This is a genomic window from Brevundimonas sp. KM4, from assembly GCF_000964075.1.
GTDB classification, from domain to species: Bacteria; Pseudomonadota; Alphaproteobacteria; order Caulobacterales; family Caulobacteraceae; genus Brevundimonas; species Brevundimonas huaxiensis.
Genome location: NZ_JZRG01000008.1, coordinates 331,578 through 389,248 on the forward strand (window position 1 = coordinate 331,578; position 57,671 = coordinate 389,248).

The window sequence follows — 57,671 nt, forward strand, 5'->3', positions numbered from 1 at the left end:
CGACGCCTTGCGCGCCGCCCGCCTGGTCCCCGGCTTTCTCGAAGCCTGCGATCTGATCCTGATCGAACCCAGCGCGCCATTGCGCGATCTGCAGGCCAAGGCCCTGGCCGACGCCGACCTGTCGCCGCGCTGGGTCCGCAGCCTGACGGCGATCGAGACCGACGCGCCGGTCATCCTGATCGCCAACGAAGTGCTGGACTGCATGCCCGCCCGTCAGTTCGTCCGCACCGACGGCGGCTGGGCCGAGCGCCGCATCGGCGTCACAGACGATGGCGACCTGATGTTCGGCCTGACCGCCATATCCGGCGGCTTTCCAAAGCCGGACTTCGAGATCGCGCCGGGCGGCATTCTGGAAATTTCGGACCAGCAGGCGGTCTTCGGCCGCCACCTCGGCCTGCTGATGAAGGCCGCCTCGGGCGCCGCCCTGCTGATCGACTATGGCCGCGCCCGGCCCGAAGCCGGCGACACGCTCCAGGCCTTGCGTCGTCACCAGAAGGTCGATCCCCTCGCCACGCCCGGCGAAGCCGACCTGACCCAATGGGCCGATTTCCCCCTGGTGCTGGAAGCGGCCGTTCGCACGGGCGCCGACGTCACCGGCAGCCTGCCCCAGAGCGAGTTCCTGCGCCGGCTGGGCATCGAGGCCCGCGCCGAGGCGCTGAAAGCTGGCCGGCCTGCCGCCTCGGGCGTCATCGACCGCCAGCTGGACCGGCTGACCGGCGACGACCAGATGGGCGCCCTGTTCAAGGCCGCCGCCATCTTCGCCCCCCGATCCCTAGTCGTGCCCGGCTGGGACGCCTGATATAGGTGGGGGCATGAGCGACCTGGCCCCTATCACCCACCCGCTTCTGACCGCCGCCGGCATCGCCCACTGCTTCTTCACCCGCGCGGGCGGCGTCTCGACCGGCCTCTATGAAGGGTTGAACGCTGGCGTCGGCTCCAAGGACGACCCGGCCGCCGTCGCCGAAAACCGCCGGCGTGTCGCGGGCCATTTCAACGCCGACCCGGACCATCTGAACGGCTGCTATCAAATCCATTCCGCCGTGGCGCGTGTGGCCGAAGGTCCCTGGCATGGCGATCGTCCGGAGGGCGACGCCGTCGTCTCGGCCGAGCCGGGCCTGCTGTGTTCCGTCCTGACCGCCGACTGCGCGCCGATCCTGATGGCCGATCCCGAGACCCGCATCGTCGCCGCCGTCCACGCCGGCTGGAAGGGCGCGCTGGGCGGCGTCATCCACTCCGCCGTTTCCGCCATGCAGGCCCTGGGCGCCGAGCCTCGGCGTGTGGTCGCCGTCGTCGGCCCCTGCATCGCGCCCGCCAGCTATGAGGTCGGCGTCGATTTCGAAGATCGCTTCACCCACCACGATCCTGGCAGCGACCGCTTCTTCCACCCCAGAGAGTCCGACGACAAACGCCAGTTCGACCTGCCCGGCTTTGTCCTGTGGCGGCTGCAGCAGGCGGGGGTCGGCCAGGCCGTCTGGACCGGCCACGACACCTGCGCGGACGCAGAGCGGTTCTATTCGAACCGCCGCGCTTTCCAGCACGGCGAGCCGGACTTCGGTCGATTGATTGCGGTGATCGGGGCCTAGCCCGCGCGCGCCAGTTCCGGCACGCGGGTCACTTCACGCCAGGCGTGCGGGGCGGCCAGCAGGGCGCGGACCAGCTTGTTGTTCAGGGCGTGGCCGGCCTTGTAGCCTTCGTAACGACCCAGCAGGGGCGCGCCCAGCACATACAGGTCGCCGATGGCGTCCAGCGCCTTGTGACGCACGAACTCGCGTTCCACGCGCAGGCCGCCGGGATTCAGAATCTCGTCGCCGTCGATGACCACGGCGTTCTCCAGCGATCCGCCGCGCGCCAGGCCCGCCTTGCGCAGCGCCTCGACCTCATGGGCGAAGCCGAAGGTGCGGCAGGCCATGATCTCCTTGCGGAAGGTCGGTTCGTCCACGACGAAATCGATCACCTGATTGCCGATCACGGCCGACGGGAAGTCGATCTCGAACCGCATCTCGTAGCGGTCGCACGGTATCAGGGCCGCATGCTTGTCGCCCTCGACGACATGGACCGTTTCCAGGATCTCGATATAGCGCTGCGGCGTCGGCTGCGGTCGGAAACCGGCCCGATCCAGCAGCTTCACGAACTCCAGCGCAGAACCGTCCAGGATCGGCAGCTCCGGTCCATCCACCTCGACCACGGCGTTCGACACGCCCAAGGCGGCGAAGGCGGCCATCAGATGCTCGATCGTCGACAGGCGAACGCCCGCGCCGTTCTCGATCATGGTGTTCAGGCGGGCGTCAACGACCGCATCGCCCGACACCGGAATGCGGTTGTCGCGGTCGGTGATGTCGGTGCGCATGAAGACGATGCCCGTGCCCGACGGCGCAGGCCGAACCACCAGCCGCACCCGGCGGCCGGTGTGCACCCCGACTCCGGCGATGATAGCCGGGGCGACGATGGTGCGTTCGTGATGGTCGTTTCTGACCGACAAACCTGAACTCGCTCTTTCCTTTGCGCGCCGCACGCCGTGCGGATTGCGCCCTGGGTTTCATTTAGCGGTCATGCCGCAAGCGCGAAATCAAAGTCCAGTTTCGGATTGTTTCGGTCTGAGACACATCCGAGAACGAGAAACGCCCCGGAGGCGGGCTCCGGGGCGTTTCATCGTCATTTGGGACGTTTAGTTGGCCAGACGGCGGAGAAAGGATGGGATTTCCAGGTCGTCATCGGCCTGTCCCGCCTCCGGTTCTGGCTGTTGGACCGGTTGAGCCGATGAGCGCGCCGAATGCGACGATTGCGGCGCATAGGACATATCGTGCTGAGGCTGGGTGCGTTTGCCGCGCCCGAACAGGCTCCAGCCGCTCCGGCGGTGGTCACGGTCGTCGTAACCGTCGTCAGCTTGGGGTTGCTGGGCCGCAGGCGCGGCGCGCTCGTAGAGATCACCTTGCGGCGCGACGCGCGGAGCCGGTGCGCGGGTTTCATATTCCTCGACCCACGGATCGACGATGGGGTCCAGAGTGCGCGGCTGCGGCTCGGCGACGCGGATCACCGGCTCGGGGCGCGGTTCCGGTTCGCGAGCGGCAGGGGCCTGAAAGGTCGGTACGACCGGCGCCGGCTCGATGCGGGGCTCGGGCGCGCGGGGAGCTTCTGCGCGGACCGGCTCGCGATAGGTGTCGCGGGTCGGTTCCGGGGCGCGCGAGGCTTGCGTGCCATACAGGCCGCCGGCCGAGCGGCGCGCGTCATGGCTGGCCAGCGGCGCGCTGGCGGCCGGCGGGGCGATGGGTTCGATGCGACGCACCTCGCCTTCGTCCATGCCGGTCGCGACGACCGAGACGCGGATCTTGCCGTCCAGAGCCGGGTCGAAGGCCGCGCCGAAGATGATGTTGGCGTCGCCGTCCACTTCTGCGCTGATGGCGTTGGCGGCCTCGTCGACTTCCAGCAGGGTCATGTCCAGACCGCCGGTGATGTTCACCAGCACGGCCTTGGCGCCCTTCAGGCTGGTCTCGTCCAGCAGCGGGTTGGCGATGGCGTTCTGGGCCGCCAACAGGGCGCGGTCGTCGCCCGTGGCCTCGCCCGTGCCCATCATCGCCTTGCCCATCTCGGACATGACGGCGCGCACGTCGGCGAAGTCCAGGTTGATCAGGCCCGGCAGGATCATCAGGTCGGTGATCGAGCGGACGCCCGAGTGCAGCACTTGGTCCGCCATGCCGAAGGCGTCGGCGAAGGTCGTGCGCTCATTGGCGACGCGGAACAGGTTCTGGTTGGGGATGACGATGAGGGTATCGACATAGCGTTGCAGCTCGGCGACGCCCGCATCGGCCAGACGCATGCGGTGACGCCCTTCGAAGGTGAAGGGCTTGGTCACCACGCCGACGGTCAGGATGCCGCGATCACGCGCGCATTTGGCGATAACCGGCGCCGCGCCGGTGCCGGTGCCGCCGCCCATGCCGCAGGTGATGAAGACCATGTGCGCACCTTCCAGGTGCTGATGGATCTCGTCGGCGGATTCCTCGGCGGCGTTCATGCCGACTTCGGGGTGGGCGCCGGCGCCCAGGCCTTGGGTGATGGTCTCGCCCAGTTGGATGCGGCGATCGGTCTTGGCGAAGCTGAGGTGCTGCGCGTCGGTGTTGGCCACGACGAACTCGACCCCTTCGAGGCCGGCGTCGATCATATTGTTCACGGCGTTGCCGCCGGCGCCGCCGACGCCGAACACGACGATGCGGGGCTTCAGTTCAGTGTGTTGCGGCTTGACCAATGAAAGCGACATTTTCTGTTTCCGACCTGCTGACCCGCCCCTTCAAACCAACCGACCGCCCCGCCGAATCGCTTTGGTTATGAGCGCGTTAAGGATTGCGCCCATGAAGGTTAAGAGAAGGTTACGGCGATAATGTGAGTCGGACCGAAGAACACCCCAAACCGAAAGCGTTGCTGGGAAAAAGATGACCTCGGCGGCGGGGAGGCTCCGGGGCTGAGTTCGTCCGCAAAATGCGAAAAGGGTTGGCGACTTTCGTCGCCAACCCTCATCGCAGTCTTGGATATTACGAGTTTTAGAAGCTCTTGGAGAGGTTCACGAACGCCGTACGGCCATAGTAATCGTAGCCGGAGTAGATCGGCGCGTTGCCGACGCCGGCGAACCAGTAGCCCGAAGCCGAAGGCGGCTCCGCGTTGAACAGGTTACGGACGCCAACAGTCACGGAGAAGTCCTTGGCCGCCCACTGCGCCGACACGTTATGCAGGAAGTAGTCGTTCAGACGCGTATCGATGCCAAAGTCGTTCAGCAGGCTGTACCCGTTGCGAGCCTGTTGATCTTCCTCGTCCGAGGTCGCCGCAGTCCAGTCGATACCGTAACGGACGCGCCATTGATCCTTGGCAAAGGTCAGATCGAACTGAGCCGTATATTCCGGATCGCTGGTCGTACCGATCGCGTCATAGATGGGATCGGTCGGGAACAGCTGCGAATAGCGCGAAAGGTACTGCGTAACTGCCAGGTTGGCAGAGATACGACCACCGAACACTTCCTCCCTAGTGTAGCGGGCGTTGTAATCGATACCCTCCACATAGTTGGTCGCGATGTTGACGTAACCATTGGTCACCGTCAGCGCGCGGGTAGCCGTGTCACGCGAGACGAATGCACAGTAACCGCTGCGGGCCGCAAACTCGGCCTGCGAGGAGTTGTAGCACTGGGACAGAATGTAAGCCGCGCCGACTTGAGAGACCGAGTTGTCGAGCTCGATCTTGTAGTAGTCCACCGCAAACGCGAGGCGCCCGAAGGATTCAGGCAAGGTCGGCGTCAGAACGATGCCGCCCGTGAAGTTGGTCGAGGTTTCAGCCGATAGACCCGCAGCCGCGCCACCCGCTTGAAGCACGCGGACGCTGCTGGTTGCAGTGAAGCCAGCTGGCAGACCTTGCGATGCGCAGTTGGCTGCGCGGTTCGGGTTGGTCGTCGTGGCGTCGTAGTTGTTGCAGACGTCGTTGGTGCTGGCGATGAAGCCGGCCGTGGCGCCCAGGAACTGCTCGAACAGCGCAGGCGCACGGTACGAAGTGCCGTAAGTGGCCCGGAACAGGACACCCTCAACCGGCGCATAGTTCAGGCCGATCTTGTAGGTCGTGTCGTCACCGTACGAGTCATAGTCCGTCCAGCGCGCCGAAGCCGACAGCGACAGTTCGTGGGCGAACGGCACATCTCGCAGCAGCGGCGCTTCGATTTCACCGAAGACTTCACGCACCGCATCCTTACCGCGGGTGATGGCGGCGGTCGAGAAGTTGTAGGTGTTGCCGGTTTGCGAATCCAAGCCAGGCGTGTCGTCGATGTCGGCTTTACGGAACTCTGCGCCCAGGAAGAAGCTCAGCGGACCGGCCGGCAGAGTAAGAAGCGAACCGTCGATACCCGCGCTGAACACAGTCTCATTGTACTCGGTGGTTCCCGTCACCGGACGCACGACCTTGCTGATCCAGTTGGCCGGCAGGCGGCCCGCCAGAGTGTCGTTCGTCAAGAACGGAGCCGGAATGCACCCTGCGGTCGGATCGGTGAGGTTGACGGCGCAGGTGACTGTGACTGAGCCGGTCGGCCCAATGCCCGTGCGGGTTAGCGACGCCGGCGTGCCGGCAGGAGCGACCACAACGTTGAGCGACTTAATCAGTTCGGAGGTCAGGAACTGCTCATAGGTGTATTCGGACTTAGAGCGCGTGTAGCTGGCATAGGTGTCCCAGCGCCAGTCGCGGAACGGCAGATTGCCGCGTGCGCCGATGGTCTGCTTGGCGAAATCAACCTGTTGCTTCGCCTCGTAGAGACCGAAACCAATGAAGGCACGAGCTTGGACGTTACGGCCGCCGTTCAGACCTTGGTCGACGGAAAACGCCGAACCGCCCGAAATATTGGCCGGCAACAGTAGGCTGCCGACAGCATAGTCGAGCGACAGTTGGCGGAAATCCAGTTGCGAGGATTCGCGACGGTTCACCAGCGATTCAGAATACAGCTCAATTCCGCCAAGCTTGGCATTGACGCCGAGGAAGGCCGTCGTCGTCGTGACTGGCGAGAACAGCGTGGCTTCCAGCATGCGTGGATCGTAGGTGTCACGCACGTTGGTATTCGGCGACGACGTACCGCCGACGCCCTCGAAGCCCACGACGCCCGTCGTGATCGCCGAGTTAGGACGGAAACGGTTGAAGGTGCCAAGCGCTCCCGGCGTCAGGCTGCCCGCAGCGCCGATGCCGGCGCGGCTGCTCAGGCCAAGCGTATTGATCGTGACGCCGCCATTATCCAGAGAGAAGCACTTCGGCTGACCGGTCAGCGGGTCGATGTAGTTCTGGTAGCTGGGGTTTGTGTTCAGGAAACCTTGCGTCGGGCAACGCGCGAAGTCACGGTCACCAACCAGCAGCGCCTCTTGGTCGTAGCGCTCAACCGAACCGATGATGCTGTAGTTTTCAGCTTGGTGGCCCGCAGAAATCGAGAACCGCGAACGATCACCGCCGCCATTGGCGTCGGTCGTGGCGTTATACTGGCCTTCGACGACAACGCCTTCCAGATCGTTCTGGGTGACAATGTTGATAACGCCGGCGACAGCATCAGAGCCGTAGATCGACGAAGCACCGTCTTTCAGGACCTCGATACGCGAGATCAGAGCGGACGGAAGAACGTTCAGGTCAGCCGAGCCGACCGAGCCACGCGAACCGGCCGGCGCAACACGACGGCCATTCAGCAACAGCAGGGTGCGGGTCGGACCCAAGCCGCGCAGACCGATGGTATTCGCGCCCGGGCCGCCGTTGGTGACGAAGCCGGTGTAAAGGTTATTGATCTGCGAGGTGCCACCGGTAACAGCATTGCTCTGGAGAAGTTCGCTGGTCGACGCCAGACCCTGCAGGGTCGAATCGTCCTTGGTCACGACTTGAACCGGCGACGGCGAGTTGTACACGCCGCGAATACGCGAACCGGTCACCACGACGTCCTGGACGCGCGTCGCGTCTTCCTGGTCCTGATCGTTGGACGAGGTGCTTGTGCTTGTAGTGGTCGATGTCGCCTGAGCCCAAACAGGCGCAGCAGCGGCCATTACGCCGGCGATGATTGTGGTGCTGAAGAGATATTTACGCTTCGAAAGCATATGAAAATGGCCCCTGCGAGAACGAAACACGCGGATGCGGACAAACCGCCCCCTCTGATCGTGTCTTCGATTAGCCCAAAATGAGAACCACGCAAGCAATGCGACTTCATTGAGGCCAATCCGGGACGCTTATGTTACAATTGCATCACAGTTTGGAATGGTGCGTTAGAGATTGTCACGGAGCCAGCCCGCCACGCGTCCGACAACGTTGCCACGGTGAATACGCGGCGCGTCTGCAGCCGTGATCTGCCGCGCCATCAGCTTCCTGGCCGACACCGCCTCACGCGGGCCGTAGGCGGCGCGGAGGAGGACGCCGGCGGTGGCGCAGAAGGCGGGGCCGGAGGCGGCGTCGGCCAAATGTGGCGCCCGTTGGGGTTTTCCGAGGCGGACAGGACGGTCGAAGACGCGCACCGCCAGTTCGCGCACGCCATTCAGCTGGCTGGCCCCGCCGGTCAGGACCAAGCCGGCGCCGGGCTCGAGCCCCACGCCTGCGTTTTTCAGCCGGTCACGAAGCAGTTCGAGGGTTTCCTCGACGCGGGGCGCGATGACGGTCTTCAGCATGGCGCGCGGGACGATGACGGGGCCGGCCGAGGCGTCCTCGCCGCGCGGCGGGGCCTCCAGCATCTCGCGGTCTTCGTTGGCGCTGGCCATGGCCGAGCCGTGCAGGGTCTTGAGCCGTTCGGCGCCCGCCTTTGACGTCGAAAGGCCGCGCGCGATGTCGGAGGTGACATGATCGCCGCCGACGTTCAGGCTTTCAATATGCAGCAGGGAGCGGCCGCCCCAGACCGCGGCGCTGGTCGAGCCGCCGCCCATGTCGATGCAGACGGCGCCCAGATCCATCTCGTCTTCTTCCAGCGCGGCCAGGGACGAGACGACGGGTGCAGCGGCGACGCCCTGCAAGTCGAGGTGGGCCAGCTCCAGGCAGTGGCTGAGGGTCGTGAATACGTTCTCGGCCATCGAGACCACGAGCAGGTCCAGCCCCAGCGAGCCGCCCCGCATCGAACGCGGATCATGCACGCCGCGCGCACCGTCGACCGACCAGGCGATGGGCAGGACGTGGATTGGGCGACGGTTGGGCAGGCGAATCTGGGCCAGGGCCATGCCGATGGCGCGCGCCAGATCGGCGTCCCCGACCGGATTGGCGCCCAGGGACACGCGGGCCTGGACCCGGTGGCTGGCCATCTGGCCGATGGCCGTGGTGACGACGACGCCGGATACCGGGCTCTGGGCGGCGCGCTCGGCGCGTTCGACGGCGTGGCCGATGGCCTGGGCCGCCTCATCCATATTGATGATGGCCCCGCCCCTGACGCCCTTGGACTGGACATGGCTGGCGCCCGCGACGCGGATGGTGCGGTCGGCGTGACGGACGCCGTCCGGCTTCATGATGAAGCACGATACCTTGGATTGACCGATATCCAGCGCGGCGACCACGGGCGCACGTCCGGCGCGAGGATCCATGCCCCGACCGTGATCATTCGCCGCGCCGCGTTGCTTGGTCATGTCTTTACGGTCCTTAGGCGTCGCCGGCGGGTCGCACCGCGACCTCGTCCGGGGTTCTGAGATCGACCCGGGCGAAGCCCAGGTCGAGCAGGCGTTCGCGCTGGTCCAGCGCATCGAGGCGGATCAAGGCCGCCTCCTGTTCGGTGGCGGGAAGCTGGATCAGGCTGCCGTCCTTCAGACGCAGGTCCCAGCGGCGCTCGTCCACGCGCACCAGGGCGTCCACCATCCCCATCAGTCGCGGGCGCTGGGCCAGCAGAGGCAGGATTTCGCCCGCCGCCACATCGGCGCCCTTGCCCACGACCAGCGGCAAGGTCGGATAGCGACGCGCATCGGCGCCGTCGATGACCTGGCCCCGGTTGTCGATGACCTTGATCTGACCGGCTTGCTGCCAGACGGCGAGGCGATCGTGTTCCTTGACCTCGACGATCAGGGTGTCGGGCAACAGGCGAACCACGCGCGCCTCCTTGACCCAACCCACGCCCTGAACCCGCATGCGAATGGCGTCCAGATCCAGACTGGTGATCGGCTGACCGGCATACAGGCCCAGCGCGCGCTGGATCGTCGGCTCGGCCTCCGGCGAGGCGCCGGTGATGTGCACCCGCTTCAGCGTCAGGCCCATGCCGGCCGTCACATTGTCCAGGCCATGCGACACCGAGGCGCCGATCCGCTCAGCGCGAGCGCCTGTGGCCAGAACCCCGACCAGCAGCAGGGCGCCGGCGCCCAAGGCGATCACGGCGGTGCGGGGCGAAATATCGACACGGCCGATGGCGGCCATCTTGCCGGGAACGGCGGACGCGTTCTGGGCCCCGCCGCGCGACCGGCCTCCGCCCTTGGAAGCCGAACCGCGTTGTGGAGCCTGATTAGAACCCTGTCGCCGGCCGCCGCGAACTACCGCGGGCATGAGGCGTCCTCCACCATCCACCGAACCAGATCGTCATAGCTCATCCCGGTATGGGCGGCCTGCTCGGGCGCGAGCGAAGTCGGGGTCATGCCGGGCTGCGTATTGACCTCCAACAGGACCAGATCGTCCTTAACATCATCATAACGGAAGTCGGATCGCGACACGCCCCGACACCCCATGGCCACGTGCGCCGCCTCGGCCTGACGCAGCGCCTTCTCGAACACGTGCGGCGGCAGGACGGCCGGCAGGACGTGCACCGACCCGCCCGGCGCATACTTGGCCTCATAGTCATAGAACCCCTTGGTCGGGGTGATGTCCGTGACGGTCAGGGCGCGCGGCCCGGCCGGTTCGCCCAGCACGGTGACGCACAACTCCTTGCCGGCGATATAGGGCTCGACGACGACCTGCTCGCCGTAAGTCCACCCCGGCTCGCCCACTTCGGAGACCGGACGGTTGGCGCCCTCGCGCACCAGGAAGACGCCGACGGACGAGCCCTCGGCATTCGGCTTGACCACATAGGGCGGGTCGATGACGTGGCGGCTGGCGACCTCGTGACGATCGTAAAGGCCACCGCCCGGCACCTTGATGCCCGCCGCCCGCAACACGGCCTTGGACTTGTCCTTGTCCATCGCCAGGGCCGAGGCCAGCACGCCGGAATGGGTGTAGGGAATACGCAGGGTTTCCAGCACGCCCTGGACGCAGCCGTCCTCGCCCCAGGCGCCGTGCAGACAGTTCAGGACCACGTCCGGCTTGATCAGACCCGAAAGCACATTGGCCAGATCCCGCCCGGCATCCACGCGGCTGACGCGCACGCCCTGCCGCTCCAGCGCGCGCGCACACTGCTCGCCCGACGAGAGGGACACCTCCCGCTCTGCGGAAACGCCGCCCATCAGGACGGCGACATGAAGATCTTTGAAAGCGCGGGACATGACGCCTTGGATTGGGGCCTACATGTTTAACAGGCCGTCAACCATTCGCGTCCGCCGGCCATTTTTGCGCGCGATTTTTTATCCCGCCCGGCCGATCCGCTTGATTTCCCACTCCAGCAGAACGCCGGTCTTGGCCAGCACATCAGCGCGAACCGCCTCGCCCAGGCCTTCGATGTCGGCGGCTGTTGCCTCGCCGGGATTGATCATAAAGTTGGAGTGCAGTTCGCTGAACTTGGCCCCACCCCCGGTTTTGGCGTGCAGCTTGCCGCGCCAGCCGGCCTCATCCACCAGCTTCCACGACGAATGGCCCTCGGGGTTCTGGAACGTCGAGCCGCCCGTCTTCTCGCGGATCGGCTGGGTCGTCTCGCGCCGGCTGGTGATCTCGGTGATCCGGGCGGCAACGGCCTTGGGTTCGTCGGCCGTGCCGCGATAGGTCGCCTCGATCCAGATGATGTCGGCCGGCGCCTCGGAATGGCGATAGGTGTAGCCGAAGTCGGCCAGAGCGTAATCGACCCGCTCGCCTGTTCGCGTCAGCCCCCAAGCCGAGACCAGCACATCCTTGGTCTCGGAGCCGTAGCAGCCAGCGTTCATGGTCAGGGCGCCGCCAATCGTGCCCGGAATGCCGGCGTAGAATTCCAGCCCGGCGATTCCCGCCTTGGCGCTGGCCTTGGCGACCATGGAGTCCAGCGCGCCCGCGCCGGCCGTAACTGTGTCGCCGTTCGTCGTGATCTGCGCCCACGGGCGGCCCGCCAGGCGGATCACCACGCCCTCGACCCCGCCATCACGGACGATGACGTTCGATCCGACGCCCAGAACCGTCACCGGCACGACCGGGTCCAGCGCCTTGAGGAAATCCGCCAGATCCTCGGCGTCCGCCGGAATGAACAGGGCCTCGGCCGCCCCACCGACGCGGAACCAGGTATAGGGCGCCAACGGTTCGTTCAGCAGCAGCTTGCCGCGCACCTCGGGCAGACCCTTCACGCCAGAGCCTCCAGCTGAGCGGGCAGGCCATAGGCCCAACTGGTGATGTCGCCGGCGCCCAGCAGCACGACGACGTCGCCGGATTTGGCCTCATCCTTGATCAGGCGGGGCAGGACGGCGGCGTTCTCCAAGGCCTGGACGTGACGGTGGCCGTAGCGGCGCACCCCGTCGGCCAGAGCATGCTTGTCCACGCCTTCGATCGGCTGTTCGCCGGCGGGATAGACGTCGGCGACGATCACGCTGTCGGCGTCCGAGAAGCAGGTCGAGAACTCGTCCATCAGGTCGCGCAGGCGCGTGTAGCGGTGCGGCTGAACCACGGCGATGACGCGACCCTCCGTCACCTGGCGCGCGGCCTTCAGCACGGCGGCGATCTCGACAGGGTGGTGGCCGTAGTCGTCGACGATGCGAACGCCGCCCACGACGCCCGTGGTGGTGAAGCGGCGCTTGACCCCGCCGAAGCCGGCAAGGCCCGCTCGGATCGCGTCGTCCGACACATCCAGCTCGCGCGCCACGGCGATCGCGGCCAGGGCGTTCGACACATTGTGCCAGCCGGCCATCGGCAGATGGACGCCTGAGATCGTATGAGTTTCGCCATTCTGGATGACCACGTCGAAGCGGCAGCCGTCCGGCCCCATCTCGACATTGTCGGCCCGCACCATGGCCTGCGGATTGACGCCGTAGGTCACCAGCCGCCGGTTATCGATGGCCGCGACCAGCTTCTGCACTTCGGGATGATCCATACAGACAGCGGCGAACCCGTAAAAAGGGATGTTCTCGACGAAATCTACGAACGCCTTCCGCACCCCGTCGAAGTCGCCGTAGTGGTCCAGATGTTCTGGGTCGATATTGGTGACGATGGCCACCGTCGACTTAAGGCGCAGGAAGCTGCCGTCCGACTCGTCCGCCTCCACCACAATCCAGTCGCCGTCCCCGACCTTCGCGTTGGTGCCATAGGCGTTGATGATGCCGCCGTTGACCACAGTGGGATCCAGGCCCGCCGCATCCAGCAGGGCCGCCACCATAGAGGTCGTCGTCGTCTTGCCGTGCGTGCCGCCCACCGCGATCGAGAACTGCAGCCGCATCAGCTCGGCCAGCATCTCGGCCCGACGCACCAGCGGGATGCGGCGCTCGCGGGCCGCCTTCATCTCGGGATTGTCGGCCTTGACCGCCGTCGAATAGACCACCGCTGAAACGCCCTCGCCCACATGGGCGGCGTCGTGGCCGATGAAGATCTTGGCGCCAAGCTGTTCCAGTCGCTCGGTGTTGGCGCTCGCCTTGGCGTCAGAGCCCTGCACCGAATAGCCGATCCTCAGCATGATCTCGGCGATGCCGCTCATGCCGATGCCGCCGATGCCGACGAAATGAACGGGACCGAGGTCGAACGGGACGGGGCGAAGGCGTGCGATCATTTTCGCCTCATAAACGCCGCCTCGCCTCCTGCGAAGGGCGCGCCGCATACGGAGCGAACTTTTCTAGGGACGATCGGGCATGCCTGTGCGCGAACTCGCACAGAACTATTGCGCCTCCACCGAGTTGTCTTCGGGAACGCGCGTGGCTTCCGCTTGCGCCGCTGCTCCAAAGGACTCCCAAGATGGCCAAGAACGCAAAGCCGGCCGGCGCGCCGATAATCGGCAACGCCGGAAAGGTGCACCAGACCGCCTCGACGCCCGAGACCCGCCTGACCACCAATCACGGCACGCCGATCAGCGACAACCAGAACTCGCTGAAGGCCGGCCCGCGCGGCTCGACCCTGCTGGAAGACTTCATCCTTCGCGAGAAGATTCAGCATTTCGACCACGAGCGTATCCCTGAGCGGATCGTCCATGCCCGCGGCTCGGCCGCCCACGGCTTCTTCGAACTGACCGACAGTCTGTCGGAGTTCACCACCGCGAAGATTCTGACCGAAGTCGGCAAGAAGACCGAACTGTTCACCCGCTTCTCGACCGTCGCCGGCGGCGCGGGCTCGGTCGATACGCCGCGCGACGTGCGCGGCTTTGCGGTCAAATTCTACACGACCGAAGGCAACTGGGATCTGGTCGGCAACAACATCCCCGTCTTCTTCATCCAGGACGCGATCAAGTTCCCGGACCTGATCCATTCGGTGAAGATGGAGGCCGACAAGGGCTATCCCCAGGCGGCCAGCGCCCACGACACCTTCTGGGACTTCATCGGCCTGATGCCCGAGAGCATGCATATGGTCATGTGGGCCATGTCGGATCGCGGCATCCCGCGCAGCCTGCGCATGATGGAAGGCTTTGGCGTCAACACCTTCCGGCTGATCAATGCCGAAGGCGAGGCGACCCTGGTCAAGTTCCACTGGCGGCCCAAGCTGGGCACGCAATCCACCTGCTGGGACGAGGCGGTCAAGATCGCCGGCGCCGATCCCGACTATCATCGCCGTGACCTGTATGAAGCCATCGATCAGGGCGACTTCCCCGAATGGGAGTTCGGCGTGCAACTCTTCACCCAGGAACAGGCCGACGCCCTGCCCTTCGACATTCTGGACGCGACCAAGCTGGTGCCGGAAGAAGACCATCCGATCCGCGTGATCGGCCGCATGGTCCTGGACCGCAACCCGGACAACTTCTTCGCGGAAACCGAACAGGTCGCCTTCCTGCCGACGAACATCGTGCCGGGCATCGACTTTTCGGAAGACCCGCTGCTGCAGGGGCGGCTGTTCTCCTATCAGGACACCCAGCTGTCGCGACTGGGCACGGTCAACTTCCACCAGATCCCGATCAACCAGGCCAAGGGCTGCCCCTTCCATAACTTCCAGCGCGACGGCCATATGCAGATGGCCGTGCCCAAGGGCCGCGCCAACTACGAACCCAACAGCTTGTCCGAGGCAGGCGAGGACGGCGGCCCGCGTGAAGATCCCAAGGGCGGCTTCCGCACCGCGCCCATCCCGGTCGAGGGCGAAAAGGTCCGGCTGCGCGCCGAAAGCTTCGCCGATCACTACAGCCAGGCGCGGCTGTTCTTCCGCTCCCAGACCGAGATCGAGCAGGCCCACCTGGCCAGCGCCATCGTCTTCGAACTGTCCAAGGTGTCGCTTGCCCACGTTCGCGAGCGCGTTTTGGCCAATCTGCAAAACGTCGATGAGACCTTGGCTCAGCGGGTCGCCGACGGCCTGAACCTGTCCCTGCCCAAGGCGTCCGACCCCGGCGTGGTGCCCATTGATCTCGAAGCCTCGCCCGCCTTGCGCATCGTCGGCAAATATCCCGATACTTTGAAGGGCCGAAAGGTCGCCATCCTCGTCGCCGACGGTTCGGACGGCGCGGTCGTCGACGCCGTAAAGGCGTCGGTTGAAGGCGACGGCGGCTCGGTCTTCATCGTCGCGCCCAAGATCGGCGGGGCCAAGCTGAAGGGCGGCAAGGCCCTGGCCGCAGACGGGCAACTGGCCGGCAGCCCGTCGGTCCTGTTCGACGCCGTCGCCATCGTCCTGTCCGACGACGGCTGCGCCCAGTTGCTGAAGGAAGGCGCCGTAGTCGACTTCGCCAAAGACGCCTTCGGCCACCTCAAGGCCATCGGCCACACGCCTGAAGCCCAGCCCCTGCTCGATAAGGCAGGCGTCGAGCCCGACGCCGGCGTGATTGATCTGTCCGAGGACGCCGAGGCCTTCCTCGCCCCCGCCCGCACCCGCCAGTGGGACCGCGAGCCCAAGGTGCGAATGCTGGCCTGACTGCAGGAAACTTGATCAAAACGACAAAGGGCCGGGCGATGCATCGCCCGGCCCTCTTCTTTCAGCATCGCGACGCGATCAACTGTCGGCTTGCCAGCCGCCGGCCAAGGCGCGGAACAGGGCGATCTGGTAGGTGGTGACCAAGGCGTCGGACTGGGCGAGAGCCGCGTCGGCCGCCGCTTGAGTGCGTTCGGCGTCCAGCACCAGCAAGAAGCTATCGGCGCCGGCGTTGAAGCGCAGACGCGACAGGTCGGCGGCGCGGGCCGCCTGGTCCCTGGCTTCGGTCAGGGCCGCACGGCGGTCCAGTTCGTTGGCGTAGTTGCTGAGCGCCGTCTCGGTTTCCTGAAGCGCCGTCAGCACGGTCTGGTCGAAGGTCGCCAGCGCCGCATCCGAACGGGCGCCGGCGGCCTTGATCTGAGCGCGGACGGCGAAGACGTTGGGGAAGGACCAGCTGATCAGCGGACCGAAGCTGAAGCGGAAGTTCTGGTCGTCGCCCAGTTCCCCAGCGTCCAGCGCGGTGGAGCCGAAGGAGCCGCCCAGGCTGATCTGCGGAAACAGGTTGGCGGTGGCCACGTTCACGCGCGCGGCGGCTGCGGCCAGTTCAGCCTCGGCTTGGCGCACGTCGGGACGGCGGGCCAGAAGCGCCGCGCCATCGCCGACCGGGATCGGCTGGTTGAGCTGGGGCGGACGCACGCAGGCGGCGGCGGCCTGGCTGGCCTCGGCCGGGGTGCGGCCGGTCAGGGTCGCAAGACGGAACAGCGCCTCGTTACGGGCCGCGCGAAGGGTCGGCAAGGTTGAGGCCGTCTGGGCCAGGGCCGCGCGGGCGCTGGCGACGTCCAGCCCGGTGCCGGCCCCGCCGTCGAGCAGGGTCTGGGTAAGGTTGGCCGTATTGCGCTGCAGCTCCAGCGTTCGTTCGGCCACCGCGATCTGCGCATTGGCCGAGCAGGTGTCGGCATAGGCGCGGGTCGTCTCGGCCGCGACCGTCACCTGGACCGTGGCAAGCGCAGCCTCGGCGGCGCGGGCGTCGGCGCGGGCGGCGCGGATGGTGGATCCCACCCGTCCGAACAGATCGACCTCATAGGCCGCCTGAATGCCGACGTCATAGGTGTCGATCTCGGGCGCATCTTGCCCTGCGGGCAGGCCCTGGACCGTAGCGGCCGAGGCGCGGCTGCGCTGGGCCTGGGCGCTGGTCGTCGTGGTCGGGAAACGGCCGACGCGGGCCTCCGACAGCGACGCCCGGACCGCGCGCAGATTGGCGAAGGCGGCCTCGAGCTGGTTGTTCTCGGCGAAGGCCTGCTGGATCAAGGCGTCCAGCGTCGGGTCTTCATACAGCCGCCACCAGTCGTCGCGCGCCGAAGCGGTCGAGACGGTGGGGCTGGCCGAGCCGATGAAGCCTCCCGTCCCGGCGACGGGCAGGTCGGCAGGCGGCGCCTTGGGCCCGACCGCGCAGGCGGTCAGCAGGGCGCCAGAAGCCGTCAATTGGGCTGCGGCGGTCAGGAAGCTGAGGGTCTTGTTGCGGGTCATCAGATGTCCCCTCCCCGGCCGGTCGCGGGCGCAGGCGCGTTCGGATCGGTCAGGTCGCTGGTTTCGTCATAACGCACGGGCCGGTCCGAAGGACGGTCAGGCGTCGGGGTCGGTTTCTTGCCTTGCGGCAGTTTCGAGGACAGCCAGCGGCAGACCACATAGAAGACCGGCGTGAAGATCAGGCCGAAGAAGGTCACGCCCAGCATGCCCGAGAAGACGGACGTGCCCAGCGACTGACGCATCTCCGCGCCCGGCCCCGAGGCCAGCATCAGCGGCACGACGCCGAGGATGAAGGCGAACGAGGTCATCAGGATCGGACGCAGACGGGTCTTGGCGGCGGCGACCGCAGCCTCGAACCGGTTCATGCCCTGCTCTTCCTCGGCCTGTTTGGCGAACTCGACGATCAGGATGGCGTTCTTGGCCGCAAGCGCGATCAGAACGACAAGTCCGATCTGGACCAGGATGTTATTGTCCAGGCCGCGCAGGTTCACCCCGATGATGGCCGCCAGCAGACACATCGGCACGATCAGAATGACCGCCAGCGGAAGCGTGAACGCTTCGTACTGAGCCGCCAGCACCAGGAAGACGAACACCACCGCCATCAGGAAGATGACCGTCGCGCCGGAACCCGCCGCCTTCTGCTGATAGGCCAGACCCGTCCATTCGTAGGAGAAGCCCTGCGGCAGGGTCTGGGCGGCCATGGTTTCCATGACCTGCAGCGCCTCGCCGGAGGAGACCCCTGCTGCAGCGTTGCCCTGAAGCTCGGCCGCCGGGAACAGGTTGTAGCGGACGATCCGCGCCGGACCGGAGTCGTCGATCAGATTAGCCACCGATCCGATCGGCACCATGGCGCCGGAGGACGACTTGGTCTTCAGATTGGCGATGTCGGCGATGTCGTCGCGCGCCGTCGGCTCCGCCTGCGCCGTCACCCGGAAGGTTCGGCCCAGCATGTTGAAGTCGTTGACGTAGGACGAACCCAGATAGACGCCCAAGGTGTCAAACACCGAGCTGGGCTGGACGCCCAGCATCAGCGCCTTGTCGCGATCGACATCGGCGGTCACGCGCGGCGAGGCCGTGTTGTAGGTCGAGAAGACCTGGCTGACCTCGGTCGGCTTCTGGGCGGCGGCGCCCATCATGGCGAAGGTGGCGCCTTCCAGCGGACGATAGCCGGCGCCTTCGCGGTCCTGGATCATCATCGAGAAGCCGTTGCCGGTGCCCAGACCCTGGACCGCCGGGGGGGCGATGACGAAGATCTGCGCGTCCTCGATCTGTCCGGTCGCCTGGGTGATGGCGCCGGCCAGAGCCGTGGCGGCCTGCTCCTTGGTGCGATCCTCGAACGGGTTCAGACGCACGAAGATGGTCGCGGCGTTCGAGCCGAAGGAGAAGCTTGATCCGTCCAGACCCGCAAAGGCGATGGCGCCGTCGACACCGTCGGTCTTGCGGATGATGTCTGTAGCACGCGTCATCACCGCTTCCGTACGATCCAGCGACGCACCGGCGGGCAGTTGGATAACGCCGATCAGGAAGCCCTGATCCTGTTCAGGAATGAAGCCCGAAGGAGTATCGATCAACCGCCAGGCGGTGAGGCCCAGCAGACCGGCATAGATGATCAGCACCAGGCCGACCGTACGGATCAGACGTGCCGTCAAACGACCGTAGCGATCCGACAGCCAGTCGAAGCCGTCGTTGAACTTCCGCCCGGCCCAGCCGCCGTAGTAGACCACCGCACCCAGGACGCCCGGCTTGCGGGCATGTTCATGATCCTTCTTGTGCGGCTTCAGCAGTAGGGCGGCCATGGCCGGCGACAGCGTCAGCGACACGAACAGCGAGATGACCGAGGCCGATGCGATGACGACCGCGAACTGGCGATAGAAGATGCCGGGGATGCCGGGCACGAACATCGTCGGCACGAACACCGACACCAGCACCAGGCCGATGGCGATCAGGGCGCCGGAGACCTCCTGCATCGATCGATAAGCGGCCTCCTTGGGACTGAGGCCTTCGCTGATCGCGCGCTCCACGTTCTCGACCACGACGATGGCGTCATCGACCACGATGCCGACCGCAAGGACCAGGGCGAACAGGGACAGGGAGTTGATCGAATAGCCCAGCGCCAGCTGCACCGCGAAGGTGCCGACCAGAGCGACGGGGATGGCGACGATGGGAATGATGGCCGCGCGCCAGGTCTGAAGAAAGACCATGACCACGATGATGACCAGGATGACGGCCTCGACCAGGGTGTGCTGAACCGACTCCACCGAGGCGGCGACGAACTCGGTCGGATTGTAAGGCACCGAGATGGCCATGCCGGCCGGCAGTTCGCCCTTGACGGCCTCGACTTCCTTGAGGACCCGATCAGCCGTGCCCAAGGCGTTCGCCCCCGGCTGCTGAACGATCGCGACGCCGACGCCGCGTTGGCCGTCGAAGAAGCCGCGGATGCCGTAATCCTGGGCGCCCAGTTCGATCCGCGCGACGTCGCGCAGGTAGGTGACGCGACCCTCGGCGTCCGTCTTCAGCACGACGTTGGCGAACTCATTGGGATCGCTCAGACGCCCCTGAACCTGAACAGGCAATTGGAACGCAGCGGCGTTGTTCGGGAAGGGAGGTTGGCCGATGGAGCCGGCGGCGGCCTGCACGTTCTGGGCGCGGAGGGCCGAGACGATCTCAGGGCCCGTCAGACCGCGCTCGGCGGCCTTGGCCGGGTCGATCCATACGCGCATCGAATAGTTGCCGCCGCCGAAGAGCTGAACTGCGCCGACGCCCTCGATCCGCAGCAGACGATCCCGAAGCGTGGAGTTGGCGTAGTTGCCGACATAGTCGTTGTCCAACGTGCCGTCAGGCGACGTCAAACCCAGGATCATCAGGAAGCCGCTCTCGGCCTTGTTGACCACGACGCCCGTCTGGCGAACCGCTTCCGGGAGTCGAGGCTCGGCCAAGGCGACCCGGTTCTGGACCAGCACCTGAGCAGCATCCAGATCCGTTCCCGGCTGGAAGGTCACAGTGATGGCCACCGTCCCGTCCGACGTGGACGAGGAGGAGATGTAGAGCATGTTCTCGACGCCGTTCACCTCCTGCTCGATGGGGGCGGCGACGGTTTCGGCCAGGGTCTCGGCCGAGGCGCCGGGGTAGGCGGCGTTAATCGTGATCGTCGGGGGCGCGATCTCGGGATACTGCGACAGGGGCAGCAAGGGATAGGCGGCGATCCCGATGATCGTGATCACCACCGAAATCACGGCCGCGAAGATCGGCCGGTCGATGAAGAAGCGGGAGATATTCATGACTTAGCCGGCCGGCAGGCTGTTGGCGAAGGAGGCGCTGGATGCCGGAGCCGCCTGCGTCACCGGCGCCTGGGAGGCGTTGCCTGCGACGGGTTCGATCTTGCCGTTCTTTGGCGTGACCTTGGAGCCCGGCTGGGCGGCGCGTTGCAGACCCGCGATGATGACGCGGTCAGTCGGAGCCAGGCCGGAACGAACGACGCGCAGGCCCTGGACGATCGGGCCGAGCTGGACGGCCTTGTTGGTCACGGTGCCGTCGGCGTTGACCACAGCGACGGTGCGGCGGGCCTGATCGGTGCCGATGGCCGAATCCGGCACCAGCAGGGCGTCATAGGCGCCGGCGCCCGCGACCTGGGCGCTGCCGAACATGCCGGGGCGCAGGAAGCCGTCGGCGTTGGGCAGGATGGCGCGCAGACGGATCACGCCCGAAGCGGTGTCCACGGCATTGTCAGCGAAGTCGAGACGGCCGGTATGCTTGTAGGTGCTTTCGTCCTGCAGGCGCACGTTGACGACCGCACCCTGATTGGCGCCGCCCTGACGTAGATACTTCAGCAGAACCGCTTCCGAACCGTCGAAGACGAAGTGGATCGGGCCGCCGGAAATGATGGTGGTCAGGATGTCTCCAGCCGACGAGCCGCCGGCGACGAGATTGCCCGGATCGACGCGACGGTCGGATACGCGACCCGAGGTCGGCGCGGTGACGCGGGTGTATTCCAGGTTCAGACGCGCATTGCGAACAGCGGCGTTGCCAGCCGCCAGATTGGCCTGGGCCGCATCGACGGCCGCCTTGTTGGAATCATATTCGGCCTTGGACACAGCTTGCGAGGCCAACAGAGCCTCGCTGCGGGCCAGGTTGGCGCGGGCCAGCGACAGCTGCGACTGGGCCTGAGCGACCTGGGCCTGAGCCTGGGCCAGCGCGGCCTGGGCCGGGCGCGGATCCAGGGTGAACAGCAGCTGGCCCTTCTGAACCATCTGTCCGTCGCGGAAGTGAACCGCCTGAATATAGCCGCCGACGCGGGCGCGCACATCCACGCTTTCGACCGCTTCGAAGCGCCCGGTGAACTCGTCCCAGTCCCGCACCTGCTGCTTCAGCGGCACGGCCACCGTCACGGGCGGCGCGCCTTGCGCCGGCGCCTCTGCCTTTGGGGAACAACCGTAAAGCGCACCCGTCACCATGACGGATACCGCCGCAATCTTCAGCCCGCGCATCTGCGCATCTCCCTGTCGGAGGTAAATCCCTGTCGTGCGGACATAGGCCGATGGGGAGTCGGCCTTGTCAACGGTTGTGACTTAATGGTCGGAGCCGTGGCGCTTGTCAACAGGCGTTGACAAAGCCATATGTGATCTACGGTTATTGTCTGTGGAGTGTCATCACCTTGTTATGTCCCGGCCCACGCCCGAGAAACGCCGCCGCCACGCGCACGGCCATTCTCGATGCTGCGCGCGAGAGATTCGCGGCCGAGAGCTATGACGACGTGGGCATGCGCGACATCGCCCGCGACGTCGGTGTCGATGCGGCCCTGATCAGCCGCTACTTCGGCTCCAAGGACGACCTGTTCCTGGCCGCGCTGGACAGTTGCGGCGACGGCAGCGCGCTGATGCAGGGCGAAAAGGCCGACTTCGGACGGCGCGTGGCGCATGAGATCGTCTTTGAACCCAAGAAGGCCGAAAAGCTGAAGGGCATGTCGATCATGCTGCGCTCCATCGGCTCGGCAACGGCGTCGGAGATGGTTCAGAACACCTGCACTCAGCGCTTCTTCGGTCCGCTGGAGGAATGGCTGAGCGGGCCGGACGCCACCGTCCGCGCGCGGCTCTTGGCAGGCTTCATCATGGGCATGTCGGTCAGTCGTGAGCTGGGCGGCGGCAGCTTCAACATCGAACCCGCCCAATGTGAGGAAATGCGCGACCGACTGGCGCCCATTCTTCAGTCCCTGATCGACGGCTGATCCCATCGCCGAAACGAAAAAGGGCGCGGAGGCTGACCTCCGCGCCCTTTGTCTTGTCTGACGACCGGCTCAGTGCGAGGCGGTCGAGGTCACTTCGGTCCGCGCCTTGGTGCGGATGCAACCGATGGCGAAGATCGTCAGGCCGACGTAGCCCAGCATCGGCACGATGAAGGCGGGCTGAAGCTTGCCGGCCGCATCGGCGATATGCGCCGCGACCTGGGGCAGCAGGGCGCCGCCGATGATGCCGAACACCAGCAGGCCCGACGTCGCCGACGTCGGAGCGGTCGAGCGTTCCAGGGTCAGGGTGAAGATGGTCGGGAACATGATCGAGTTGAACAGGCCGATCGACAGGACGGCATAGGCTGCCGTCGGGCCGCCGATCTGGCTGACGGTCAGGCACAGGACGGCCGCCGCGACGGTGCAGAAGGCCAGGACGACGCCGGGGCGCACCTTGGTCAGGACGAGCGAGCCGATGAAGCGGCCGACCATTGCGCCGCCCCAGTACAAGGCGACCATCTTGCCCGCCGTCTCGATGGGGGCGTTTAGGATGTCGGGGCTTTCCAGGAAGTTGGTCAGCATGCCGCCGATGGCGACTTCGGAACCGACGTAGAGGAAGATGGCCAGGGCGCCGAACACGGCCCACGGCGACGACAGCGCCTTCAGCGGCGAGACCGCGTTGTGAAACTCCGGCGCCGCCGCATTGATCTTCTTGCGCGCGGTGAAGATGAAGACGGCGATCAAGGCGAAGAAGGCGCCCATGCCCAGGAAGGCCATGTCGATGCTGCGCAGCGACTGGGTGCGGGTCGCGGCGGTCACCACGGCGCCGGCGGCGAAGACGCCGCCCGTCAGCAGGACGTGCGAGCCCAGCCAGGGACCGACAGTCGTGCCCAGCGAGTTGAAGGCCTGCGACAGGTTCAGTCGGCTGGAGGCGCCCTTGGGGCTGCCCAGTTCGGCGACCAGCGGGTTGGCCGCGACCTGCAGCAGGGTCACGCCCGAGGCGATGACGAACAGGGCGATCAGCACGCCAGGATACCAGTCGGCGGCGGTGGCGGCCGGCACGATCAAACAGCCTGCGACCATGACGATCAAGGCGCCGATGATCGAGCGGCTGTAACCCAGCTTGCTGAGCACTGAGGCCGCCGGCAGAGACATCAGCCCGTAGGCGATGAACCAGGCGAAGGTGGTCAGGAAGGCCTCGGCGTTGTTCAGGTCGAACACCCGCTTCACCGCCGCGATCAGCGGATCGATCAGCGAGGTGGCGAAGCCCCAGGCGAAGAACAGCGTGGTGACATAGGCGAAGGCCAGGCCTGCACCCTGGCGTTTTCCGGCGTCCGGAACGGTCATGAATGATCCCCCAGTAAAATCGAACGGCCGCGCTGTGGTCGCGCGGTTCTCATCCTGCTTGGTTCGGACATCGCGAAAGGCGCGTCCAGCCGAAAAGCGCCCTCTGTAACGAAACTTTTCCCTCGCCCCGTGGTGCAGGCAAAGAAAAGGGCCGCCTCGCGAACGCGGCGGCCCAAGTTTGCTCAGAAGAGAGGGGAAATCAGAACTTGTAGTTCAGCCCGACCGCGAAGGTGCGGCCGTAGTGCTGATAGTCGATGGTCCGGCGCTCATCGCCGTTCTCGAAGGTCTTGAACGGCTCGTCGGTCAGGTTGTTGACCTGAGCCAGAACCGACAGGCCTTCCAGCGGACCGGACTGGAACTCATAGCCGACCTGGGCGTCGACAACCGTTTCAGCGGCCACCGAACGCAGGGTGCGGCCGTTGCCGAAGCCGGCGACCTCGCCCAGGTAATCCGAGCGATAGCGGGCCGAAATCCGCGACTGGAAGCCATAGCGCTCGTAGTAGAGCGAGCCGTTGATCACGTTTTCCGACAGACCCGGCAGAGCGGTCGGGGCCTGGGTCGGATCGGGCTGGACTTCGCTGTCCGTGGTCGAAGCGCTGAACTGGGCGCCGAAACCTTCCAGGGCCGGATGGAAGATGTCGAACGGCGCCGAGATCGAAAGCTCGAGACCCTTGATCCAGCCGCCTTCGCCGTTGTCAGGCGCGCCGACCAGGCCTTGGCGCAACGCCGGCTCGGGGTTTGTCGGCGAAATTACGCCGATCGGATAGCCGGTGAAGTCGAAAATCTGATTGCGATTAAAGACGTAGCTTTCCAGGTTCTTGTAGAAAGCCGCCAACGAGATGTAGCCCTTGCGGTTGGCGAAATACTTCTCGAACGACACGTCGATCACGTCGGCGATATACGGCCGCAGTTCCGGGTTGCCGCCGCCGCCGCCCCAGGGGGAACGGTTGATGTCGGTCGATTGGGCCAAGCTGGGGTTATAGCTGTAGTTTCGCGAGGCGCGCATATCGTCCATGCGCGGACGGGCCAGGGTGCGCGAAACCGCCAGACGCGCGAACATGTCCTCGCCGGTTTCCAGGATGAAGTTCGCGCTAGGCAAAATCTCCAGATACTCGTCGCCGCCCGTCACCGCGATGGTCTCGGAGACGCCCGGTCCGACCTGCCGCGCCGAGAAGCCGCTGGAGCTTTGGTCGGTATAGACGAACTGCATGCCGACGTTGCCGGTCAGGGCTCGGCCGAACAGGTTGTGATCGATGTTGGCGCGGACGTAGGCGGTCGAGACCTTTTCCGTCACTTCCCAGTTGCCTGCGGTGACGTCGGCGTTCGGGTTGCGGACGCGGTTCAACGCGCCGCTGTTGACCAGGCCGAGAGCGTCGTAGCTCAGCACGGCGCTGATGCCGAGATAGCCGAGGTCGGTCGGGTCCAGCAGGAAGGCCGAAGGCACGGTCAAATCGCCGCCGCCGGGGACGCCGAGATAGAACTGATCGTTGACGAAGCTCTTCTGACGCTCGGTATAGTTGGCGCCGAAGTCGATCGACTTGAACGGGCTCTGGTGCAGTTGGCGCGTCACGGAGAAGCGAGCCGCTTTGATCTCGTCCTCGATGGAGGGCGTGTTCATATAGCCGGCCTGACCGCCCGGAATGACGTCGCCGCCCCAGCCTTGCGGGCTGGTGATACGGATCAGGTTTGGATCGGCGTAGTTCAGACGGCTGGTGAAGCGGGTCACGCCGTCGTCGGTCAGTTCAAAGCCCAGAGTGTCCAACGCGCCGTTGACGTTGCGGCCGGTGCCGGCGTTGGTTTCCAGGATGATGTCGTTACGCTCGACCTTCGAATAGCTGAGGTCCAGGTTCGCCGACCAGTCGTCGCTGAGCGTGAACTCGGTGTTCCAGCCCAAGGCGGTGATGTTGCTGTCGCGCTTGTTCAGGTCGTTGCGAACCACGCCCTTGATGTTGTCCCAGGTGCCGGCGACGATGAGGCCGTCTTCGACAGTGTAGCCGGGACGCAGCGACGGCGCCGGACGGCAGACCGCCGACGGGACGTTCACGGTGCAATCACCAGAGGAACCACCCCAAGCCAGCGGGAACTCGATGCCGCGCAGAACCTGGGTGTTCTTGAATTCGGAATAGAAGGCGTCGATCGTGGAGTGGATGCGATCGTTCGGGCGCCATTCCAGCACGCCCATATAGCCGTCGCGCTCCAGCTCCGACGACATCACATAGGGCTTCACGCCGCCGGTCAGCAGATTGCCGTCCGTGTAGTTGGGATAGCCCCAGGCGTTGAAACGCTCGGACTGATAGGGCGAGCTCATGTGGGCGTAGCCCAGGGCCACGCCCAGCGTGCCGTCCAGGAACTGGTCGATGTAGGAGATGGTGTAACGGTCGCCGTTGTCGGTCGTGCCCGAGTTCAGGGCGCCCAGCTCGTTCCACTCGTGGCGATAGTTCATGGCGATGGCCTGACGGCCGTAGGCCAGCGGGCGAACGGTGCGCAGGTCGACGGTGCCGCCCAGTCCTTGACCGATCAGGGCCGCGTCCGGGGTCTTGTAGACGACGACGCTGTTCAGCAGTTCGGCGGGGAACTGGTCGAACTCGACGCCGCGGTTGTCGCCGGTCGTGACCAGTTCGCGCCCGTTCAGCAGGGCGGTGGTGAAGTCAGGGCCCAGGCCCCGGATGGAGATCGCCTGGCTGCGGCCGTCGAGGCGCTGCATCGTCACGCCCGGCAGGCGCGCCAGGGATTCGGCGATCGAGACGTCCGGCAGCTTGCCGATGTCTTCAGCCGAGATGACTTCGACGATCGAGGTGTTGTTGGCCTTGGCCGAGATCGCGGCTTCGATCGAACGACGAATGCCGGTTACGACGATTTCACCGACTTCGGTGGCTTGGTCGTCGGCCTGCGCCGTCGTGGCGGGCGCGGTTTGTGCGTGGGCCGAGCCGACCGCCATCAGGGCGGCTGCGCCGAAGGCGACGCCGGATAGCAGGCGCGCGCGCCGGTTGAGACGTTGGAACATGGTCATCCTCCCTGGGGCTGACCGCGATTCTGAACGTCGCGATCTGAAGCCGTCGCAAAAATATGCAAATCTTTTGGAATGTTGCAAGCAGTTAATGCGGACGTCTGATTTCCGTCGCACTTCGCGCCCGTTCATGGCCCGCCAAGGCGCGGGGATGTGCGGTTTCGCGCTATTCTCATGGCGCATTGCAGCATTTCAGCGACGCGTTGACAGCCCCGCCCATTGCTGCAAAATCTTGCAAATCGATCTGGAAGGCTTTGCACTTTCCAGACGCAAGGGAGTGAGCGTCATGGCAAGGGGAACCCCCAGAAGGGCCAGACTGCACGCAGCAATGGCGGCGGCGGCTCTGCTTAGCGGCTTTGCAACGCCGACGACGGCGCAAACCCGCCAGGCCGCAGACGCCCTGTCGGCCCTGCGTCAACGTCTGCCTCAGGACGAGGTGATCTACTTCCTGCTGCCGGATCGCTTCGCCAATGGCGATGCATCGAACGACCACGGCGGTTACGCCGCCGACCGGCTGAAAAGCGGGTTTGATCCGGCCGATACCGATTTCTATCACGGCGGCGACTTGGCCGGCGTGACCCAACAGCTGGACTATATCCAGGGGCTGGGCGCGACGGCGGTCTGGCTGGCGCCCGTGTTCAAGAACAAGCCCGTGCAGAGCCATGGCGGCTATACCGGCGCGGCGCACCACGGCTACTGGATCACCGACTTCACTGCCGTCGATCCGCATCTCGGCGACGAGGCTGCGATGCGCGCCCTGGTCGAGGCGGCCCACGCGCGCGGCATGAAGGTCTATCTGGACATCGTCGCTAATCACACCGCCGACGTCATCCAGTATCGCGAATGCCCGGAGGGTCGCTGCGCCTATCGCAGCCGCGCCGACTATCCCTACACCCGTCGCGGCGGCGTTGACGGCGCGCCGATCAATGAGGGCTTCGACGGTCGGGACTTCTCGCGCCTGACCCGGCCCGACTACGCCTACACGCCCTATGTCCCGGCGGGCGAGGAGAACGCCAAGGTTCCGGCCTGGCTGAACGACCCGATCCACTATCATAACCGGGGCGAGAGCACCTTCACCGGCGAAAGCAGCCTGGACGGCGACTTCGCCGGGCTGGACGACCTGCTGACCGAGGACCCGGTGGTCATCCAGGGCATGATCGACATCTTCGGCGGCTGGATCGACAAATACGGGATCGACGGCTTCCGCATCGACACCGCCCGCCATGTGAACCCGGGCTTCTGGCAGGCCTTCATCCCCGCCATGATCGCCCGCGCCGAGGCCAACGGCATCCCGAACTTCCACATCTTCGGCGAGGTCTATGACCCTGATCCGGCAGTGACGGCGCGGTTCACGCGGGTCGACGGCTATCCGGCGGTGCTGGACTTTCCGTTCCAGAAGCAGGCGACCGATGTGGCGGCCGGCAAGGTCGGAACCGACGCCTTGGCCAAGCTGTTCGACGCCGACACCATCTATGACAAGGGCGCTGAGACCGCCGCCATCCTGCCGACCTTCCTGGGCAACCATGACATGGGCCGGGTCGGCTTCTTCGTGAAACAGGCCAATCCGAACGCCGACGACGCCGAGGTGCTGGCGCGCATCAAACTGGCCCATGCCCTGATGATGTTCAGCCGGGGCGTGCCGACACTGTACTACGGCGACGAGCAGGGTTTCGCAGGCGCGGGCGGTTATGGAAATTCGCGCCAAGACATGTGGCCCAGCCGCACGCCGGTCTATGCGAACGAGACGCCCGTCGGCGGTCGCCAGCCGGCCTATTCCACCGACGCGCCCCTGTATCAAGCGATCGCAGAGATGACCCGCATCCGCGCCCAAGAGCCGGCCCTGCGACGCGGTCGTCAGGTCGTGCGCGCCTATGGCGACAAGCCTGGTCTGTTCGCAATGTCTCGCATCGGCGAGGATGGATCGGAGATCCTGGCCTTGTTCAACTCCTCCACCGCGCCCGTCGCCGCTCAAGTCGAAGTGGAGCCCGGCTCGCTGCGGTGGCAAGCTCTGCGCGGCGATTGCACACCCGAATCCTCCGCGCCCGCCAGCGTCGCCGTTCGCGTGCCCCCCCTCGATTACCTCGTCTGCAAGAGCGTGCCGTGACTGCCCTGCCCCTCGATCTTTCCACGGCTGACGCCGCCCCCGCATTGGCGCACGACTGGTGGCGCGGCGCGGTGCTGTATCAGATCTATCCGCGCAGCTTCGCCGACTCCAACGACGACGGCGTCGGCGATCTGAAGGGGATCACCCAGCACCTCGACCACGTCGCCTCTCTAGGCGTGGATGGCATCTGGCTGTCGCCCTTCTTCACGTCGCCGATGAAGGACTTCGGCTATGACGTGTCGGACTATTGCGACGTCGATCCGATCTTCGGCACATTGGCCGACTTCGACGCCCTGATCGCGCGCGCCCATGCCCTGGGGCTGAAGGTCGTCATCGATCAGGTCTTCTCCCACACCTCGGACGAACATCCCTGGTTCACCGACAGCCGCGCCAGCCGAAACGGTGAGCACGCCGACTGGTACGTCTGGGCCGACGCCAAGCCGGACGGCTCGCCGCCCTCGAACTGGCAGTCGGTGTTCGGCGGCCCGGCCTGGACCTGGGACGCGCGGCGCGGCCAGTACTACATGCACAACTTCCTGGCCTCGCAGCCTCAGCTGAATGTCAGGAACCCGGCGGTTCAAGACGCCCTGATCGCAGCGGCGCGGTTCTGGCTGGATCGGGGGGTGGACGGCTTCCGTCTGGACGCGATCAACTTCGCGATCCACGATCCGTCCCTGCGCGACAATCCGCCGATCCAGGACGGCAAGAAGCGCACGCGGCCGTTCGACTTCCAGGACAAGATCTACAACCAGTCCCACCCGGACATCATCGGATTCTTGAACCGCATCCGCGCCCTGACCGACAGCTATGAAGGCCGGTTCACGGTGGCGGAGGTCGGCGGTGATCATGCCGATCGCGAGATGAAGGAATTCACCGCCGGCAACGACCGTCTGCACTCGGCCTACGGCTTCCTCTATCTGTATGCCGATACGCTGAAGAGCGAACTGATCGGCGTGGGCGATGGAATGTGGCCGGATCAGCAGGGCGAGGGCTGGCCGTCCTGGACCTTCTCCAACCACGATGCGCCGCGCGCGGTGTCGCGTTGGGCCCAGGGCCGGGACGAGAAGGCCTTCTCGGAAATGGCCCTGCTGTTGCTGATGTGCCTGCGCGGCAATGTCTTCGTCTATCAGGGCGAAGAGCTGGGGCTGCCTCAGGCCGAGGTGCCGTTCGATCGGCTGGTCGATCCCGAGGCCATCGCCAACTGGCCTGAGACCCTGGGCCGCGACGGCGCCCGCACGCCGATTCCCTGGGTGGCCTCGGCGCCCAACGCCGGCTTCTCGACGGTGGAGCCCTGGCTGCCGGTCGATCCGCGCCATCTGGCGCTGGCCGTGGATGCGCAGGAGGCGGATCCGACATCGATCCTGCACGCCGCGCGCCGCATCATCGCCCTGCGTCAGGCCCATCCGGCGCTGCGGATCGGCGGGTTGGAGATCGAGAGCGCGGGCGATCTGGTGGTCTTCCGCCGGTTCGAACGGGCCGAGGGCGGCGAGCGTCTGCTGTGCGTGTTCAACCTGGGCTTCGAAGCCGTGGACTGGTTTGCGCCTGCCGGCGCGCGCCGGATCGCGGCGGTCAACTGGACAGAGACGGACGGGTCGACGCTGAGGCCGCTGGCCGGCCTGATCTTCGCCGACGCCGGATGACGGGGTCAGCCGCCGCAGGTCTCGCGAACGATCAACTCGGTCGGAACGCGCTCGGAACGGCCTGCTGCGGCGCCGCCGTGATCCAGCAGTTTGGACACCATCAAACGGCCGGCCTTCATCGTGTCCTGGGCGATGGTGCTGAGTGCCGGGCGCGAGTAGCGGCTGAACGGCACATTGTCGAAACCGATGACCGAGACCTGCCCCGGCACCTCGACGCCGGCGTGCAACAGGGCACGCACGGCGCCGAGCGCGATCTGGTCGGACGCAGCCACGACGCCATCGAAATCCAGGCCGCGTCGGATCAGGGCGTCCACGGCGGCCTCGGCGGATTCGACCTCGAAATGCGCAGGCACGATCAGGTCGGCGTCCACGTCCAGCCCGCTCTGGCTCATGGCGTCCAGATAGCCGCGATGCCGCTGCATGGCCTCGGGCGGATCCAGATCGCCCAAGAAGACGATGCGCTTGCGCCCCAGCCGCGCCAGATGCAGCGTCGCGCGGCGCCCGCCCGAGATGTTGTCCGAGCCGATCGAGCAATAGTCCTGGTCGGGCAGTTCGGCGCCCCAGACGACGAAACGATGGTCGGCGTCGACCAGACGGTTGAAGGCCGAATGCAGGCTGGATTGACCCAGGAAGATCACGCCGTCCGCCCGGCTGGTGTTCAGCGCCGCCGACAGCTCGTCATAGTTGGCGGGCGAAATATGGCTCATCAGCAGGTCGCAGCCGCGTTCGCGCGCCGCCTCGCCCACCCCGGCCAGAAGCTCCAGGAAGAAGGGGTCGCTGAGGCGCCCTTCGCGCCCCTGCGGGCGCGGCACCACCAGGGCGATGGTGCCCTGGGCGCCGATCGGACCGGCGGGCATGTGGCGGCGGAACGGGTAGTCGTGTTCCTTGGCCAGCTTCCAGATCGTCTGTTTGGTCCGGTCGTTGACGGCGGGGCTGTCGTTCAGGGCGCGCGAGGCGGTGGCGATGGACACGCCAGCCAGGCGGGCGATGTCTTCCAGACGGGTTGTCTTGCGGCTCAAGGTCGCGGGTCCTCACAGCAGCATGGTGAAGCTGCAAAATTTTCTGCAAATATTTCAGCCACCGTTCGCGGCGGTTGGCAAGAGGCGGCGTAACGGAGTTCCCATGATGCAGCGCAGATCCTTCCTGGCCCTTGGCGGCGTATCGATCCTGGCTCTGGGGGCGACGGGCGTGCGCGCCCAGACCGCGCCGAACCATGCCCGGGCGTCCTCGCCCGGCGGCGTGCTGACCGTCGAGGCCTTCACCGACAATGACGGGCGGCCGATGTATTCGGTGCTGCGTCAGGGCCGGGTCGTCGTGGCGCCGTCCAAGCTAGGCTTCCTCTTGACCGACGCCCCGGCCATCGAGCGCGGCCTGACCCTGACCGCAGGCCAGCCGATCGCGGTCGACGACACCTGGGAGCAGCCTTGGGGCGAGCGGCAGTTCATCCGCAACCACTACAACGAATGGCGCGTCGCCTATGCCGAGACCGGCGGTCTGCAACGCCGCGTCGACGTGGTCTTCCGCCTGTACGACGACGGTCTGGGCTTCCGGTATGAGTTCCCGCAGCAGGCCGGCCTGACCACCGTCCGCATCGGTTCGGAGATCACCGAGTTCAACCTGGCCGAAAACGGCGAGGCCCTGTGGTGCCCGGCCTGGGAATGGAACCGAGAGGAATATCTCTACAGCCGCACGCCGATCGATGCGGTCGGCAGCGCCCAGACGCCGATGACGGTTCGGGGCCAGTCGGGCTTGCATGTCTCCATCCACGAGGCGGCCTGCATCGACTATGCGGGGATGAACCTGCGCCGGTCGGAGGAAACGAAGTTCCGCGCTCAGCTGACGCCGGGCTTGACCAATGCGGCGGTAGTGCGCGAGGCGCCGTTCAACACGCCCTGGCGGACCCTGCAAATCTCCGACAGCGCCGCGGGCCTGCTGGATTCCAGCCTGATCCTGAACCTGAACGAGCCCAACACGCTGGGCGATGTCAGCTGGTTCAAGCCGATGAAATACGTCGGCGTCTGGTGGGAGATGCACCTGGACCTGAAGACCTGGAACTCCGGGCCCAAACACGGCGCGACGACCGAGAATGCGATCAAACACATCGACTTCGCCGCCAAACACGGCCTGGGTGGCGTTCTGGTCGAAGGCTGGAACAAGGGCTGGGACGGCCAGTGGTTCGCCAACGGCGCGGACTTCAGCTTCACCGAGGCCTATCCCGATTTCGACATTGAGGCCGTCTGCGCCCACGCGCGGTCAAAGGGCGTGCAGCTGATCGGCCACCACGAGACCGGCGGCAACGCCTTCCACTATGAGCAGCAGCTCGAGCCGGCCATGGCGCTTTATGAGCGCCTCGGCGTCCATTTAGTAAAGACCGGCTATGTCGCTGATGCGCAAGGCGCACGCGTCGCCGGGCCGGACGGACAGATGGTCATGGCCTGGCACGAAAGCCAGGCGATGGCGCAGCACCACATGCGCGTGGTCGAGGCCGGCTATCGCCACAAGGTCGCCGTCAACGCTCACGAGCCGTTCAAGGACACCGGCCTTCGCCGCACCTATCCAAACATCATCAGCCGCGAGGGTCAGCGCGGCATGGAATATTCGGCCTGGGGCAATCCCGGCAATCCGCCCGAGCATGAGCCGAATCTGGTCTTCACCCGCCTCTTGGCCGGGCCGATGGACTATACGCCCGGCATCTTCGGCATGGAGACACGCAGCCCCGGCGGCGTGCAGACGACCTGGGCCAAGCAGCTGGCGCTCTATGTCGTGATCTACAGCCCTATCCAGATGGCGGCCGACCTGCTGGTCAACTACGAGGCCAACCCCGGCCCGTTCCAGTTCATCAAGGATGTGCCGGTCGACTGGAGCGAGAGCCGTACGCTGGACGCCGCCATGGGCGACTACGTCGTCACGGTTCGCAAACAGCGCGGCACGGATGTCTGGGTCCTGGGCGCCGTCACCGACGAGCATCCGCGCGTGCTGCAGGCCCCGCTCGACTTCCTGGACGCCGGGCGCCGCTACCGCGCCGAAATCTATCGCGACGGGCCGGACGCCGACTATCGCGGCAAGCGCGAGGACATCGTCATCGAGCAGCGCGAGGTGACGTCGTCTGACACCCTGACCCTGGCGCTGGCCCCCGGCGGCGGTCAGGCGATCCGGTTCGTGCCGGTCGGCCGGGCGCGACGCGGATGAGCCTGCTCTCGCACCGCCCGCGCCTGTCCGGCCTGGCGATCTGGAACATGTGCGTCGGCTTCTTCGGCATCCAGATCGGCTTCGGCCTGCAGAACGCCAACACCAGCCGGATCTTCCAGACGCTGGGCGCCGAGGTCGACAGCCTGGCGATCCTGTGGATCGCCGCTCCGCTGACGGGCTTGCTGGTCCAGCCGATCATCGGCCATTTCAGCGACAAGACCTGGACCCGCTTCGGCCGGCGGCGGCCCTATTTCCTGGTCGGGGCCATCGCCACCACCCTGGCCCTGATCGCCATGCCCAACAGCCCCAGCCTGTGGTTCGCCGCAGCCATGCTGTGGATCATGGACGCCTCGATCAACATCACCATGGAGCCGTTCCGCGCCTTCGTCGGCGACAACCTGCCGGAGGAGCAGCGCACCGCCGGCTATGCGATGCAAAGCTTCTTCATCGGCGCCGGCGCAGTCTTCGCCTCAGTCCTGCCGTGGCTGTTGTCCAACGTCTTCGACATCGCCTCGACCGCCGAGGCGGGCATGGTGCCCCTGTCGGTCAAGATCGCCTTCTACGTCGGCGCCGCCGGCCTGTTCTCGGCCGTGCTGTGGACCGTGCTGTCGACCAGGGAATACAGCCCCGAACAGATCGCGGCCTTCGAACGCGCCCGAGACGACGCGCCGACCGCGCCCGTCGAGGCCGAAGCGCCGGCCCGCAGCGTCCAGGGCTGGATGACGTCGGGCCTGGTCTGCGCCGTCCTCGGCGGGCTGGGTTTCGTGCTGATCGGCGCGCTCGATCTGGAGAAGGAGCTGCTGATCCTTGCGGGCTTCTTCGCCGGGTTCGGCCTGCTGCAGATCGCCGTGGGCATGATGCAACGTCGCCGCATCACCAACGCCGCGACCGAAATCCTGAACGACATCTTCCGCATGCCCGAGACGATGCGCGGCCTGGCCGTGGTTCAGTTCTTCAGCTGGTTCGCCCTGTTCGCCATGTGGATCTACACCACCGCGGCCGTGACCCGCGTCCATTACGGAGCCACCGACACCACCTCGGCAGCCTACGCCACGGGCGCAGACTGGGTGGGGGTTCTGTTCGGCGTCTACAACGGCGTGGCGGCCCTGGCGGCCTTCACCCTGCCGGTCATCGCCAAACGCATCGGGCGAAAGGCGACCCATGCGCTGATGCTGATGCTGGGCGCGGCCGGCCTGTTCGGCGTCTTCGCCATCCGCGAGCCGGGCCTCTTGTGGCTGCCGATGATCGGCGTCGGCTTCGCCTGGGCGTCGATCGTCTCCATGCCCTACGCCATCCTGTCGGCGGCGGTGCCGGACCGAAAAATGGGCGTCTATATGGGCGTCTTCAACATCTTCATCGTCGTGCCCCAGCTGCTGGCCGCGACTGTTCTGGGCCTGATCCTGAAGACCCTGTTCGATGGTCAGGCGATCTGGGCCCTGGTGCTGGGCGCCCTCTCCTTCGTCCTGGCAGCCGCCAGCGCGCTGATGGTCAAGGAGCATCGCGGATGAACCGTCGGAGTCTTCTGGCCCTCATGGCCGCCCTGCCCTTCGCCGGCGCGGCGCGCGCCGACGGCGCCCTCGCAGGCGGGCGGTTGGTGCTGCATGAGGCGGTCGCGTCGGCCCATGTGAAGGCGCGCAACGTCTCGGTCTGGCTGCCGCCCGGCTACGAGGCGTCCGATGATACCTATCCCGTCCTCTACATGCACGACGGCCAGAACCTGTTCGATCCGGCCACGGCCAACTTCGGCGAATGGGGCGTGGACGAGCACCTGACGCGGCTAATCGCGAGCGGCCAGGTGCGGGCTCCAATCGTCGTCGGGGTCTGGAACACCAACCTGCGGCTGAGGGAATATGTCCCCGCCGACCTGATCGCCGCCCTGCCCGCCGACATGCGAGACGAGGTCCAGGCCATCTACGGCGGCCCGTCCTTGTCCGACGCCTATCTGCGGTTCCTGGTCGAGGAGTTGAAGCCCTTCATCGACAGCGCCTACCGCACCCTGAGCGGACCGCAGGACACGATGATCGCCGGCTCCAGCATGGGCGGCCTGATCTCCATGTATGCGGTGATGAAACAGCCGCAGGTTTTTTCCGCCGCCGCCTGCCTGTCCACCCATTGGCCGCTGAAGGTCGAAGGGCTTGAGCCCGGCGCGGCGCTGGACGCCTGGCGCACGCGGCTAGTCGCCGCCTGGACCGGCGTGATCGAACGCGGCCTGCCAGCGCCGGGCCACCACCGCTTCTATTTCGACCGGGGCGACGAGACGCTGGATCAGTTCTACGCCATCTTCCAGACCCAGGTGGACCAGACCTTCCGCCGTCGCGGCTATGGCGCCGGCGATTTCCGCAGCCTGGTCTTCCCCGGCGCCCAGCACAATGAAGCGTCCTGGAACCAGCGGCTGGACGTGCCTTTGACCTTCCTTCTTTCCCCCGCCCCCACGCGCAACCCGTGAGGACCACAATGCGTCACTTCCGTACCTTCTGCCTCGCCGGAGCCGCCGGCCTGGCCCTCGCTTCCGCCGCAAGCGCCCAATCGGGCGTCGCCCCCGGCGCGCCCGGCGCCCCGCCCGTCTGGTCCAGCGCGGCTAAGACCGGCGCCGGCGCCTCATACGAGGCCTACGTCGATGGCCAGTATCGCGACGGCGGCCCGACCGGCGCGGTGTCCAAGGTCTGGTATTCCATCGCCGACGGCGTCCTGACCGAAACCATGTACGGCCTGATCCATGAGGCCCAGATCAAGGCGCTGCGCTTCGCCGGCGTGACCCAGGACGGTCTGGTCGTCGAAGGCGACGACACCACCAGCCGCACCGAATATCTGCACGTCGACGCCCAGGGGCGTCCGCTCTCGCCGGCCTATCGCGTCACGACCCAGGACAAGAACGGCCGCTTCCAGATCGAAAAGCAGATCTTCAGCGATCCCGACCGCAACGCCCTGGTGCTGCGCGTCACCATTACGGCGCTGAAGGGCGATGTGACGCCCTATCTGATGCTGGAGCCGCACATCGCGAATACCGGCGTCGACGATCGCGGTCAGGTCACACGTGACGGCTTCCACGCCTGGGAAGGCGATACTCACCTGTTCCTGAAGCCAAGCGAAGCCTTCGAAAAGGCCAGCGTCGGCTTCGTCGGCGCCTCGGACGGTCTGACGGATCTGAAGGACGGCAAGCTGGACTGGACCTACGCCTCGACCGGCGATCAGGCCGGCAACACCATGATGACCGGCGCCCTGCCGCGTCTGCGCCAAAGCAGCCGGATCACGCGCGACTTCGTCATCGGCTTCGGCGCCAGCGAAGCTGAGGCGCGCGCAGCTGCGGACGGTTCTTTCGCGACTGGTCTGGACGAGGTGCTGGCCCGCTTCAACGGCGAGGGCGAGCGCGTCGGCTGGGAAGACTATGTCGGCTCCCTGACCGAACTGCCGCGCATCGCCGAACAGGCGACCGACGGGGGCAAGCTGGCCTACGCCTCGGCTCTAATGCTGAAGGTGCAGGAGGATCGCACCCACGCCGGCGCCCTGATCGCGTCACTCTCGAACCCGTGGGGCGATACGGTGGACGCGTCGAAATCCTCGACCGGCTACAAGGCCGTCTGGCCGCGCGACTTCTATCAGGTGGCGATGGCTCTGGCGGCTCTGGGCGACAAGGACACGCCGCTGGCGGCCTTCAACTATCTGCCCCAGGTTCAGGTCGGTCCGAACACGCCCGGCAACACCGGCGTCGGCGGCTGGTTCCTGCAGAAGACGCACGTGGACGGCGAACTGGAGTGGGTCGCGGTCCAGTTGGATCAGACCGCTATGCCGATCATGCTGGGCTATCGCCTGTGGAAGATGGGCTGGCTGTCGGACGCCCAGATGACCGAACACTATCGGTCCATGCTGAAACCGGCGGCCGACTTCCTGGTCGACGGCGGCAAAATTGGGCTGATGTGGAACGACGCGGAGATCAAGCCGCCCTTCACCCAGCAGGAACGCTGGGAAGAGCAGCAGGGCTATTCGCCTTCCAGCACCGCCGCCGTGGTCGCGGGCCTGACGGTCGCCGCCGAAATGGCGCGCGCCTCAGGCGACGCCGCCGGCGCGACGCGCTATCAGATCGCGGCCGACAGCTATGCGTCCAAAATCGAAGAGCGGATGTTCACCACCAACGGCGACTTCGGCGACGGTCGCTACTTCATCCGCATCACCCAGAACGAGAACCCGAACGACAAGGCCCCCATCGGCGCCGCCAATGGCCAGATCGCGCCGGCCGAAGACCGGGTCGTTGACGGCGGCTTCCTGGAACTGGTGCGCTATGGCGTGCGCAAGGCCGACGATCCGCACATCCTGGCCACCCTGCCAGTCTATGACGATCAGTCGCTGGAGCCGCTTTATCGCGTTCGCTACGACTTCGGTCCCGAGGGCGACAAGACGCCGGGCTGGCGCCGTTATGGCGTCGATGGCTATGGCGAGGATCACGTCACGGGCGCCAACTATGGCGTCGGCGGCGAGATGAGCCCCGGTCAGCGCGGCCGGGTCTGGCCCTTCTTCACCGGCGAGCGCGGTCACTATGAGCTGGCTCGCGTCAGCGTGAACGGCGCCCCCTCGGCCGCCGACATCGCCGCCATCCGCCAGACCTATGTGCGCGGCATGGAGCGGTTCGCCAACGGCGGGCTGATGCTGGCCGAACAAGTGTGGGACGGCGTCGGCAACCCGACGGCCAAGGACTACGCTGTGGGTCAGAATACGGACTCGGCGACGCCCCTGGCCTGGACCCACGCGGAATATCTGAAGCTGCTGCGGTCGCTGGCCGACGGCAAGGTCTGGGACAGCTACGATCCGGTCCACGACCGCTACGCCCGCTGATACGAAAACGGCCCCGGAGATCGCTCTCCGGGGCCGTACTCATCTCGGGCTGACGCGGGTCAGAAGGTGAGTTTCACCGCCCCGACGATGCGGTCTTCCGCGCCGGGCACGCCGTCCACATCGGTGTCATGATAGCGGACATCAAGGCCTACCTTGTCGGTCAGGGCATAGCCAACGCCGACGTTCCAGGTGGTGTAGTCGTCGCTGACGTCGAGCCATTGCTTGCCGAGCGCGCCCGACACCGTCCACTTGGGCGCCGGCGAGAAGGCGGCGTTGACCTCGGCATAAGTCGCCTCGTCGTCGATGCCGAAGAAGTCGGGCGAGTAATAGACGGCCGCGCCAAAGGTGGCGGGACCGACCGCGCGCGAGGCCGCAGCCTTGAACTCGGCATAGTTGTAGTCCGCGCCGTTCGGCTCTCCGACATACAGATAGCCGATCGCGCCGAAGTCGAGCGCGAAGCCCCCCGCCTCGGTGCGATAGCCGCCGTAGAGATCGACCTCCGCATCGGTGTCGTCGCCAAAGTCGACGTTGGAGGCCCAGGCGCCTGCATAGAAGCTGCCCGAGGTCAGGTCGACGCCGCCCTGAATGGCGGGATCTTCACCGGTCTGGCTGAAACCGCGGAACACATAGTCGCTGACGACGCCCACGTTCCAGGCGACATCGACGGTGCTCTGGGCCGAGGCCGGCGCGGCGAGGCCGATCAGTCCTGCGGCGAGGGTCGCGACGGCGGCCGCGCGGATGATGGTCTTCTTCATAGTCTATCCCCTTGTTGTCGTTATTCGAGGCCGGGCGCGGGTTTGGGAGCCGAGCCCGATCTCAGCTCAGTGTTCCAGCGCCTCGCCATGCAGCGAGGTGTCCAGACCGGCGGCTTCTTCAGCCTCGCTCACGCGCAGTCCCGTGGTGAACTTGCAGATGAACAGGATGATCAGGGTGCCGACGGCGCTGTAGACGATGGTCCACAACAGGCCCAGCGCCTGGGCGCCGACGTTGGCGCCTTCCGACAGGCTGTTGATCGCGGTCGTGGCGAACACGCCGGTCAGCAGGGCGCCGATCAGGCCGCCCGCGCCGTGGATGCCGAAGGCGTCCAGGCTGTCGTCGTAGCGCAGCAGCTTCTTGATCCACACCGACGAGGCGTAGCAGGCCGGGCCGGCGATCAGGCCGATGATGACCGCGCCCTTGGGATCGACGAAGCCGGCCGCCGGGGTGATGGCGACCAGACCGGCGACGACACCCGACAGCATGCCGATCAGCGAGACCTTCTTCTTCTCAATATATTCGACGATCTTCCAGGTCAGGGCGGCGGCGGCGGCGGCCAGGATGGTGTTCAGCAGCGCCACGCCCATCAGGTCGTTGGCGGCGCCCGCCGAGCCGGCGTTGAAGCCGATCCAGCCGACCAGCAGCAGCGAGGCGCCGATCATGGTCAGGACGGGGTTGTGGGCGGTGATAACCTCTGTGCCGTAACCCTTACGGCGACCCAGGAAGAAGGCGCAGACCAGGCCCGCGACGCCCGAGTTGACGTGAACGACGGCGCCGCCCGCGAAGTCCAGCACGCCCGCCGAACCCAGGAAGCCGCCGCCCCAGACCCAGTGGCAGATCGGCGCATAGACCAGCAGCGACCACAGGGCGGTGAACAGCAAGAGCGCCGAGTATTTGAACCGCTCGGCGAAGGCGCCGGTGATCAGCGCCGGGGTGATGATGGCGAAGGTCATCTGGAAGGAGATGAACAGGAACTCGGGAATGCCGGGCAGCAGGGCGTTGGCCGTCTTCAGCGACACGCCGTTCAGGAACAGCATATCCAGACTGCCGATGAAAGGCTGAAGGCCGGCGCTCGCGTTCTTGCCGAAGGCCAGGCTGTAGCCGGCGATGAACCAAACCAGCGACACCACGGCGAAGACGCCGACGGACTGGGTGATGGTGGCGATGACGTTCTTCTTGCGCACCATGCCGCCATAGAACAGCGCTAGACCGGGGAGGGTCATCAGCAGAACCAGGGCGGTCGAGGTGCCGAGCCATGAGGCGCCGGCGCTGTCCAACTCAAGCGCAGCCTGGTGGCCGAGCAAGGCGGGCGCGGCGTCCTGTGCATTGGCCACGCCGGCGACCATGAGACAGAGTGTGGGAAGAAGGAGCGCAGCCGCTCCCGTAAGTCGTTTCGTGGTCTGCGACATGAGCTAGTACCCCCTATGCAATCTCGCAGTTGCGAAGATTTTACCGCATTTGCGATAGGCGCAAGGGGCTGGACCGTGAACGGCGCAACTTTCTTGCAACGGTCACGAACAAAAAGATGAGGGCCGCACGATCCTTCGATCGTGCGGCCCGTTACCGGATTCTCCATGCCGTCAAAGCCAAGCTCAGCGGCAGGATTTTCAGCTTCAGTTCAAGCCGTCAGGCCCAATGCATCTGCACCCGATGCGCCGCAGCCCAGTGGATGGCGCGGATGGCGTCGATGACGGCCTCGGTCGCCGCTCGCGTCCCCAGCGCCCCGCCCAGATCGGCCGTCACGGCGCCGGCCGCCAGCACGGCGGCGACGGCGGCCTCGATCGAATCGGCCTCGTCCTCCAGCTTCAGACTGTGACGCAGCAGCAGGGCGGCCGACAGGATGGTCCCGACCGGATTGGCCAGGTCCTGACCGGCGATGTCCGGCGCCGAACCGTGGATCGGTTCGAACAGGCCCGGCCCGCCCGCGCCCAGCGACGCCGACGGCAATAGGCCGATGGAGCCGCCCAGCACCGAAATCTCGTCCGACAGGATGTCGCCGAACATGTTTTCAGTCAGGATGACATCGTAGTCGCGCGGCTTGCGGATCAGGTGCATGGCCATGGAGTCCACCAGGGCGTGCTCCAGCGTGATGTCGGGGAACTCCTCGGCATGGATGCGGGTCACGACCTCGCGCCACAGGCGGCTGGTCTCCATAACGTTGGCCTTGTCGACCGAGGTCACCTTGCCGCGACGCTGTTGGGCGGTCTGGAAGGCGGCGCGGGTCACCCGCTCGATCTCCGGCACGGTGTATTCGCACAGGTCGGTGGCGCGATCGGCGGTGCGGGTCTTCTCGCCGAAATAGACGCCGCCGGTCAGTTCGCGGAAGACGATCAGATCGACGCCCTCGACGATCTCCTTCTTCAGCGGCGAGCGGTGCGCCAGCACCGGCGACACCTGCAACGGCCGCAGATTGGCGAACAGGCCCATCGCCTTGCGGATCGCCAGCAGCCCCTGTTCCGGACGCGCCTTGCCGCCATCCCATTTCGGCCCGCCGACGGCGCCCAGCAGCACGGCGTCGGACGCGACGCAGGCGGCGCGCGTGGCCTCGGGCAATGGCTCGCCCGTTTCGTCGATGGCCGCGCCGCCGATCAGATGCTCGGCGAACTCGAAATGATGACCATAGAAGTCGCCGATGACCCGCAGGACGTCGCGCGCGGCCCGTGTGACCTCCGGTCCGACGCCATCGCCGGGCAGCAGGACGATGTTGTAGGTCTTGGTGGCGGCGGTGCTCATTTTACGGTCTCTTTCGATCGCTCGTAGGCTTCGATTTCAGCCATGTTTGATTGCAGCCAGCCCAGGGTGTCCACCCCGTCCAGCAGGCATTGGCGGGCGAAGGATTCGACCCCGAACGGCACGGGTTCGGCATTGCCGCGCTGGATCTGATTGGCCTGGAGGTCGATCGTGACCGGCTGGTCCGGCTGCGACGCCAGATCGTCCCAAACCGCCTGGCTGACGACGATGGGCAGCAGGCCGTTTTTCAGCGCATTCGATGTAAAAATGTCAGCGATTTCGGTCGAAATCACCGCCCGGAACCCGTAGTCCAGCAGCGCCCAAGGGGCATGTTCGCGCGACGAACCGCAGGCGAAATTCCGGCCCGCCAGCAGGATGCGATGTTCGGCCGGATCGATGCGATTCAGAATGGCCTCGGGTTTTTCCGAGCCGTCGTCTTTGTAACGCCAGTCATAGAAGGCGGCCTTGCCCAGCCCTTCGCGCGTGGTCGTGGTCAGAAACCGCGCCGGAATGATCTGGTCGGTGTCGATATTGGCCTGACTCAGGGTCACGGTCTTGGAGGTCAGCACCTGGAAGGGTTCAGACATTTTGCGCTCCTACCATCTCGCGCGCGGCGCTCGACTGCTTGAGGGCGGCCGCCTCCTTCAGATACACGCGCGGATCGGTCAGCACGCCAGCAACCGCCGTCGCCGCCGCCGTGGCCGGGCTGGCCAGGATAGTGCGGGCGTCCTTGCCCTGACGGCCTTCGAAATTGCGGTTCGATGTGGATACGGCCAGTTGGCCCGGCGCGACGAAATCGCCGTTCATGGCGATGCACATCGAACAGCCGGGAATGCGCCATTCGGCCCCGGCGGCGATGAAGACCTGATCCAGGCCTTCCGCCTCTGCGTCGCGACGCACCGCCTCGGACCCTGGCACCACAAGCATGCGCAGGCCCGGCTTGACCTTGCGGCCGCGCAGAACGTCGGCGGCGGCGCGCAGATCGGGCAGGCGCCCGTTGGTGCAGGAGCCGATGAAGACCACATCCACCGGCTGGCTGGTCGTCGCCTCCCCGGCCGTAAAGCCCATATAGGCGATGGCCTTGCGGTCGCTGTCCGACTGAGGCTGCGGCACAGGCGAACCGATGGGCGCGCCCGCATCCGGCGTCGTGCCCCAGGTCGCCATGGGTCGGATGGCGGCGCCGTCGAGGGTGACTTCCTTGTCGAAGACCGCGCCTGCATCCGTCGCCAGTTTCAGCCATTCGGCCGTCGCCGTCTCATAGTCGACGGGCACGTGCTTGCGACCGCGCAGCCAATCGATGGTCGTCTGATCCGGGGCGATCATGCCCGCCCGCGCGCCGGCCTCGATGGACATGTTGCACAGGGTCATCCGCCCTTCCATGTCCAGCGACCGCACCGCCTCGCCCGCGTATTCGATGACATAGCCGGTGCCGCCGCCGAAACCGATGGCGGCGATGACGGCCAGGGCGACATCCTTGCCCGAGACGCCGGGCTGCAGCTTTCCGTCCACCGTCACCCGCATGGCCTTGGCCTTGCGTTGCAGCAGACACTGGGTCGCCAAAACATGGCCGACTTCCGACGTGCCGATGCCGAAGGCCAGAGCGCCGAAGGCGCCGTGGGTCGCCGTGTGGCTGTCGCCGCAGACCACGGTCATGCCCGGCTGGGTCAGGCCCAGTTCCGGCCCCATGACGTGAACCACGCCGCGATCCTCCGATCCCCATCCCGCCAGCGGCACGCCGTGGGCGGCGCAGTTCCGCTCCAGCGTATGGACCTGAGCCTCGGCCTGGGCTGTGACATAGGGCTTCAGCCCGTTCAGACCCGCCGGCAGGGTCGGGGTGGAATGGTCCAGGGTCGCATAGGTCCGGTCGGGACGACGCACCTTCAGCCCGCGCGCCTCGATCTCGCTGAAGGCCTGGGGGCTGGTGACTTCGTGGACCAGATGCAGGTCGATATACAGCACGCCCGGCGTGTCGGCCGTTTCCGACCGCACCACGTGGGCGTCCCACACCTTGTCGAACAGGGTCTTGGGATCAGGCATATTGGGCCACGATCTCGGACACGCCGTCGACGCGGTCGATGATGGCGATCAGTTCGGCGTCGTTGATCTCGCCGATCTGATCGGCGCGCGACTTGAAGCCGGCGACCACCGCCGCCAGACGCTCGCCCTCGATGGGACGGCCGATAGTCTCGGCGCGCTTGGCGATGGCGTGACGGCCAGAGTGTTTGCCCAGCACGAACCAGCTACCCTCGAAGCCCACATCCTGCGGCCGCATGATCTCATAGGTGCGGCTGTCCGCCAGCATGCCGTGCTGGTGGATTCCCGCCTCGTGGGCGAAGGCGTTGATGCCCACCACCGACTTGTTTCGAGCGATGACCGTCTCGGTGATCTCGCACAGGATCTTGGAGGCGCGCACCAGATGGCGGCTGTCGGCGCCGGTCGTGACGCCATAGCGGTCCTCGCGGACCTTCAGCGCCATGATGACCTCTTCGATCGAGCAGTTGCCGGCGCGTTCGCCGATGCCGTTGATCGCGCCCTCGATCTGACGCGCGCCGCCCTCGACGGCCGCCAGGGAGTTGGCGACCGCCATGCCCAGGTCGTCGTGGCAGTGGGCCGAGAAGATCACGTGCGGATGCCGCTTCTTGATGCGCGCGGCCAGGGCGCGATAGGTTTCGCGCACCTCTTCCGGGGTCGCATAGCCGACGGTGTCGGGCACGTTCAGGGTGCGGGCGCCAGCGTCGGCGGCGGCCTCCAGCACATCAGCCAGAAACTCCGGCTCGGTTCGGAAGGCGTCCTCGGCCGAGAATTCGACATCGTCGAACAGGCTGCGGGCGTATTCCACCGACCGCACCGCCGTCGACAGCACCTCATTGGTGGACATCTTCAGCTTGGCGGAGCGATGGATCGGGCTGGTGCCGATGAAGGTGTGACAACGACGGTGCGACTTCGGCGCCGGCGCCAGGGCGCGGAAGGTGGCGTCGATGTCCTTTTCGTTGGCGCGCGACAGGGAGCAGAAGACCGGCCCCTCGACCTCGCCCGCCACCCGGCGGATGCAGTCCTCGTCGCCGGGCGAGGCGGCGGCGAAGCCGGCCTCAATGACGTCGACGCCCAGGTCCCGCAGAACCTGGGCCATCTTCACCTTGGCCTGGGCGGACATGGAGAAGCCCGGAGCCTGTTCCCCGTCCCGCATCGTCGTGTCGAAGACGATGACGCGGTTGGGGTCGGAGGCGATCTCCTCGGTGCGGGATACGCCCGATACGCGTACGTGTTCGGGGGTAATCATTACGCGGCCTCGGATTGAATAATGTCGTTGCTGATGCGGCGCACGCCGAACAGCCGGTCGATCTGGCGACCCAGATTGTCCATGCAGCGGCCGGCGTCGCGGCCGCGCACCGTCAGGGCGATGCGGCGGAAGGCGCCCTCGTCAGCCAGGGCCATGCCGTCGATGTGGAAGCCGCGGCGCTCCACCAGGCCGATGAGACGCTGAAGCGAACCGTCCGCACGGTCGATCTGGATGTGGATCGTGTTGCTCATCTCAGGAGCCCTCCATCATTTCAGCGTTGTTCTTGCCCGGCGGAACCAGCGGCCAGACATTGTCTCGGGGGTCGATGACCACATGGGCCAGGCAGGGACCGTCGGCGGCCAGCAGGCGCTGGATGCCGTCAGACACCTGATCGCGGCGATCGATGCGGAAGGCCTCGATGCCGAAGGCTTCGGCGACCTTCACGAAGTCCGGGTTGTCGGACAGGTCGATCTCGGAATAGTTCTCGGCGAAGAACAGCTCCTGCCATTGGCGCACCAGGCCCAGCGAGGAGTTGTCGATCAGCACGATCTTCAACGGGATGCCGTAACGCTTCAGCGTCGCCAGCTCCTGGATGTTCATCATGAAGCCGCCGTCGCCCGCGATGGTGACGACCGTCGCGGACGGATCGGCCAGCTTGGCGCCGATGCCGGCGGGCAGGCCAAAGCCCATCGCGCCCAGACCGCCCGAGGTGATGTGAGCTTCCGGCCTGGCGAAGCGGCAGTGCATGGCCGCCCACATCTGATGCTGGCCCACGTCGCAGGCGGCGACGAAGTCATCGCCGGCCGCTTCCGAGATTTCCTTCAGCAGGGCGGGCGCATAGACTCCCTCGCCCGGCGCGTCATAGCGGTGAGCGCCCGCTTTGGCCGCATCGGCGCAGTCGTCGGCCCAGGCCTGGATGTCCAGCGCCGCGCCCGACCGCATCCGCGCCGTCAGCGCCTCGACCCCTTCGCGCAGCTCGCCGACGACGGCGACATTGGCGCTGCGCAGCTTGCCGACTTCCGAAGCGTCGATGTCGAAATGGACGATGCGGGCGTTCGGCGCGAACTCGGCCAGCTTGCCGGTCGCGCGGTCGTCGAACCGGGCGCCGACGACGATCAGCAGATCGCTGTCCTGTACCGCATGGTTGGCGGCGCGCGTGCCGTGCATGCCCAGCATGCCCAGCATGCCCGGCGCATCGGTCGGGATGGTGCCTAAGGCGTTCAGGGTCGAGACCTGGGGGATGCCGGTCGCGGCGACGAAGGCGCGCAGGGCCTCGGTCGCGCCGCCGATCTTCACCCCGCCGCCGATATAGACCAGCGGCTTCTTCGCCGTGCGGATCGCAGCCTCTGCGGCGGCGATGGCGTCGTGATCGACGCGCGGCGTCTCGTTGGGAATCGAAAAACCGTAATCGTCCGCGGTCGTCTCGAACTGCACATCCTTGGGCAGGTCGACCAGAACCGGGCCGGGGCGGCCAGACCTAGCAATATGGAAGGCTTCCTCGATCGCGGCGGGCACCTCGGCGGCCGAGCGGACCAGGATCGAATGTTTCACGATGGGCAGGGTGACGCCTAGGATATCGATCTCCTGGAAGGCGTCGGTGCCCATCAGGCCTTGGGCGACATTGCCGGTGATGCACACGATCGGCACCGAATCCATCATCGCATTGGCGATGCCGGTGACCAGATTGGTGGCGCCGGGGCCTGACGTCGCCATGCAGACCCCGACCTTGCCTTTCTTCCTGGCATAGGCGTCGGCCGAGAAGGCCGCGCCCTGCTCGTGGCGGACCAGGATGTGTTTCAGCTTCGAGCCAGCCAGGGCGTCATAGACCGGCATGATGGCGCCGCCCGGATAGCCGAACACCACCTCCACACCCAGCCGCTCCAGGGTGGAGACCAGCAGACGCGCACCTGACTGGGGTGAGGTCTCGGCTGAGGGTTTGAATGCGGCGGCGGTCATCAGGGTCATCCGGTCGTTCAGGCGGCGATCAGGCCGCTTCGGCCTTGGGCGTGTTTAGCCAGGCCATCCGCTCGCGCAGACGGGCGCCAACCTGTTCGATCTGGCTTTCGCGGTCCGCCTTCAGCCAGGCCTCGTATTGCGGCTTGCCGGCCTCGTTCTCGGCGATCCAGTTGCGAGCGAAAGTGCCGTCCTGGATCTCGTCCAGAATGGTCTTCATTCGGGCCTTGGTCTCTTCGGTCACGACGCGCGGGCCGCTGGCGACCGCGCCGTACTTGGCCGTCTCGGAGATGAAGTGGTGCATCTTCGAGATGCCGCCCTCGTAGAACAGGTCCACGATCAGCTTCAGCTCGTGCAGGCATTCGAAATAGGCGATCTCGGGCTGGTAACCGGCCTCGACCAGGGTGTTGAAGCCCTGGATGACCAGCTCCTTGGCGCCGCCGCACAGGACTGCCTGTTCGCCGAACAGATCGGTCTCGGTCTCTTCGCGGAAGGTGGTTTCCAGCAGGCCGCCGGTCGCGCCGCCATTGCCCTTGGCGTAACCCATGGCCCGGTCGCGGGCCTTGCCGGTGACGTCCTTCTCGACGGCGAACAGGCTGGGCACGCCGCGCCCACGCTGAAACTCGCGGCGGACCAGATCGCCCGGTCCCTTCGGCGCGACCAGGATCACGTCCATGTCGGCGCGCGGGGTTATGCGCTCGTAGATGATGGAGAAGCCGTGGGCGAACAGCAGGGCCGAGCCCTCCTTGGCGTTCGGCTCAATGATGTCGCGATAGACGTCGCCTTGGACCATGTCGGGCGTCAGGATGGCGATGATGTCGGCGCCCCTGACCGCCTCGGCCGGCTCTGCGGTTGGGACGCCGTCGGCGGTGGCGTGCTTCCAGCCCGTGCCGCCGTGACGAACGCCGGCGACCACGTCATGGCCGCTGTCCTTCAGATTTTGAGCATGGGCGCGACCCTGCGAGCCATAGCCGATGATGGCGATGCGCTGGCCGGCGATGGCGCCCGGCTTGATGTCTTCGTTGGTGTAGATGGTGATGGCCATGGGTCAGGCGTCCTGAGCAGCGTTGGTTTTGTGGCTTGCCGGGACTTGGGCCGGCGGCGGGTTGGGAATAGTGACGGCGCCCTGGGCGGCCGAGGCGACCGAGGCGCGGTATTTGGCGAAGACACCTCGCGCCGGACGGACTACGTGGGGCGTAAAGCCCGCCCGGCGCGTCGCCAGATCGACGTTGACGTCGATGCGGCGGTTGGTGACGTCGATGGTGATGCGGTCACCATCGCGAATGAGGGCGATCGGGCCACCCACGGCGGCTTCCGGAGAGACGTGTCCGGCGACGAAGCCATAGCTGGCGCCCGAGAAACGACCGTCGGTCAGCAGGGCGACATTGTCGATCTTGCGACCCTTCAGGGCGGCGGTGACCTGCAGCATCTCGCGCATTCCGGGACCGCCCTTGGGCCCTTCGTAGCGGATGATGATCACGTCGCCTTCGCCGACCGATCCGTCCTGAACGGCGTGGAAGGCGTCTTCCTCTGAATCGAAGACGCAGGCCGGACCTTCGAACGTATCGACCTTGTGACCCGTCAGCTTGATGACTGCGCCTTCCGGGGCGACGTCGCCATAGATGACGGCGAAGCTGCCGCGATCCATCACAGGGGCGTCGAAGGTGGTCACGACCACCTGACCCGGCGTCTCCTCGGCCTCGGCCGCCTCGGCGAACAGGCTGCGGCCGCTGACGGTGGGGGTGTTCACGATCTTGCCCGCCTCGGCCATCCGCTGGGTGACCAGACGGGTGCCGCCGGCGGCGAACAGGTGCGAGGCCAGGAAGCGGCCGCCCGGCTTCAGGTCACAGATAACCGGCGCCTCGACGCAGGCCTGATGGCAGTCCTCGACCCCGAACTCGACCCCGGCCTCCGCCGCGATGGCCGTCAGGTGCATGACCGCATTGGTCGATCCGCCCGAGGCCGAGACGGCGACAGCGGCGTTCTTCAGGCTGGCGCGGGTGATGTACTTGCGGGCCGTGTCGCCGGAGAAGACGCGCTCGACAATCAGTCGACCGCAGCGTTCGCCCTCGGCGGCCTTGTTCGGATCGACGGCAGGAACGTCGTTGGCGCCCATGGGCGAGATACCCATAACCGACAGGGCCATGGCCATGGTGTTGGCCGTAAATTGACCGCCGCAGGCCCCCGCGCCGGGGCAGACGGCCTGTTCGACCGCCTTCAGGCCCGCGTCGTCCATGGCGCCGGCCGAATGGGCGCCGATGGCCTCGAACACCTCTTGGACCGAGACCTCTTTCGTCCCAATCACGCCCGGCATGATGGTGCCGCCGTAATAGACCAGGCCGGGGATATCCATCCGCGCCAGGGCCATGGCCGCCGCTGGGATCGTCTTGTCGCAGCCGACGATGCAGACCACGCCGTCCAGCTGGTGGCCTTCGATGGCCAGCTCGATCGAGTCGGCGACGACCTCGCGGCTGATCAGCGAGGCCTTCATGCCCGCCGTGCCCATCGAGATGCCGTCGGTGACGACGATCGTGTTGAAATCGACCGGATAGCCGCCCGCCGCGACGATGCCGGCGCGCACGTCCTTGGCCAGTCGGTCCAGATGCATGTTGCACGGCGTGACCGTCGACCAGGTGTTGACGATGCCGATCATCGGCTTGTCGAAGTCGGCGTCCTGCATGCCGGCGGCGCGCAGATAAGAGCGGGCGGCCGCCCGGTTCGGGCCAGCCGTCACCGCCGCGCTGCGCGCATTGGGCTTTCTGGGTTGTGAGGTAGAATTTTGCGTCATCAGTCCGGTTCGTTCCGAACCGCCGCGCACTAAAAACCCCGCTTCCTTTCGGAGGCGGGGTGGTGCGAGGCGATCCTGAGTGTGTCTAAGGTCAGGTCGCGTGCATCCACGCCGCTTGCGTAAGCAGGCCGAAAAGTACGAGGGTAATGAGGAATACGGGGCTTTCCAGGCCGACAGGCGAGCGAACGGCGGCGACCGCCTTGGCGGTGCGTCCCTTCGTCATGTCGCGCGTCATCGTGGCCACGGGTGGCTCCCTGTTCTGACGCCAAGAAACCATAGCCGCTGGAGACGCACAACCCCTGTCGCAATAATTTTGCGCAACAGCTGGTAAAGAACCTCGCCCGGGGTGTTTCTTACCTCAAGCTGACGCAGACGATTTTCGAAGCGTAACCGTCCATCACATCATGTTACGTGCGCGGGGTTGAAACCCGCCCCCGACCGCTCCATTGAGACGCCAACCTATATGTAGCGCACAACACCCTACCGTTCAGAGGAGCTTCCCATGACCGTTCGCGTCGCCATCAATGGTTTCGGCCGCATCGGCCGTCTGGTCCTTCGCTCGATCATCGAGCATGGCCGCACGGACATCGAGGTGGTGGCGATCAACGATCTGGGTCCGGTCGAGACCAACGCCCACCTGTTCCGCTACGATTCGGTCCATGGCCGCTTCCCCGGCACGGTGACGTCGGGCGAGGACTGGATCGACGTCGGCACCGGCAAGATCAAGGTTACGGCCGAGCGCGACCCCGCCAATCTGCCGCACGCCGAGCTGAAGGTGGACATCGCCTTCGAATGCACAGGCATCTTCACCTCCAAGGACAAGGCCAGCGCCCACCTGAAGGCCGGCGCCAAGCGCGTCCTGGTCTCGGCCCCGGCCGACAACGCCGACAAGACCATCGTCTATAAGGTCAACCACGAGACCCTGACCGCCGACGACATCGTCGTGTCGAACGGCTCGTGCACCACCAACGCCCTTGCCCCCGTCGCCAAGGTGCTGAACGACCTGTTCGGCATCGAGCGCGGCTATATGACCACCATCCACTCCTACACCGGCGACCAGCCGACGCTGGATACGATGCACAAGGACCTGTACCGCGCCCGCGCCGCGGCCCTGTCGATGATCCCGACTTCGACCGGCGCCGCCAAGGCCTTGGGCCTGGTCCTGCCGGAGCTGAAGGGCAAGCTGGACGGCTCTTCGATCCGCGTCCCGACGCCGAACGTCTCGGTCGTGGACCTCAAGGTCGTCGCCGGTCGGGAGGTCACGGTCGAGGAAATCAACGCGGCGCTTCAGGCCGCCGCCGACGGCCCGATGAAGGGCGTCCTGTTTACGACCACCGACCCGCTGGTCTCGCACGACCTGAACCACATCGCCGCCTCCTCCACCGCCGCCCTGCCCCAGACCCAGGTCGTCGATGGCAAGCTGGCCCGCGTTCTGAGCTGGTACGACAACGAATGGGGCTTCGCGACGCGCATGAGCGACACGGCGTTGCAGATGGCGAAGTTCCTCTAGATCGCGATGAATCGGTGCGCCTCAATTTTTGGGCTTGGATCGCACTGATCGGGGCCGCCATCGCTTTGGTTGTGTTCGTTAGATCTACTACGCAATTGCTGACGCCTGCTGGCTTGTTTCGTATGTCGCTTGAGACCTACCAAACGAACCCACAGTTAGCCCCCTTCGGGCGCGATCCGGATTTTCGCCTAGCTGGTGTTAGCTTGCAGACCGCCAGCACAGCGCTTGGACAGTGTGAGTTCAGGCGCTGGCGTCACCTAGGGACGAACGTCAAAGCTTATTCTGACTCCAACCTGTTTCATCACTGGGAGTGTCGGTCTGGGTCAACTGTCGTGCGTGCGAATGAGATGTGGGAGCCGCATGTGGGCACCTCAGGCGTCGAGTTCTCTGCATGTCGGTCCGACCAATGCCGAAACTTCGAGAGTTCTTTTCAGCGCAATCAACTCCTAACTGGAGCCGACCAATGACCTTCCGCACCCTCGACGACGCCAAGGATCTCGCCGGCAAGACCGCGCTGGTCCGCGTGGACTTCAACGTCCCGATGGAGGGCGGCAAGGTCACCGACGACACCCGTTTGCGGGTCGCCCTGCCGACGATCCAGCGCCTGCGCGACGCCGGCGCCAAGGTCGCCCTGCTGGCCCACTTCGACCGTCCCAAGGGCCAGCGCGTTCCGTCGATGAGCCTGAAGCCGATCGTCCAGCCGCTGGAAGCGCTGCTCGGCGCCCCCGTCCGCTTCGCCGACGACTGCATCGGCCCTGACGCCGTGGAGGCCATTCGCGACCTGGATGCGGGCGGCGTTGTCCTGCTGGAAAACGTGCGCTTCCATGCGGCGGAAGAGGCCAATGATCCGGTCTTCGCCCAGAAGCTGGCGGATCTCGGCGATCTCTATGTCAACGACGCCTTCTCGGCCGCGCACCGCGCCCACGCCTCGACCGAAGGCGTCGCCCACCACATCCCGGCCTATGCCGGCGAGTCCATGCGCCGCGAACTCGATGCGCTCGACGCCGCGCTCGGCAATCCGCAGAAGCCGGTCGTCGGCATCGTCGGCGGCTCCAAGGTCTCGACCAAGCTGGACCTGCTGAAGAACCTGGTCGGCAAGCTGGACACGCTGGCTATCGGCGGCGGCATGGCCAACACCTTCCTCTATGCTCAAGGCATCGATATCGGCGGCTCGCTGGCCGAGAAGGATATGGCCGACACCGCGCGCGAGATCCTGGCGGAAGCACAGGCCAAGGGCTGCGACATCCTGCTGCCCGTCGATGTCGTCGTGGCGACCGAGGTCAAGCCCGGCGCCGACGCCCGCACGGTCAAGACCGGCGAGGCTCTGTCGGCTGACGACAAGATCCTGGACGCCGGTCCTGACACCGTCGCCCGCCTGAACGCCGCCGTCGATGCGTCCAAGACCCTGATCTGGAACGGCCCGCTGGGCGTGTTCGAGGTCCCGCCTTTCGACGCCGCCACGGCCGCGGCCGCCAGGCACGTCGCCGAGCGCACCAAGGCCGGCGCCCTGATCGCGGTGGCGGGCGGCGGCGACACGGTGGCGGCCGTCGGTCATGCCGGCGTTGCGGCGGACCTGACCTTCGTCTCCACCGCCGGCGGCGCCTTCCTGGAATGGATGGAGGGCAAGCCCCTGCCCGGCGTCGAGGCCCTGCGCGCCTGATGGCTCAGCGATGCAGGCGGATCACGCCTGCATCCTGTCTTCGAAATCGGCGCTGAAACGGTTGTAACACGGCGTGACTTCGCGCTGTCCCGCGTCTAATCTCTCGCCCAGCCAAAAAGACTATTCGGCTCAGGAGACTACCCATGGCGCGCATCACGCTGCGACAGCTGCTCGACCACGCGGCGGAGAACGATTACGGCCTGCCCGCCTACAACATCAACAATATGGAACAGGGTCTGGCGATCATGGAGGCGGCCCACGAGGTCAATGCCCCGGTCATCATTCAGGCCTCGCGCGGCGCCCGAAACTACGCCAACGACATCGTCCTGGCCAAGCTCATCGACGCCCTGGCCGAGCTCTATCCGCACATCCCGGTCTGCATGCACCAGGACCACGGCAATGGCCCGGCGACCTGCGCCACCGCCATCCAGTACGGCTTCACCAGCGTGATGATGGACGGCTCGCTGGAGGAGGACGCCAAGACCCCCGCCTCCTACGAATACAACGTCGACGTCACCCGTCGCGTCACCGAAATGGCCCACGCCTGCGGAGTCTCGGTCGAGGGCGAACTGGGCGTGCTGGGCTCGCTGGAAACCGGCATGGGCGAGGCCGAGGACGGCCACGGCTTCGAGGGCAAGCTGGACCACTCGCAACTGCTGACCGACCCGGATCAGGCCGTCGATTTCGTCGCCGCCACCAAGGTCGACGCCCTCGCCATCGCCATGGGCACCAGCCACGGCGCCTACAAGTTCACTCGCCAGCCGGACGGCGAGATCCTGGCCATGAACGTGATCGAGGAAATCCACCGCCGGCTGCCCAACACCCACCTGGTGATGCACGGCTCGTCTTCCGTGCCGCAGGACCTGCAGGACATCATCAACCAGTACGGCGGCGAAATGCCCCAGACCTGGGGCGTGCCGGTCGAGGAAATCCAGCGCGGCATCAAGCACGGCGTGCGCAAGGTCAACATCGATACCGACAACCGCATGGCCATCACCGGCGCCATCCGTAAGGCCCTGATGGAGAAGCCGGGCGAGTTCGACCCGCGCTATTATCTGAAGCCCGCCAAGGAGGCGATGAAGAAGCTCTGCATGGAGCGCTACCAGCAGTTCGGCTGCGAGGGCCAGGCCTCCAAGATCCGCCCGCTTTCCACCGCCCAAATGGCGAAGCGCTACGCCTCGGGCGACCTGGATCCGTCCTTCCGCGGCGCATCCGTCAAGGCCGCCTAGGACCGTCGTCTAGACCGGGTAGCGGCCGCTCAGTTCGCGCCGCACCCGGCGAACGTCCCATTCCGCCCGATCCAGAGCGTCGCGGGCCTCTCGGGCATTGCGACGCGCATCGCGGATTTCGCCTCTTACTTCTTCGATGCGGTCACGAATACGCTCCCGCTCCTCGTCCGTCAGGTCCTCGCCGCGCAACTCACGCTGCTTGGCCTCCAGCTTGTCTTCGCGGTTCTCGATCCGGGCCTCTGCGCTGCTCAGCGCGCCTTGCGCCGTCTCGTAGGCGTCCTCGACCTCATGCAGCAGACGGCCGTCACGATAGGCCGGCAGGAACGCCTGCTCCTCCTCCGGCCGACAAACGCCGTAATAGGCATTGCCCGCCCTCCCTTCCTCCCAGCCGCGCTGGAAGGTGCAATAGGTCCGCAAGCCATCCTCACGCGCCGAGCCGTAGGCGGCCGGGTTGGGTGCGATCTGAAACTTGGCGCAGGCTTTGGCGTGGTCGTCCAGTCGCGTCATCGGATAGCCCGACGCCCCGTCCGCATAGCCCTTCTCGCCCCAGGCGCCGGCGAGGCATTCGTCCTTGCTCATGGTCGTGCAACTGCTCAGCAGCGCCGCCGCGGCGAACGCGCTCCCGGCGATCATCAACCGCTTCATCGGATGTCCCCTACGCCCCCAAGCTTGACTATCACCTCACCCCCGCCCCTCGCGCAAGCGGCCGGTCGTGCTAGGGAGACGACGTGTCCGCCCAAGATCTGATCGATGACGACGAAGACCCTGCAACCGGCGCCCCCGCCGAGGTGCTGGAGGCTCGCATCGACGCGGCCGGCGTTCGCCTGGACAAGGCCCTGGCCGGCGCCTTCCCCACCCTGTCGCGCGCCCGGCTCCAGGCCCTGCTGGCCGAGGGCGCTGTCAGTCGCGATGGCGCGGTCCTGACCGGCGGTTCCGCCAAGGCCCAGCCCGGCCTCTACGCCGTCGCCCTGCCGCCCGTCGCGCCGGCCATGCCTCAGCCCCAGGCCATTCCCCTGATCGTTCTCTACGAGGACGCCGACCTGATCGTCATCGACAAGCCTGCAGGCATGGCCGCCCACCCCGCGCCCGGCACGCCCGACGGCACCCTGGTCCACGCGCTGCTGGCCCATTGCGGCGACAGCCTCTCGGGCATCGGGGGCGTCGCCCGCCCCGGAATCGTTCACCGGCTGGACAAGGACACCTCCGGCGTCATGGTCGCCGCCAAGACCGACCGCGCCCACGCCGGCCTGTCCGCCCTGTTCGCTGCGCACGACATCGAGCGCACCTACATCGCCCTGACGCGCGGCGCGCCGTCGCCCGCGACCGGCCGCATCCACACCCGCATCGGCCGCTCCACCGGCGACCGCAAGAAAATGGCGGTCCTCAAGGCCGGCGGTCGCGAAGCCATCACCGACTATGTCGTCCAGGCGACCTTCGGGCAGCCCGCGAAAGCTGGCGGCGCCCCCATGGCCGCGCGTGTCGCCTGCACCCTGCATACCGGCCGCACCCATCAGATCCGCGTCCACCTGTCGTCCAAAGGCGCGCCGATCCTCGGCGACGCGACCTACGGCTCAGGCAGCCCCGCCATACCCGTCCGCACCGCCATCGCCGAAGCGGGCCTTGAGCGTCAGGCCCTCCACGCCGCCGTCCTGGGCTTTGTCCATCCTGTCACGGGTGAGGCGCTTCGCTTTGAGACCGCGCCCCCGTCTGACATGCAGCGTCTCGAAACGCGCCTCGCCGAGCTCTGAACAGCCGCCCGTCTAGGCAGGTCTTGAATAGCAACTGACGAAGTTCTATATACGACGTCGATCGGCGCGAGTGGCGCCAAGGCCACGGTCACGCTTTCGTGTGACGATCCGCCTCTAAAAATGGCGGCAACCCATCGCTACTTTACCGGTTGAGGGGTGAGACGTCGGCGCACACACCGTGGCCGATGACGAAGAGCCCGCTCGTTCAAGACGGTCGGAGGGACCTGTATATGGCTGCCAATAGTACGCTCGCGGTGATGTCGCCTGAACAAGGCCTGTCGCGTTATCTGACGGAAATCCGCAAGTTTCCGATGCTGAGCAAAGACGAGGAGTTCATGCTCGCCAAGCGTTGGTCCGAGCACCAGGACCCCGAAGCCGCCCACCGTCTCGTCACCTCGCACCTTCGTCTCGTGGCCAAGATCGCCATGGGGTATCGCGGCTACGGCCTGCCGATCGGCGAAGTCATCTCCGAGGGCAACGTCGGCCTGATGCAGGCCGTCAAGAAATTCGACGCCGACAAGGGTTTCCGCCTGGCGACCTACGCCATGTGGTGGATTCGCGCCTCGATCCAGGAATACATCCTGCGCAGCTGGTCGCTCGTGAAGATGGGCACCACCGCGGCGCAGAAGAAGCTGTTCTTCAACCTGCGCAAGGCCAAGAGCCAGATCTCGGCCTTCGAGGAAGGCGATCTGCATCCTGAACACCTCGCCGCCATCGCCACCAAACTGGGCGTGACGGAGGAAGAGGTCACCAACATGAACCGCCGTCTCGGCGGCGATGCCTCGCTGAACGCCCCTCTGCGGGCCGACGGCGAAAGCGAGTGGCAGGACTGGCTGGCCGACGACACGGCCGTGTCCCAGGAAACCCAGCTCGCCGACGACGAGGAAAGGGGCATCCGCATGAGCCTCCTGCAAGAGGCCATGGAAGAGCTGACCGATCGTGAGAAGCACATCCTCACGGAACGTCGCCTCAAGGACGATCCGGTCACGCTGGAAGAACTCGCCGGCCAGTACGGCGTCTCGCGCGAGCGCGTACGTCAGATCGAAGTCCGCGCCTTCGAGAAGCTGCAAAAGGCCATGCGCGCCGCCGCCGAAGAGCGGAACCTGGTCGACGCCTGAGTAACTCGGTCCGCTGCGCCTTCAACGGCGCGGCGGACGATCCATCATGACGCGCGCGCCACCGGCGCCGCTTCATTGGCCGCTCTCGCAGCCGCCACCACCGTGCCGATCGGCTGGGCCAACCCCGCCTTCGTCACCTGACCGCTGGCCACATAGGCCTGCAGGGTCGCCACGGCCATCGCCAGTCGCGCGTCCGCCGTCTTGATGGCCAGACCGTTCAGCGTCTCGGCCTGCTGGCGAATGGCGCGCGTCGCCTGCGACGGATCCTGCTCGAACTGCGACATGGCCGAAACCAGGATCCGCGACGCCTGATCGCGGATTTCAGCGGCGCCGCCTCCGGCTGCACCATCGCTGCGGCGCTTGCGGGCGCCTGAATATTCACCTGAGTTAAACCGGCGACGATCCGGTCCGACATAGCCGACCGCCTCGATCCAGGGCCGGGGCTTCAACGTCACATTCTCGACCCGCTT

The 57,671-nt window shown here is 66.2% G+C and carries 42 protein-coding genes (2 of these 42 cut by a window edge); 15 read left to right on the forward strand and 27 right to left on the reverse strand.

Features of this window, described 5'->3' with window-relative positions:
• A protein-coding gene (locus VH88_RS06000) for a class I SAM-dependent methyltransferase (protein WP_045810410.1) crosses the window boundary here: on the forward strand, nucleotides 1-799 show its 3' portion. Its footprint begins 287 nt before the window's first position; 799 of the gene's 1,086 nt are visible here — the last part of the coding sequence; the start codon falls outside the window, past its left edge; its stop codon occupies nucleotides 797-799.
• Between the two features lie 13 nt (nucleotides 800-812).
• Nucleotides 813-1,583 (forward strand): peptidoglycan editing factor PgeF, encoded by a 771-nt coding sequence (gene pgeF / locus VH88_RS06005; protein ID WP_045810411.1) that lies wholly within the window; start codon nucleotides 813-815, stop codon nucleotides 1,581-1,583.
• Here the strand turns inward: pgeF and lpxC are convergent.
• The 8 genes from lpxC to murC form a co-directional block, all read right to left on the reverse strand.
• Nucleotides 1,580-2,479, reverse strand: coding sequence for a UDP-3-O-acyl-N-acetylglucosamine deacetylase (gene lpxC / locus VH88_RS06010; protein ID WP_045810412.1), 900 nt, complete (start codon nucleotides 2,477-2,479; stop codon nucleotides 1,580-1,582). The genes pgeF and lpxC overlap by 4 nt on opposite strands.
• Before the next feature lie 186 nt (nucleotides 2,480-2,665).
• Nucleotides 2,666-4,252, reverse strand: a complete 1,587-nt coding sequence (ftsZ, locus tag VH88_RS06015; protein ID WP_045810413.1) for a cell division protein FtsZ — start codon at nucleotides 4,250-4,252, stop codon at nucleotides 2,666-2,668.
• A 280-nt stretch (nucleotides 4,253-4,532) separates the two neighbouring features.
• A complete protein-coding gene (locus VH88_RS06020; RefSeq protein ID WP_045810414.1) occupies nucleotides 4,533-7,583 on the reverse strand; it encodes a TonB-dependent receptor domain-containing protein in 3,051 nt (1,016 codons plus the stop codon).
• A gap of 165 nt (nucleotides 7,584-7,748) precedes the next feature.
• Nucleotides 7,749-9,041 carry a cell division protein FtsA gene (ftsA, locus tag VH88_RS06025; RefSeq protein ID WP_039247066.1) on the reverse strand — a complete coding sequence of 431 codons (1,293 nt, stop codon included), beginning with the start codon at nucleotides 9,039-9,041 and terminating at the stop codon, nucleotides 7,749-7,751.
• A 55-nt stretch (nucleotides 9,042-9,096) separates the two neighbouring features.
• Entirely contained in the window at nucleotides 9,097-9,984 is an 888-nt protein-coding gene (locus VH88_RS06030; RefSeq protein WP_045810415.1) for a cell division protein FtsQ/DivIB, read from the reverse strand.
• Nucleotides 9,972-10,913 (reverse strand): D-alanine--D-alanine ligase, encoded by a 942-nt coding sequence (locus VH88_RS06035; RefSeq protein WP_045810416.1) that lies wholly within the window; start codon nucleotides 10,911-10,913, stop codon nucleotides 9,972-9,974. Before VH88_RS06035 ends, VH88_RS06030 begins: the two co-directional genes overlap by 13 nt.
• 78 nt (nucleotides 10,914-10,991) lie before the next feature.
• Complete coding sequence (murB, locus tag VH88_RS06040; protein WP_045810417.1) at nucleotides 10,992-11,894, reverse strand: UDP-N-acetylmuramate dehydrogenase; 903 nt, start codon at nucleotides 11,892-11,894, stop codon at nucleotides 10,992-10,994.
• Nucleotides 11,891-13,303 carry a UDP-N-acetylmuramate--L-alanine ligase gene (gene murC, locus VH88_RS06045; protein WP_045810418.1) on the reverse strand — a complete coding sequence of 471 codons (1,413 nt, stop codon included), beginning with the start codon at nucleotides 13,301-13,303 and terminating at the stop codon, nucleotides 11,891-11,893. Before murC ends, murB begins: the two co-directional genes overlap by 4 nt.
• A 182-nt stretch (nucleotides 13,304-13,485) precedes the next feature.
• Here murC and VH88_RS06050 point away from each other — a divergent pair, with 182 nt between their 5' ends.
• On the forward strand, nucleotides 13,486-15,573 hold the full coding sequence (locus tag VH88_RS06050) for a catalase (protein WP_045810419.1): 2,088 nt from the start codon (nucleotides 13,486-13,488) through the stop codon (nucleotides 15,571-15,573).
• A gap of 78 nt (nucleotides 15,574-15,651) precedes the next feature.
• On the opposite strand, the gene VH88_RS06055 is transcribed toward VH88_RS06050, so the two are convergent.
• Genes VH88_RS06055 through VH88_RS06065 form a run of 3 tightly spaced genes read right to left on the reverse strand, consistent with a single transcriptional unit; the run spans nucleotide 15,652 to nucleotide 21,581 of the window.
• Nucleotides 15,652-17,097, reverse strand: coding sequence for an efflux transporter outer membrane subunit (locus tag VH88_RS06055; protein ID WP_045810420.1), 1,446 nt, complete (start codon nucleotides 17,095-17,097; stop codon nucleotides 15,652-15,654).
• Nucleotides 17,097-20,375 (reverse strand): efflux RND transporter permease subunit, encoded by a 3,279-nt coding sequence (locus VH88_RS06060; RefSeq protein ID WP_045810421.1) that lies wholly within the window; start codon nucleotides 20,373-20,375, stop codon nucleotides 17,097-17,099. Before VH88_RS06060 ends, VH88_RS06055 begins: the two co-directional genes overlap by 1 nt.
• Nucleotides 20,376-20,378: 3 nt before the next feature.
• The gene (locus tag VH88_RS06065; protein ID WP_045810422.1) at nucleotides 20,379-21,581 is read right to left on the reverse strand and encodes an efflux RND transporter periplasmic adaptor subunit; all 1,203 of its coding nucleotides are present in this window, start codon (nucleotides 21,579-21,581) and stop codon (nucleotides 20,379-20,381) included.
• A gap of 131 nt (nucleotides 21,582-21,712) precedes the next feature.
• On the opposite strand from VH88_RS06065, the gene VH88_RS06070 reads away from it, so the two are divergent.
• Nucleotides 21,713-22,318, forward strand: coding sequence for a TetR/AcrR family transcriptional regulator (locus VH88_RS06070; protein ID WP_231576588.1), 606 nt, complete (start codon nucleotides 21,713-21,715; stop codon nucleotides 22,316-22,318).
• Nucleotides 22,319-22,387: 69 nt separating this feature from the next.
• On the opposite strand, the gene VH88_RS06075 is transcribed toward VH88_RS06070, so the two are convergent.
• Both VH88_RS06075 and VH88_RS06080 read right to left on the reverse strand, forming a co-directional pair.
• A complete protein-coding gene (locus tag VH88_RS06075; protein ID WP_045810424.1) occupies nucleotides 22,388-23,662 on the reverse strand; it encodes a sugar MFS transporter in 1,275 nt (424 codons plus the stop codon).
• Between the two features lie 199 nt (nucleotides 23,663-23,861).
• On the reverse strand, nucleotides 23,862-26,666 hold the full coding sequence (locus tag VH88_RS06080; RefSeq protein ID WP_197070999.1) for a TonB-dependent receptor: 2,805 nt from the start codon (nucleotides 26,664-26,666) through the stop codon (nucleotides 23,862-23,864).
• A 289-nt stretch (nucleotides 26,667-26,955) separates the two neighbouring features.
• Here VH88_RS06080 and VH88_RS06085 point away from each other — a divergent pair, with 289 nt between their 5' ends.
• Both VH88_RS06085 and VH88_RS06090 read left to right on the forward strand, forming a co-directional pair.
• Nucleotides 26,956-28,773 (forward strand): alpha-amylase family glycosyl hydrolase, encoded by a 1,818-nt coding sequence (locus tag VH88_RS06085; protein ID WP_082064384.1) that lies wholly within the window; start codon nucleotides 26,956-26,958, stop codon nucleotides 28,771-28,773.
• Nucleotides 28,770-30,413: an alpha-glucosidase gene (locus VH88_RS06090; RefSeq protein WP_231576589.1), complete on the forward strand. Its 1,644-nt coding sequence runs from the start codon at nucleotides 28,770-28,772 to the stop codon at nucleotides 30,411-30,413. The genes VH88_RS06085 and VH88_RS06090 overlap by 4 nt, the downstream gene beginning before the upstream one ends.
• Nucleotides 30,414-30,418: 5 nt before the next feature.
• Here VH88_RS06090 and VH88_RS06095 read toward each other — a convergent pair whose 3' ends face one another.
• The gene (locus tag VH88_RS06095; RefSeq protein WP_045810428.1) at nucleotides 30,419-31,432 is read right to left on the reverse strand and encodes a LacI family DNA-binding transcriptional regulator; all 1,014 of its coding nucleotides are present in this window, start codon (nucleotides 31,430-31,432) and stop codon (nucleotides 30,419-30,421) included.
• A 103-nt stretch (nucleotides 31,433-31,535) separates the two neighbouring features.
• Here VH88_RS06095 and VH88_RS06100 point away from each other — a divergent pair, with 103 nt between their 5' ends.
• Genes VH88_RS06100 through VH88_RS06115 form a run of 4 tightly spaced genes read left to right on the forward strand, consistent with a single transcriptional unit; the run spans nucleotide 31,536 to nucleotide 38,429 of the window.
• Nucleotides 31,536-33,602: a glycoside hydrolase family 97 protein gene (locus VH88_RS06100; protein ID WP_045810429.1), complete on the forward strand. Its 2,067-nt coding sequence runs from the start codon at nucleotides 31,536-31,538 to the stop codon at nucleotides 33,600-33,602.
• Complete coding sequence (locus VH88_RS06105; protein ID WP_045810430.1) at nucleotides 33,599-35,110, forward strand: MFS transporter; 1,512 nt, start codon at nucleotides 33,599-33,601, stop codon at nucleotides 35,108-35,110. The genes VH88_RS06100 and VH88_RS06105 overlap by 4 nt, the downstream gene beginning before the upstream one ends.
• A complete protein-coding gene (locus VH88_RS06110; protein ID WP_052689507.1) occupies nucleotides 35,107-36,048 on the forward strand; it encodes an alpha/beta hydrolase in 942 nt (313 codons plus the stop codon). Before VH88_RS06105 ends, VH88_RS06110 begins: the two co-directional genes overlap by 4 nt.
• 8 nt (nucleotides 36,049-36,056) lie before the next feature.
• On the forward strand, nucleotides 36,057-38,429 hold the full coding sequence (locus VH88_RS06115) for a glucan 1,4-alpha-glucosidase (protein WP_045810431.1): 2,373 nt from the start codon (nucleotides 36,057-36,059) through the stop codon (nucleotides 38,427-38,429).
• Between the two features lie 59 nt (nucleotides 38,430-38,488).
• Here the strand turns inward: VH88_RS06115 and VH88_RS06120 are convergent, their stop codons facing one another.
• The 11 genes from VH88_RS06120 to VH88_RS15965 form a co-directional block, all read right to left on the reverse strand.
• Nucleotides 38,489-39,184 carry a TorF family putative porin gene (locus VH88_RS06120; RefSeq protein WP_045810432.1) on the reverse strand — a complete coding sequence of 232 codons (696 nt, stop codon included), beginning with the start codon at nucleotides 39,182-39,184 and terminating at the stop codon, nucleotides 38,489-38,491.
• Between the two features lie 66 nt (nucleotides 39,185-39,250).
• Complete coding sequence (locus VH88_RS06125) at nucleotides 39,251-40,594, reverse strand: ammonium transporter (protein WP_045810433.1); 1,344 nt, start codon at nucleotides 40,592-40,594, stop codon at nucleotides 39,251-39,253.
• A 217-nt stretch (nucleotides 40,595-40,811) separates the two neighbouring features.
• Complete coding sequence (gene leuB / locus VH88_RS06130) at nucleotides 40,812-41,918, reverse strand: 3-isopropylmalate dehydrogenase (protein WP_039244589.1); 1,107 nt, start codon at nucleotides 41,916-41,918, stop codon at nucleotides 40,812-40,814.
• Nucleotides 41,915-42,502 carry a 3-isopropylmalate dehydratase small subunit gene (gene leuD / locus VH88_RS06135; RefSeq protein WP_045810434.1) on the reverse strand — a complete coding sequence of 196 codons (588 nt, stop codon included), beginning with the start codon at nucleotides 42,500-42,502 and terminating at the stop codon, nucleotides 41,915-41,917. Before leuD ends, leuB begins: the two co-directional genes overlap by 4 nt.
• Nucleotides 42,495-43,952 (reverse strand): 3-isopropylmalate dehydratase large subunit, encoded by a 1,458-nt coding sequence (gene leuC, locus VH88_RS06140; RefSeq protein WP_045810435.1) that lies wholly within the window; start codon nucleotides 43,950-43,952, stop codon nucleotides 42,495-42,497. The genes leuD and leuC overlap by 8 nt, the downstream gene beginning before the upstream one ends.
• On the reverse strand, nucleotides 43,945-45,195 hold the full coding sequence (locus VH88_RS06145; RefSeq protein ID WP_045810436.1) for a 2-isopropylmalate synthase: 1,251 nt from the start codon (nucleotides 45,193-45,195) through the stop codon (nucleotides 43,945-43,947). The genes leuC and VH88_RS06145 overlap by 8 nt, the downstream gene beginning before the upstream one ends.
• Nucleotides 45,195-45,446: an ACT domain-containing protein gene (locus VH88_RS06150; RefSeq protein WP_039244600.1), complete on the reverse strand. Its 252-nt coding sequence runs from the start codon at nucleotides 45,444-45,446 to the stop codon at nucleotides 45,195-45,197. The genes VH88_RS06145 and VH88_RS06150 overlap by 1 nt, the downstream gene beginning before the upstream one ends.
• A 1-nt stretch (nucleotide 45,447) precedes the next feature.
• Nucleotides 45,448-47,160 carry an acetolactate synthase 2 catalytic subunit gene (ilvG, locus tag VH88_RS06155; RefSeq protein WP_045810437.1) on the reverse strand — a complete coding sequence of 571 codons (1,713 nt, stop codon included), beginning with the start codon at nucleotides 47,158-47,160 and terminating at the stop codon, nucleotides 45,448-45,450.
• A 19-nt stretch (nucleotides 47,161-47,179) separates the two neighbouring features.
• On the reverse strand, nucleotides 47,180-48,193 hold the full coding sequence (ilvC, locus tag VH88_RS06160) for a ketol-acid reductoisomerase (RefSeq protein ID WP_045810438.1): 1,014 nt from the start codon (nucleotides 48,191-48,193) through the stop codon (nucleotides 47,180-47,182).
• Between the two features lie 3 nt (nucleotides 48,194-48,196).
• Entirely contained in the window at nucleotides 48,197-49,936 is a 1,740-nt protein-coding gene (locus tag VH88_RS06165) for a dihydroxy-acid dehydratase (protein WP_045810525.1), read from the reverse strand.
• A gap of 91 nt (nucleotides 49,937-50,027) precedes the next feature.
• Complete coding sequence (locus tag VH88_RS15965) at nucleotides 50,028-50,180, reverse strand: hypothetical protein (RefSeq protein WP_156146764.1); 153 nt, start codon at nucleotides 50,178-50,180, stop codon at nucleotides 50,028-50,030.
• Between the two features lie 258 nt (nucleotides 50,181-50,438).
• Here VH88_RS15965 and gap point away from each other — a divergent pair, with 258 nt between their 5' ends.
• From gap to fba, 3 genes are all read left to right on the forward strand, one after another.
• Nucleotides 50,439-51,446: a type I glyceraldehyde-3-phosphate dehydrogenase gene (gap, locus tag VH88_RS06170; protein ID WP_045810439.1), complete on the forward strand. Its 1,008-nt coding sequence runs from the start codon at nucleotides 50,439-50,441 to the stop codon at nucleotides 51,444-51,446.
• A 463-nt stretch (nucleotides 51,447-51,909) separates the two neighbouring features.
• A complete protein-coding gene (gene pgk, locus VH88_RS06175; protein WP_045810440.1) occupies nucleotides 51,910-53,106 on the forward strand; it encodes a phosphoglycerate kinase in 1,197 nt (398 codons plus the stop codon).
• 143 nt (nucleotides 53,107-53,249) lie between these two features.
• The gene (gene fba, locus VH88_RS06180) at nucleotides 53,250-54,335 is read left to right on the forward strand and encodes a class II fructose-bisphosphate aldolase (RefSeq protein ID WP_045810441.1); all 1,086 of its coding nucleotides are present in this window, start codon (nucleotides 53,250-53,252) and stop codon (nucleotides 54,333-54,335) included.
• A gap of 9 nt (nucleotides 54,336-54,344) precedes the next feature.
• Here fba and VH88_RS06185 read toward each other — a convergent pair whose 3' ends face one another.
• Nucleotides 54,345-54,968: a DUF2799 domain-containing protein gene (locus VH88_RS06185; RefSeq protein ID WP_231576591.1), complete on the reverse strand. Its 624-nt coding sequence runs from the start codon at nucleotides 54,966-54,968 to the stop codon at nucleotides 54,345-54,347.
• A 95-nt stretch (nucleotides 54,969-55,063) separates the two neighbouring features.
• Between VH88_RS06185 and VH88_RS06190 the strand changes: the two genes are divergently transcribed.
• Entirely contained in the window at nucleotides 55,064-56,083 is a 1,020-nt protein-coding gene (locus tag VH88_RS06190; RefSeq protein WP_045810443.1) for an RluA family pseudouridine synthase, read from the forward strand.
• Nucleotides 56,084-56,313: 230 nt separating this feature from the next.
• Nucleotides 56,314-57,201 carry an RNA polymerase sigma factor RpoH gene (gene rpoH / locus VH88_RS06195; RefSeq protein ID WP_082064385.1) on the forward strand — a complete coding sequence of 296 codons (888 nt, stop codon included), beginning with the start codon at nucleotides 56,314-56,316 and terminating at the stop codon, nucleotides 57,199-57,201.
• Between the two features lie 44 nt (nucleotides 57,202-57,245).
• Here rpoH and VH88_RS06200 read toward each other — a convergent pair whose 3' ends face one another.
• On the reverse strand, nucleotides 57,246-57,671 hold the 3' portion of the coding sequence (locus tag VH88_RS06200) for a response regulator (protein WP_045810444.1). The gene runs 387 nt beyond the window's last position; the window shows 426 of its 813 coding nt (coding positions 388-813); its start codon lies off the right edge, out of view; the stop codon is at nucleotides 57,246-57,248.

Bases quoted from the DNA above. Each gene is read 5' to 3' on its own strand.
- pgeF (WP_045810411.1), top strand. From the start codon at position 813: ATGAGCGACCTGGCCCCTATCACCCACCCGCTTCTGACCGCCGCCGGC.
- ftsZ (WP_045810413.1), bottom strand. From the start codon at position 4,252: ATGTCGCTTTCATTGGTCAAGCCGCAACACACTGAACTGAAGCCCCGC.
- VH88_RS06020 (WP_045810414.1), bottom strand. From the start codon at position 7,583: ATGCTTTCGAAGCGTAAATATCTCTTCAGCACCACAATCATCGCCGGC.
- ftsA (WP_039247066.1), bottom strand. From the start codon at position 9,041: ATGGATCCTCGCGCCGGACGTGCGCCCGTGGTCGCCGCGCTGGATATC.
- VH88_RS06030 (WP_045810415.1), bottom strand. From the start codon at position 9,984: ATGCCCGCGGTAGTTCGCGGCGGCCGGCGACAGGGTTCTAATCAGGCT.
- VH88_RS06035 (WP_045810416.1), bottom strand. From the start codon at position 10,913: ATGTCCCGCGCTTTCAAAGATCTTCATGTCGCCGTCCTGATGGGCGGC.
- murC (WP_045810418.1), bottom strand. From the start codon at position 13,303: ATGATCGCACGCCTTCGCCCCGTCCCGTTCGACCTCGGTCCCGTTCAT.
- VH88_RS06050 (WP_045810419.1), top strand. From the start codon at position 13,486: ATGGCCAAGAACGCAAAGCCGGCCGGCGCGCCGATAATCGGCAACGCC.
- VH88_RS06055 (WP_045810420.1), bottom strand. From the start codon at position 17,097: ATGACCCGCAACAAGACCCTCAGCTTCCTGACCGCCGCAGCCCAATTG.
- VH88_RS06060 (WP_045810421.1), bottom strand. From the start codon at position 20,375: ATGAATATCTCCCGCTTCTTCATCGACCGGCCGATCTTCGCGGCCGTG.
- VH88_RS06065 (WP_045810422.1), bottom strand. From the start codon at position 21,581: ATGCGCGGGCTGAAGATTGCGGCGGTATCCGTCATGGTGACGGGTGCG.
- VH88_RS06075 (WP_045810424.1), bottom strand. From the start codon at position 23,662: ATGACCGTTCCGGACGCCGGAAAACGCCAGGGTGCAGGCCTGGCCTTC.
- VH88_RS06080 (WP_197070999.1), bottom strand. From the start codon at position 26,666: ATGTTCCAACGTCTCAACCGGCGCGCGCGCCTGCTATCCGGCGTCGCC.
- VH88_RS06085 (WP_082064384.1), top strand. From the start codon at position 26,956: ATGGCAAGGGGAACCCCCAGAAGGGCCAGACTGCACGCAGCAATGGCG.
- VH88_RS06100 (WP_045810429.1), top strand. From the start codon at position 31,536: ATGATGCAGCGCAGATCCTTCCTGGCCCTTGGCGGCGTATCGATCCTG.
- VH88_RS06105 (WP_045810430.1), top strand. From the start codon at position 33,599: ATGAGCCTGCTCTCGCACCGCCCGCGCCTGTCCGGCCTGGCGATCTGG.
- VH88_RS06110 (WP_052689507.1), top strand. From the start codon at position 35,107: ATGAACCGTCGGAGTCTTCTGGCCCTCATGGCCGCCCTGCCCTTCGCC.
- VH88_RS06115 (WP_045810431.1), top strand. From the start codon at position 36,057: ATGCGTCACTTCCGTACCTTCTGCCTCGCCGGAGCCGCCGGCCTGGCC.
- VH88_RS06120 (WP_045810432.1), bottom strand. From the start codon at position 39,184: ATGAAGAAGACCATCATCCGCGCGGCCGCCGTCGCGACCCTCGCCGCA.
- VH88_RS06125 (WP_045810433.1), bottom strand. From the start codon at position 40,594: ATGTCGCAGACCACGAAACGACTTACGGGAGCGGCTGCGCTCCTTCTT.
- leuB (WP_039244589.1), bottom strand. From the start codon at position 41,918: ATGAGCACCGCCGCCACCAAGACCTACAACATCGTCCTGCTGCCCGGC.
- leuD (WP_045810434.1), bottom strand. From the start codon at position 42,502: ATGTCTGAACCCTTCCAGGTGCTGACCTCCAAGACCGTGACCCTGAGT.
- leuC (WP_045810435.1), bottom strand. From the start codon at position 43,952: ATGCCTGATCCCAAGACCCTGTTCGACAAGGTGTGGGACGCCCACGTG.
- VH88_RS06145 (WP_045810436.1), bottom strand. From the start codon at position 45,195: ATGATTACCCCCGAACACGTACGCGTATCGGGCGTATCCCGCACCGAG.
- VH88_RS06150 (WP_039244600.1), bottom strand. From the start codon at position 45,446: ATGAGCAACACGATCCACATCCAGATCGACCGTGCGGACGGTTCGCTT.
- ilvG (WP_045810437.1), bottom strand. From the start codon at position 47,160: ATGACCCTGATGACCGCCGCCGCATTCAAACCCTCAGCCGAGACCTCA.
- ilvC (WP_045810438.1), bottom strand. From the start codon at position 48,193: ATGGCCATCACCATCTACACCAACGAAGACATCAAGCCGGGCGCCATC.
- VH88_RS06165 (WP_045810525.1), bottom strand. From the start codon at position 49,936: ATGACGCAAAATTCTACCTCACAACCCAGAAAGCCCAATGCGCGCAGC.
- gap (WP_045810439.1), top strand. From the start codon at position 50,439: ATGACCGTTCGCGTCGCCATCAATGGTTTCGGCCGCATCGGCCGTCTG.
- pgk (WP_045810440.1), top strand. From the start codon at position 51,910: ATGACCTTCCGCACCCTCGACGACGCCAAGGATCTCGCCGGCAAGACC.
- fba (WP_045810441.1), top strand. From the start codon at position 53,250: ATGGCGCGCATCACGCTGCGACAGCTGCTCGACCACGCGGCGGAGAAC.
- VH88_RS06185 (WP_231576591.1), bottom strand. From the start codon at position 54,968: ATGATCGCCGGGAGCGCGTTCGCCGCGGCGGCGCTGCTGAGCAGTTGC.
- rpoH (WP_082064385.1), top strand. From the start codon at position 56,314: ATGGCTGCCAATAGTACGCTCGCGGTGATGTCGCCTGAACAAGGCCTG.